56 protein-coding genes (2 of these 56 only partly in view) are annotated in these 55819 nt (G+C 63.2%); 35 read left to right on the top strand and 21 right to left on the bottom strand.

Annotated elements, in window-relative coordinates; translation table 11 throughout:
• The 9 genes from ACLBKR_RS21325 to ACLBKR_RS21285 form a co-directional block, all read left to right on the top strand.
• On the top strand, positions 1–101 hold the end of the coding sequence (locus ACLBKR_RS21325) for an ABC transporter substrate-binding protein (RefSeq protein WP_414901926.1). Its footprint begins 1159 nt before the window's first position; the window shows 101 of its 1260 coding nt (coding positions 1160–1260); its start codon lies off the left edge, out of view; it ends in the stop codon at positions 99–101.
• 100 nt (positions 102–201) lie between these two features.
• Complete coding sequence (locus tag ACLBKR_RS21320; protein ID WP_113486988.1) at positions 202–1071, top strand: carbohydrate ABC transporter permease; 870 nt, start codon at positions 202–204, stop codon at positions 1069–1071.
• Complete coding sequence (locus tag ACLBKR_RS21315) at positions 1061–1870, top strand: carbohydrate ABC transporter permease (protein WP_112829597.1); 810 nt, start codon at positions 1061–1063, stop codon at positions 1868–1870. Before ACLBKR_RS21320 ends, ACLBKR_RS21315 begins: the two co-directional genes overlap by 11 nt.
• Before the next feature lie 18 nt (positions 1871–1888).
• The gene (locus ACLBKR_RS21310) at positions 1889–2638 is read left to right on the top strand and encodes a glycerophosphodiester phosphodiesterase family protein (RefSeq protein WP_113448092.1); all 750 of its coding nucleotides are present in this window, start codon (positions 1889–1891) and stop codon (positions 2636–2638) included.
• Entirely contained in the window at positions 2635–3702 is a 1068-nt protein-coding gene (locus ACLBKR_RS21305; RefSeq protein WP_113448091.1) for an ATP-binding cassette domain-containing protein, read from the top strand. Before ACLBKR_RS21310 ends, ACLBKR_RS21305 begins: the two co-directional genes overlap by 4 nt.
• Before the next feature lie 47 nt (positions 3703–3749).
• The gene (locus tag ACLBKR_RS21300) at positions 3750–4637 is read left to right on the top strand and encodes a MurR/RpiR family transcriptional regulator (RefSeq protein WP_113339908.1); all 888 of its coding nucleotides are present in this window, start codon (positions 3750–3752) and stop codon (positions 4635–4637) included.
• 86 nt (positions 4638–4723) lie between these two features.
• A complete protein-coding gene (locus ACLBKR_RS21295; RefSeq protein WP_414901922.1) occupies positions 4724–5257 on the top strand; it encodes a sigma-70 family RNA polymerase sigma factor in 534 nt (177 codons plus the stop codon).
• Positions 5250–6020 carry an anti-sigma factor family protein gene (locus ACLBKR_RS21290; RefSeq protein ID WP_113438737.1) on the top strand — a complete coding sequence of 257 codons (771 nt, stop codon included), beginning with the start codon at positions 5250–5252 and terminating at the stop codon, positions 6018–6020. The genes ACLBKR_RS21295 and ACLBKR_RS21290 overlap by 8 nt, the downstream gene beginning before the upstream one ends.
• A 20-nt stretch (positions 6021–6040) precedes the next feature.
• A complete protein-coding gene (locus ACLBKR_RS21285; protein WP_112829591.1) occupies positions 6041–6754 on the top strand; it encodes a Bax inhibitor-1/YccA family protein in 714 nt (237 codons plus the stop codon).
• Positions 6755–6881: 127 nt separating this feature from the next.
• On the opposite strand, the gene ACLBKR_RS21280 is transcribed toward ACLBKR_RS21285, so the two are convergent.
• Positions 6882–7319 carry an Lrp/AsnC family transcriptional regulator gene (locus ACLBKR_RS21280; protein WP_112829590.1) on the bottom strand — a complete coding sequence of 146 codons (438 nt, stop codon included), beginning with the start codon at positions 7317–7319 and terminating at the stop codon, positions 6882–6884.
• Between the two features lie 156 nt (positions 7320–7475).
• On the opposite strand from ACLBKR_RS21280, the gene ACLBKR_RS21275 reads away from it, so the two are divergent.
• Positions 7476–8522 carry an ornithine cyclodeaminase gene (locus ACLBKR_RS21275; protein ID WP_414901919.1) on the top strand — a complete coding sequence of 349 codons (1047 nt, stop codon included), beginning with the start codon at positions 7476–7478 and terminating at the stop codon, positions 8520–8522.
• A 329-nt stretch (positions 8523–8851) separates the two neighbouring features.
• On the top strand, positions 8852–11380 hold the full coding sequence (locus ACLBKR_RS21270) for a TIR domain-containing protein (RefSeq protein ID WP_414901917.1): 2529 nt from the start codon (positions 8852–8854) through the stop codon (positions 11378–11380).
• Positions 11381–11571: 191 nt separating this feature from the next.
• Here the strand turns inward: ACLBKR_RS21270 and mnhG are convergent, their stop codons facing one another.
• The 6 genes from mnhG to ACLBKR_RS21240 are packed head-to-tail and all read right to left on the bottom strand — an operon-like array spanning position 11572 to position 17563.
• Entirely contained in the window at positions 11572–11967 is a 396-nt protein-coding gene (gene mnhG, locus ACLBKR_RS21265) for a monovalent cation/H(+) antiporter subunit G (RefSeq protein ID WP_414901915.1), read from the bottom strand.
• Complete coding sequence (locus tag ACLBKR_RS21260; RefSeq protein ID WP_112827127.1) at positions 11964–12245, bottom strand: K+/H+ antiporter subunit F; 282 nt, start codon at positions 12243–12245, stop codon at positions 11964–11966. Before ACLBKR_RS21260 ends, mnhG begins: the two co-directional genes overlap by 4 nt.
• Positions 12242–12718 (bottom strand): Na+/H+ antiporter subunit E, encoded by a 477-nt coding sequence (locus tag ACLBKR_RS21255; protein ID WP_113339899.1) that lies wholly within the window; start codon positions 12716–12718, stop codon positions 12242–12244. Before ACLBKR_RS21255 ends, ACLBKR_RS21260 begins: the two co-directional genes overlap by 4 nt.
• Positions 12718–14343, bottom strand: a complete 1626-nt coding sequence (locus ACLBKR_RS21250; RefSeq protein ID WP_113339898.1) for a monovalent cation/H+ antiporter subunit D — start codon at positions 14341–14343, stop codon at positions 12718–12720. Before ACLBKR_RS21250 ends, ACLBKR_RS21255 begins: the two co-directional genes overlap by 1 nt.
• A complete protein-coding gene (locus ACLBKR_RS21245) occupies positions 14340–14678 on the bottom strand; it encodes a Na+/H+ antiporter subunit C (protein WP_112827124.1) in 339 nt (112 codons plus the stop codon). Before ACLBKR_RS21245 ends, ACLBKR_RS21250 begins: the two co-directional genes overlap by 4 nt.
• Complete coding sequence (locus tag ACLBKR_RS21240) at positions 14678–17563, bottom strand: monovalent cation/H+ antiporter subunit A (RefSeq protein ID WP_414901912.1); 2886 nt, start codon at positions 17561–17563, stop codon at positions 14678–14680. Before ACLBKR_RS21240 ends, ACLBKR_RS21245 begins: the two co-directional genes overlap by 1 nt.
• 120 nt (positions 17564–17683) lie before the next feature.
• Between ACLBKR_RS21240 and ACLBKR_RS21235 the strand changes: the two genes are divergently transcribed.
• The 5 genes from ACLBKR_RS21235 (at position 17684) to ACLBKR_RS21215 (ending at position 24492) form a co-directional block, all read left to right on the top strand.
• A complete protein-coding gene (locus tag ACLBKR_RS21235) occupies positions 17684–18007 on the top strand; it encodes a helix-turn-helix domain-containing protein (protein ID WP_113339896.1) in 324 nt (107 codons plus the stop codon).
• 213 nt (positions 18008–18220) lie between these two features.
• Positions 18221–18730, top strand: coding sequence for an RNA polymerase sigma factor (locus ACLBKR_RS21230; RefSeq protein WP_113339938.1), 510 nt, complete (start codon positions 18221–18223; stop codon positions 18728–18730).
• A 68-nt stretch (positions 18731–18798) separates the two neighbouring features.
• The gene (locus ACLBKR_RS21225; RefSeq protein ID WP_113486994.1) at positions 18799–19731 is read left to right on the top strand and encodes a FecR family protein; all 933 of its coding nucleotides are present in this window, start codon (positions 18799–18801) and stop codon (positions 19729–19731) included.
• 99 nt (positions 19732–19830) lie between these two features.
• Positions 19831–22305: a TonB-dependent siderophore receptor gene (locus tag ACLBKR_RS21220; RefSeq protein ID WP_162758879.1), complete on the top strand. Its 2475-nt coding sequence runs from the start codon at positions 19831–19833 to the stop codon at positions 22303–22305.
• 402 nt (positions 22306–22707) lie between these two features.
• The gene (locus tag ACLBKR_RS21215) at positions 22708–24492 is read left to right on the top strand and encodes a chloride channel protein (protein WP_112827153.1); all 1785 of its coding nucleotides are present in this window, start codon (positions 22708–22710) and stop codon (positions 24490–24492) included.
• A 65-nt stretch (positions 24493–24557) separates the two neighbouring features.
• Here the strand turns inward: ACLBKR_RS21215 and ACLBKR_RS21210 are convergent, their stop codons facing one another.
• Positions 24558–25466, bottom strand: a complete 909-nt coding sequence (locus ACLBKR_RS21210; protein WP_113486996.1) for a LysR family transcriptional regulator — start codon at positions 25464–25466, stop codon at positions 24558–24560.
• Positions 25467–25652: 186 nt separating this feature from the next.
• On the opposite strand from ACLBKR_RS21210, the gene ACLBKR_RS21205 reads away from it, so the two are divergent.
• From ACLBKR_RS21205 to arsC, 12 genes are all read left to right on the top strand, one after another.
• Positions 25653–26777, top strand: a complete 1125-nt coding sequence (locus ACLBKR_RS21205; protein WP_113339893.1) for a BMP family ABC transporter substrate-binding protein — start codon at positions 25653–25655, stop codon at positions 26775–26777.
• A gap of 77 nt (positions 26778–26854) precedes the next feature.
• The gene (locus ACLBKR_RS21200; RefSeq protein WP_414901907.1) at positions 26855–27964 is read left to right on the top strand and encodes an ABC transporter permease; all 1110 of its coding nucleotides are present in this window, start codon (positions 26855–26857) and stop codon (positions 27962–27964) included.
• Positions 27965–28885 carry an ABC transporter permease gene (locus ACLBKR_RS21195; protein WP_112827116.1) on the top strand — a complete coding sequence of 307 codons (921 nt, stop codon included), beginning with the start codon at positions 27965–27967 and terminating at the stop codon, positions 28883–28885.
• Positions 28886–28908: 23 nt separating this feature from the next.
• Positions 28909–29586, top strand: coding sequence for an isochorismatase family cysteine hydrolase (locus ACLBKR_RS21190; protein WP_113448083.1), 678 nt, complete (start codon positions 28909–28911; stop codon positions 29584–29586).
• Positions 29583–31121 carry an ABC transporter ATP-binding protein gene (locus ACLBKR_RS21185; protein WP_414901904.1) on the top strand — a complete coding sequence of 513 codons (1539 nt, stop codon included), beginning with the start codon at positions 29583–29585 and terminating at the stop codon, positions 31119–31121. Before ACLBKR_RS21190 ends, ACLBKR_RS21185 begins: the two co-directional genes overlap by 4 nt.
• On the top strand, positions 31121–31786 hold the full coding sequence (locus tag ACLBKR_RS21180; RefSeq protein ID WP_113439179.1) for an isochorismatase family cysteine hydrolase: 666 nt from the start codon (positions 31121–31123) through the stop codon (positions 31784–31786). Before ACLBKR_RS21185 ends, ACLBKR_RS21180 begins: the two co-directional genes overlap by 1 nt.
• Positions 31779–32123 (top strand): cupin domain-containing protein, encoded by a 345-nt coding sequence (locus tag ACLBKR_RS21175; protein ID WP_113339887.1) that lies wholly within the window; start codon positions 31779–31781, stop codon positions 32121–32123. Before ACLBKR_RS21180 ends, ACLBKR_RS21175 begins: the two co-directional genes overlap by 8 nt.
• A gap of 212 nt (positions 32124–32335) precedes the next feature.
• A complete protein-coding gene (locus ACLBKR_RS21170) occupies positions 32336–32689 on the top strand; it encodes an ArsR/SmtB family transcription factor (protein ID WP_112827111.1) in 354 nt (117 codons plus the stop codon).
• Positions 32686–33165, top strand: a complete 480-nt coding sequence (gene arsN2 / locus ACLBKR_RS21165; RefSeq protein WP_113442507.1) for an arsenic resistance N-acetyltransferase ArsN2 — start codon at positions 32686–32688, stop codon at positions 33163–33165. The genes ACLBKR_RS21170 and arsN2 overlap by 4 nt, the downstream gene beginning before the upstream one ends.
• Positions 33146–33673, top strand: a complete 528-nt coding sequence (locus ACLBKR_RS21160) for an arsenate reductase ArsC (RefSeq protein WP_113442505.1) — start codon at positions 33146–33148, stop codon at positions 33671–33673. Before arsN2 ends, ACLBKR_RS21160 begins: the two co-directional genes overlap by 20 nt.
• Positions 33673–34731, top strand: coding sequence for an ACR3 family arsenite efflux transporter (gene arsB / locus ACLBKR_RS21155; RefSeq protein WP_113487000.1), 1059 nt, complete (start codon positions 33673–33675; stop codon positions 34729–34731). Before ACLBKR_RS21160 ends, arsB begins: the two co-directional genes overlap by 1 nt.
• Before the next feature lie 2 nt (positions 34732–34733).
• The gene (gene arsC, locus ACLBKR_RS21150; RefSeq protein WP_113339884.1) at positions 34734–35156 is read left to right on the top strand and encodes an arsenate reductase (glutaredoxin); all 423 of its coding nucleotides are present in this window, start codon (positions 34734–34736) and stop codon (positions 35154–35156) included.
• Between the two features lie 14 nt (positions 35157–35170).
• On the opposite strand, the gene arsK is transcribed toward arsC, so the two are convergent.
• On the bottom strand, positions 35171–36415 hold the full coding sequence (gene arsK / locus ACLBKR_RS21145; protein WP_113487002.1) for an arsenite efflux MFS transporter ArsK: 1245 nt from the start codon (positions 36413–36415) through the stop codon (positions 35171–35173).
• On the bottom strand, positions 36399–36767 hold the full coding sequence (locus tag ACLBKR_RS21140; RefSeq protein ID WP_113487004.1) for a metalloregulator ArsR/SmtB family transcription factor: 369 nt from the start codon (positions 36765–36767) through the stop codon (positions 36399–36401). Before ACLBKR_RS21140 ends, arsK begins: the two co-directional genes overlap by 17 nt.
• 42 nt (positions 36768–36809) lie before the next feature.
• Between ACLBKR_RS21140 and ACLBKR_RS21135 the strand changes: the two genes are divergently transcribed.
• The gene (locus ACLBKR_RS21135; protein ID WP_112827105.1) at positions 36810–37298 is read left to right on the top strand and encodes a DUF6428 family protein; all 489 of its coding nucleotides are present in this window, start codon (positions 36810–36812) and stop codon (positions 37296–37298) included.
• Between the two features lie 115 nt (positions 37299–37413).
• Here the strand turns inward: ACLBKR_RS21135 and ACLBKR_RS21130 are convergent, their stop codons facing one another.
• Positions 37414–39450 carry an NADH:flavin oxidoreductase gene (locus tag ACLBKR_RS21130; protein WP_113448076.1) on the bottom strand — a complete coding sequence of 679 codons (2037 nt, stop codon included), beginning with the start codon at positions 39448–39450 and terminating at the stop codon, positions 37414–37416.
• A 149-nt stretch (positions 39451–39599) separates the two neighbouring features.
• Here ACLBKR_RS21130 and ACLBKR_RS21125 point away from each other — a divergent pair, with 149 nt between their 5' ends.
• The 3 genes from ACLBKR_RS21125 (at position 39600) to ACLBKR_RS21115 (ending at position 41732) form a co-directional block, all read left to right on the top strand.
• On the top strand, positions 39600–40229 hold the full coding sequence (locus ACLBKR_RS21125) for a TetR/AcrR family transcriptional regulator (protein ID WP_113339879.1): 630 nt from the start codon (positions 39600–39602) through the stop codon (positions 40227–40229).
• A 132-nt stretch (positions 40230–40361) separates the two neighbouring features.
• Positions 40362–41378, top strand: a complete 1017-nt coding sequence (locus tag ACLBKR_RS21120; protein ID WP_414902072.1) for an Ldh family oxidoreductase — start codon at positions 40362–40364, stop codon at positions 41376–41378.
• A gap of 138 nt (positions 41379–41516) precedes the next feature.
• Complete coding sequence (locus tag ACLBKR_RS21115; RefSeq protein ID WP_112827102.1) at positions 41517–41732, top strand: hypothetical protein; 216 nt, start codon at positions 41517–41519, stop codon at positions 41730–41732.
• Positions 41733–41753: 21 nt separating this feature from the next.
• Here ACLBKR_RS21115 and ACLBKR_RS21110 read toward each other — a convergent pair whose 3' ends face one another.
• The 10 genes from ACLBKR_RS21110 to ACLBKR_RS21065 all read right to left on the bottom strand — a co-directional run bounded on the left by ACLBKR_RS21110 (position 41754) and on the right by ACLBKR_RS21065 (position 51995).
• A complete protein-coding gene (locus tag ACLBKR_RS21110) occupies positions 41754–43169 on the bottom strand; it encodes an NAD(P)-dependent oxidoreductase (RefSeq protein WP_414901897.1) in 1416 nt (471 codons plus the stop codon).
• 129 nt (positions 43170–43298) lie between these two features.
• Positions 43299–44114, bottom strand: a complete 816-nt coding sequence (pcaD, locus tag ACLBKR_RS21105; RefSeq protein WP_112827151.1) for a 3-oxoadipate enol-lactonase — start codon at positions 44112–44114, stop codon at positions 43299–43301.
• 139 nt (positions 44115–44253) lie between these two features.
• Positions 44254–45585, bottom strand: coding sequence for an MFS transporter (locus ACLBKR_RS21100; protein ID WP_112827100.1), 1332 nt, complete (start codon positions 45583–45585; stop codon positions 44254–44256).
• Between the two features lie 41 nt (positions 45586–45626).
• Entirely contained in the window at positions 45627–46415 is a 789-nt protein-coding gene (benD, locus tag ACLBKR_RS21095; protein WP_113442493.1) for a benzoate diol dehydrogenase BenD, read from the bottom strand.
• The gene (gene benC / locus ACLBKR_RS21090) at positions 46412–47443 is read right to left on the bottom strand and encodes a benzoate 1,2-dioxygenase electron transfer component BenC (RefSeq protein ID WP_414901894.1); all 1032 of its coding nucleotides are present in this window, start codon (positions 47441–47443) and stop codon (positions 46412–46414) included. The genes benD and benC overlap by 4 nt, the downstream gene beginning before the upstream one ends.
• Positions 47444–47484: 41 nt before the next feature.
• Positions 47485–47973, bottom strand: coding sequence for a benzoate 1,2-dioxygenase small subunit (gene benB, locus ACLBKR_RS21085; RefSeq protein WP_112827097.1), 489 nt, complete (start codon positions 47971–47973; stop codon positions 47485–47487).
• On the bottom strand, positions 47970–49328 hold the full coding sequence (locus ACLBKR_RS21080) for a Rieske 2Fe-2S domain-containing protein (RefSeq protein WP_113426355.1): 1359 nt from the start codon (positions 49326–49328) through the stop codon (positions 47970–47972). The genes benB and ACLBKR_RS21080 overlap by 4 nt, the downstream gene beginning before the upstream one ends.
• A 207-nt stretch (positions 49329–49535) precedes the next feature.
• Entirely contained in the window at positions 49536–50474 is a 939-nt protein-coding gene (gene catA, locus ACLBKR_RS21075) for a catechol 1,2-dioxygenase (RefSeq protein WP_112827095.1), read from the bottom strand.
• Positions 50475–50548: 74 nt separating this feature from the next.
• Positions 50549–50839 carry a muconolactone Delta-isomerase gene (catC, locus tag ACLBKR_RS21070; protein ID WP_112827094.1) on the bottom strand — a complete coding sequence of 97 codons (291 nt, stop codon included), beginning with the start codon at positions 50837–50839 and terminating at the stop codon, positions 50549–50551.
• A 4-nt stretch (positions 50840–50843) separates the two neighbouring features.
• On the bottom strand, positions 50844–51995 hold the full coding sequence (locus ACLBKR_RS21065; RefSeq protein ID WP_113466231.1) for a muconate cycloisomerase family protein: 1152 nt from the start codon (positions 51993–51995) through the stop codon (positions 50844–50846).
• Between the two features lie 94 nt (positions 51996–52089).
• Here ACLBKR_RS21065 and ACLBKR_RS21060 point away from each other — a divergent pair, with 94 nt between their 5' ends.
• The 3 genes from ACLBKR_RS21060 to ACLBKR_RS21050 all read left to right on the top strand — a co-directional run.
• Positions 52090–53022, top strand: coding sequence for a LysR family transcriptional regulator (locus ACLBKR_RS21060; RefSeq protein ID WP_113487109.1), 933 nt, complete (start codon positions 52090–52092; stop codon positions 53020–53022).
• 174 nt (positions 53023–53196) lie between these two features.
• Complete coding sequence (locus ACLBKR_RS21055; RefSeq protein ID WP_414901890.1) at positions 53197–54561, top strand: sigma-54-dependent transcriptional regulator; 1365 nt, start codon at positions 53197–53199, stop codon at positions 54559–54561.
• Positions 54554–55819, top strand: partial view of a cache domain-containing protein gene (locus ACLBKR_RS21050; protein ID WP_113426352.1) — the 5' portion only. Its footprint extends 759 nt past the window's final position; 1266 of the gene's 2025 nt are visible here — the first part of the coding sequence; its start codon is at positions 54554–54556; the stop codon falls past the right edge of the window. Before ACLBKR_RS21055 ends, ACLBKR_RS21050 begins: the two co-directional genes overlap by 8 nt.

Genomic DNA, 55819 nt, shown 5'->3' with positions numbered 1-55819 from the left:
AGATGTGGGAAGCCATGGCCTTTGGCCAGCGCGACGCGACCGAGACCATGAAGGACTTCGCCGCCCAGACCCGCAAGGAAGCGGAACGCACCGGCGAATAAGCCTCTGCCGAAACAGCGGGACCGGTGGTCTGCCTTCGGGCGGCTGCCGGTCCTTCGTCCTGTCCTTGCCTACCTTCTCTTGTGCCTGATCCGGGGTCCCATGCTTCGCACCCTTACACCCTATCTGTTCGTCGGCCCGCTGATCGCCTTCATTGCGGTGTTCACCTATATCCCCATCGTGTCGAGCCTCAACCTGAGCTTCCGCCACTGGGATTTCCTGTCGCCGGACATGCCCTTCGTCGGGCTCGACAATTACCGCGCCCTTTTTGCCTCGCGCGATTTCTGGAACGCGCTGAAGGTGACTGCGCTGTTTGCAGTGCTCTCCGTGCCGCTGAGGCTCGCTCTGGCGCTCGCCATCGCCAGCTATCTGGTGCGCGAAACACTGCCCTCGCGGCTGCTGCGCGGCGCGCTGTTTTTGCCCTCGGTCACATCCACCGTCTCCATTGCCGTCGTCTTCTCCTGGGTGTTCGCCACCGATTACGGCATGGTCAACGCGCTGCTGGCAAAGCTCGGGCTGGGCAAGGTGCCCTGGCTGCAGGACCCGTCGCTGGCGCTCTGGGTGCTGATCGCGGTCAATACATGGAAACAGCTCGGCTACGACATCGTCATCTACATCGCCGGCCTGCAGGCCGTGCCGCAGGAGCTTTACGATGCCGCTGCCGTCGATGGCGGCCGCCGGTTCCACGTTTTCCGCCGGGTCACCGTGCCGCTGGTCATGCCGACTACCTATTTCCTGCTGGTCATCTCGGTGATCGAGGCCTTCCAGGTCTTCACCATCGTCAACGTCATGACCCACGGCGGACCGGCGGGCGCGACCGACATGCTGGTCAACATGCTCTACCGCGTCGGTTTCGTGCTGTTCGATATCGGCCAGGGCTCGGCGCTCGCCGTGCTGCTCTTCGTCCTTCTCATCGTGCTGGCGCTGGTCAAGTCCTTCGTCGTCGGCAGGAAGGTGCATTATGAAGCCTGAAAACCGCCTCCTCACCCTGCTTGCGCTGGCTGCCGGGACGATTTTCCTCGTGCCGGTGCTCTATTCGATCTGGATGTCGTTCCAGACGGCGCACGCCTATTACACCGGCACGGTGGAGTTCACGCTCGGCAATTACGCCCGCGCGGTCGGGCAATACAATTTCGCCCGTTATCTCATGAACAGCATCCTCGTCTCCGGGCTGGTGACGATCATCGGGCTGACCGTCGCCACCATGGCCGCCTTCGCCTTCGCCCGCTACGAGTTTCGCGGCGGCAACCTGCTGTTCGGCGCAACCGTCGCGACGCTGATGATTCCGAGCCATATCAGCCTCATTCCCAACTACCTGACGCTCGCCAAAGCGGGACTGCTCGACACCTATGCCGGGCTGATCCTGCCGGCGATCTCCAATGGTTTCGCCGCCTTCTTCCTGCGGCAATACATCAAGGGCATTCCGAGGGCGCTGGACGAAGCCGCCTACATGGACGGCGCCACACCTTTGCAGGTGCTCTGGCGGATCATCGTGCCGATCTCGAAGCCCGCCATCTTCTCGATGGGGCTCTATATCTTCCTCACCGAATGGAACAACTACATCTGGCCGCTGGTCGCCGTCGGCAAGGAAGACCTCTTCACGCTACAGATCGGCCTGGCTCGGCTCTACCGCACCAATCCCGGCGAAGGCCTGATCGACTGGCCGCTGGTCATGGCCGCATCGACCATCACCATCCTGCCGGTGCTCCTGGGCTTCCTGCTGGTCGAGCGGCATCTGGTGCGCGGCATTACCATGGGCGCGGTCAAGTAATTCAACATGGAACAGAAAATGACACATATCGCATCCCATCGCGGCGGCACGCTCGAATTCGGCGACAGCACGCCCCGCGGCTTTTCGGCAACCGCGATCATGGCGCTGGAGGAAGTGGAATTCGATGTCCACCCGACCGCCGACGGCGCCATCATCGTGCATCACGACGCCACGCTCGACGCCACCACGGACCGCACCGGCGCAATCGCCGGCCTGACTGTGTCAGAGGTCCGCGCCGCCACCATCAATTACGGCGAGGGCGGCCATCCGCTCACGCTCGAGGAACTCTGCATCATTTTCTCGAAAAGCCGCGTCGATTTCCGCTGCGAAATCAAGCCGGGCGCCGATGGCCGCCCCTACCGCGATTTCGTGCCGCGCGTGGTCGAGACCCTTGCCAGCAACGGCATGCTGGAACGCACCACCTTCTCCTCCTTCCTGATCGAGGCGCTGGACGAGATCGCGGCGGCGACGGACCGGCCCAGGCTCTGGCTGGTCAGCCCGCCGGTGCTCCGCCAGCTCGGAACGTCCGCCGTGATCGAGCTTGCCCGCGCCCATGAGATCCCGGAGATCGGCGTCCATATCGACACGGCCGACACAGGGCTGATGGCCGAAATCGGGGCCGCCGGCCTCGATTTCGGCTGCTGGGCCGCACACACCGCGCCGCAGATCGAAAAGGCGCTTTCGCTCGGCGTCAAGGTTTTCACCACCGACCGACCGAGCCTCGCCATCGCCATTCGCAACGAGAAAAACCGGGAGACAAACCGATGAGAGGCATTTCCCTTCGTTCCATCCGGAAGTCCTATGCCGGCGGGCCGCAGATCCTCCACGGCGTTTCGATGGACATCCGCCCCGGCGAATTCGTCGTCATCGTCGGCCCCTCGGGCTGCGGCAAGTCCACGCTGCTGCGGCTCATCGCCGGGCTGGAGCGCATCGACGAGGGCGAGATCGAAATCGGCGGCAGGCGGGCGAACGATCTGGCGCCGCAGGATCGCGACATCGCCATGATCTTCCAGAACTACGCGCTCTATCCGCACATGACGGTGCGCCAGAACATCGCCTTCGGGCTCGAACTGCGCGGCATGCCGAAGGCGGAGCGCAATGCGCGGGCCGAAAGCGTGGCGAAGACGCTGCAGCTCGAAGCCTATCTCGACCGCAAGCCCGGCGCGCTCTCCGGCGGCCAGCGGCAGCGCGTGGCGATGGGCCGCGCCATGGCCCGCAACACCTCGACCTTCCTGATGGACGAACCGCTGTCGAACCTCGACAATGCGCTGCGCGTCGCCATGCGCACCGAGATCAAGGAATTGCACCGGGCGCTCGGAGCGACCATCGTCTACGTCACGCACGACCAGACGGAGGCTCTCTCGCTCGCCGACCGCATCGCGGTGATGAAGGGCGGCCATCTCCAGCAGTTCGATACGCCCGAGGCGATCTACGACCGTCCCGCCAACCGCTTCGTCGCCGGTTTCCTCGGCGCGCCGGCGATGAACTTCCTGCCGGCGGCCAAGATCCCCGGCTGGCGGGGCCGGCAGGACATCACCATCGGCTTTCGCCCCGAACATATCGCGGTCCGGTCGGAGGAACCCGCGGGACCGGCGCTTCCCGTCCGCCTTCTCCTCTCCGAGATGACCGGCTCCGACATCATCCTGCATTGCGACAGCGAGGCCGGCCGCCTGACGCTGACCTGCCCGCGCGACACGATGCCGCAGAATACCGAGAAGCTTTGGGCGGTCTGCGATTTCGGCCGGGCGCTCTATTTCGACGACAGGAGCGAAGATCGCATCGAGCTTGCGCCGGACGAAACGCCCGCGCATGCTGCCGGAATCGGATATTGAACCCGGACACCCCGGAAACGTCAGGGCTGACAAACAGACGGGAAGCAATGGACAGACAAAGTGAAGTTCCGCAGGCGCTCGGCGACCTCATCAACCGCAATTCGACCCGGCTGACGGAGGCCGACACCCGATTGCTGGACGTCCTGATGCAGGACCCGGTCCGAGCGGCGATGGACAACGGCAAGGAGGTCTCCTCCCGCGCCGGGGTGCATCCGGCATCGGCCGTGCGGCTCGCCCGCCGCCTGGGATTCAAGGGCTATCCCGAGTTCCGCAGCTTTCTCCAGGCCAATCTGCTGGAGGGCGGCGGCGATTTCGACAATCCCGCAGCGCGCATTGCCGCCCGGCTGGTGCGGGCGGAAGACGGCGGCGTGCTGTCTTCCGTGCTGGACAGCGAGATCGCCGCGCTGGAGCGCCTCCGCAACACGGTTTCCGACGCCGATATCAGGGCCTTCTCCGAATGCCTGCGCAAGAGCCGCCGCATCTTCCTGTTCGGCCAGGGGCATTTCTCGTCGCTTTCCGCGCTGGTCTCCCTTCGCCTCAACCGTTCGGGCTATGAGACCGTCGATCTCGCGGCCCGGATGAACCAGCTTCCCGAAACGCTGAACACGCTTGCCGCGGGCGACGTCGTCTGGCTGCTCGCCTTCCGCAAGGTCTCTCCCCTCATCCAGGAAATGCGTGCGATCGCCCGGCAAAGGGGCGCGGAAGTCCTGATGCTCACCGATGTCCTGAACGCCCGCCTCGATCCGGCCCCCGATCACCAGATCCTCGTTTCGCGCGGCAAGGCCGGGGATTCACAGTCGCTGGTGGTGCCGATGACGATCGCCAACGCGGTGATCCTCGATCTGGCCGCCATCGACGACGGCCGCTCTCTCCGGTCGCTCGCCGGCTTCAAATCCTTCCGGGAGGATTGCGGCCTGTCGCGGGCACTGGTCTAGACGGGCGTTCGAGGCTCATACGGCCGGGCCTTGAAAAAATCTCGGACCGGCTGGAATAAAAACCGGGCCAGTCCGTATACAGGGGTATGGACAGCAACAAGAGATCGTTCGACGTGATCGGCCAGCTCGCCTCCCTGAGGCGGTATGCGCGCTCGCTCACGCGCAATTCCGGCGATGCCGAAGATCTCGTGCACGATGCGCTGGTGCGCGCCTATGAGCGCCGCGCCACCTTCAGGCCCGGCTCCAACCTGCGCAACTGGCTGCTCTCCATCGTCCACAACGCCCATGTCGACCGCCTGCGCTCGTCGATCAGCCGCAGGCGGCACGAGAGCGAGGACAGGGACGCGCTGGGCGAGCCGCCGTCCTTTCCCGCACAGCAGGAACACGCCGTCAGGCTTCGGCAGGTGCGCGAGGCCTTCATGACGCTACCCGAAGAACAGCGGGAGGCGCTGCATCTCGTCGCCATCGAAGAGCTTTCCTATCAGGAAGCCGCCGATACGCTCGGCATTCCCGTGGGCACCCTGATGTCGCGCGTGTCGCGCGCCCGCGCCGCATTACGGTCCTTCGAGGACGGCAGACAACCCAACCATCTGAGACTTGTAGGAGGCGGAAATGAGTGACGAGACCCCCGTTCTCGACAGCGATCTCGACGCCTATATCGACAACCAGCTCGATGCCGCAGGCCGTCTGCGGGTCGAGATGTGGCTTGCACGGCATCCCGAAACCGCCGCCCGCGTGATGGAGGATATCGGCCTCCAGACGACGCTTCGCCTGGCGCTTGCGGAGGCCGCGCCTTTCGCCAGACCCGAGACGCGCGAGGCGGCGAGAAGGCTCGCCTCCGGCCTTGCCGGTCAGCGCATGTGGCAGGCGGTGCGGCGCGTCGCGGCGGTCGCCGGCCTATTCGCCGCCGGCTGGTTTGCCAATGCCACCGTCCATCCCTTCGGCGCCAGGGAGGTGGTCGCCTCGGTGCATCCGCCATCCTTCGTCGAACAGGCCGTGCAGGCCCACCAGACCTCGCTCGTGCGCGAAACCATGCCCTCCCAGCCCGAGACCCGCCTGCTCGACCGCAGCGATATCCGGGCGGCCACGGCGATCGGGCTTCCCGAGCTTCCGGGAGACTGGACGGTGACCGACGTGCAGGTCTTCCCCTCGCCCTTCGGCCCAAGCGTCGAAATGGGGATCAAGACGCCGCAAAGCGGTCGCCTGTCGCTCTTTGCGGTCAGGCCCGGCTATTTCGCCGTCGAGCCGGTCACCCATCTGGCGCTGTCGAATGCGACGGTCGCCTGGTGGCAGATCGGCGAGGTCGCCTATGCCATCGTTTCCAGCACGCCCGACGCCGGTCTCGACGACAAGGCCGGGCGCCTCATGAAATCCCTTCACTGATCCACAACGGAGATCACGATATGTACCCCAACCAGAATCGCTTCGGCGGCCTCAGCCAGACATCGGCCGCCGCCTTCGACGAGGGCCTGCGCCAGCACATGCTGCGCGTCTACAACTACATGGGCCTCGGCCTCGTGCTGACGGGCATCGTCGCATTCGTCGTCGGCTCGACGCCGGCGCTCTACGTGCCGATCTTCTCCACGCCGCTGAAGTGGGTGGTGATGCTGGCGCCGCTCGCCTTCGTCTTCTTCTTCTCGTTCCGCATCCACTCGATGTCGGCCTCGACCGCGCAACTGACCTTCTGGGCCTTCTGCGCCGTGATGGGCCTGTCGCTCGCTTCGGTCTTCCTCGTGTTCACCGGCGCCAGCATCGCCCGCACCTTCTTCATCGCCGCCACCATGTTCGGCGCGACCAGCCTCTACGGCTATGTCACCAAGCGTGACCTGTCGCAGTTCGGCTCCTTCCTCATCATGGGCCTGATCGGCGTGATGATCGCCTCGATCGTCAACATCTTCCTCGGCTCGACTGCCCTGCAATTCGCCATCTCGGTGATCGGCATCGCCGTCTTCGTCGGCCTCACCGCCTGGGACACGCAGAACATCAAGGAACAGTATGCCGAGAACTTCGACCAGGAATCGCAGCAGAAGCTTGCCGTCTTCGGCGCGCTGTCGCTCTACCTGAACTTCGTCAACATCTTCCAGCTGCTCCTGAACTTCACCGGCGAACGCGAATAGGGCCGGCAGCAAACCCATACGGAACATGAGGATGGCGGCAAGCCCACGACGGCCTGCCGCCATCGTCGCAAAGAGAGCCCACAAGCCGCTTCCAGCCGAAGACGGGCCCGTCCGGTCCGGGACGGTCTCACACGGAACTGAGCAGCAGGCTCGTCTCGCTGTTCGAGACACCGTCGATCATGCGCACCTCGCGCAGCACCCGGTCGAAATCGGAAAGACTGCCGGCGCGGATATTGGCGATCAGGTCCCAGTTGCCGTTGGTGGTGTGCAGCGAGGAAATCTCGGGGATGCCGTGCAGCTTGCGGATGACCTGGGTCGTCGACTTGCCGATCACCTCGATCATCATCACCGCATGCACCGAGCGGTCGTCGTAATCCTCCCGCACCCGGACGGTGAAGCCGAGCAGCGTGCCCGTCTCCGTCAGCCGGTCCAGCCGGTTCTGCACCGTGCCGCGGGCCACGCCGAGCGCATCGGAAAGCTTGGCGAGCGAGGCGCGGCCGTCGATGCGCAGATGGGCGATGATGCGGCGGTCGAGTTCGTCGGGGATGTATTTGGCGACGCTCATGGGTTCGCTCCCGGCTTTATGGATGGCTTTTTGGCAATATTGACAATTCTGCTATACAATTTGCTCATATTTCTGGCAAAAACAACATGGTTTTGCGATTTCGGTTAGCGGAGGCATCTTGCTAACCTGGGCTTTGACCAAGCCAAGGAACCGTCCATGCCGCAATCGCCCTCCGAAAAGGCTCTCATTCCCTTCGTCAGCGTCGAGAACATGATGCGCCTCGTCCATCACGTCGGCATCGAGACGATGCTTGTCGAGCTGACGGATGTGATCGAGGAGGATTTCCGCCGTTGGGAGAGTTTCGACAAGACGCCGCGCATCGCCTCCCATTCGCGCGAAGGGGTGATCGAGCTGATGCCGACTTCCGACGGCGTCCTCTACGGCTTCAAATATGTCAACGGCCATCCGAGCAACAAGGTGGAAGGGTTGCAGACGGTGACCGCCTTCGGCCTGCTGGCGAAGGTTTCGACCGGCTATCCGGTGCTCCTGACCGAAATGACCCTGCTGACCGCGCTTCGCACCGCCGCGACCTCGGCCATGGCCGCCCGCCACCTTGCCCCGAAGGGGGCGAAGGTCATGACGATGATCGGAAACGGGGCGCAGGCCGAATTCCAGGCGCTGGCGATGAAGGTCGTGCTCGGCATCGAGGAGGTCAGGCTCTACGACATCGACCGCCGGGCGACCGAAAAGACGGTCCGCAATCTCGAAGGGTCCGGCCTGCGCGTCACCGCCTGCACCTCAGCGCAGTCGGCCATCGAGGGCGCTGCGATCATCACCACCTGCACCGCCGACAAGCAGTTCGCCACCATTCTGACCGACAACATGGTCGGCGCCGGCGTGCATATCAACGCCATCGGCGGCGACTGCCCCGGCAAGACGGAACTGCACCGTGACATTCTTCTCCGCGCCGACACCTTCGTCGAATATCCGCCGCAGACCCGCATCGAGGGCGAGATCCAGCAGATGGCGCCGGATTATCCGGTGACCGAACTCTGGCGCGTGGTGCGCGGCGAGGCCGAGGGACGGCGCGACGCCGGCCAGATCACCCTTTTCGACTCGGTCGGCTTCGCCACCGAGGATTTCTCCGCCCTCCGCTATGTCCGCGAAAAGCTCAAGGGCACGGATTTCTATCAGGAAATCGACATCATCGCCGACCCCGACGACCCGCGCGATCTGTTCGGGATGTTGCAGCGGGCGAGGTGAGGGCCCCCGCATGGGGAATGGGGCTCCGGGCGCGTTTGCGGTCTGCATTCTGCCGTAAGCGGAATGTCCGGTTTAAGTGATAGCGAGGCCTCAGCGGACATTTCTGAAGTGTCGCAACTTGCTGAAATGAGCATAACCGATTTCCATTTGCCGTATTGCTCAAGCATGTCGCGCCAGAGGCAGCCAACCTGCGGGGTGTGGGCACTCCGTTTCTGACTGCTCGCCTCGTGTCAGAATTGTCCCCGCTACATGACAACCGTGAACCATACCCTACACATATCGGGAAACCCACTTTATCGACCTAGCCTAATGAATTGCCTTGTTGAAGTATGCCGCGGGCAGATGATACACCTTACGGTAGCTTTGTATTGCATGGAGGGGCGTTCATAATGCATTGTTTTCTTTCCCACAGTAGCGCCGACAAGAGGGGGTATGTATCAATCCTCGCCGAGAAATTCGGAGACCGCGCGATCTACGACGCTTATACGTTTGAGGCGGGAATGAAGACCATCGATGAGATAATGAAAAATCTCAATCGGACCGATCTTTTCGTCCTTTTGATCTCGGACTCAGCATTGAACTCCGAGTGGGTTAAGACGGAGATCGTCAACAGCAAACGTCTCCTCGACTCGGGAAAGCTGAAACAAGTCCTGCCGCTGATAATAGATCGCAAGATTACATATCGAGACGAACGAATCCCGGATTGGCTTCGCGAAAACTACAACTTACGTGTGGTTCCACGTCCAAATGCCGCTTTTCGCATCATCAACGCGGCATTTAGCAAGTTGTCGATCGATAGCAACCCAAAGTCCCTCCGGGCAAGACGTCTCTTCGTTGGGCGAAATGACCAACTCAAAGATTTCGAAGCGCGAATGGACGACTATGAAAAGCCTCTTCCTTGCGCCGTAGTAGCGTCTGGTTTGCGGGAGATCGGCAGGAAGAAATTTCTTCTCGAAGCACTAAGGAAATCTAACAAGATTGACGATTACCATCAACCCATAGTCATTCCCGTTCGCTACGAGGACGGTATAGACGGATTTCTGAGCAAGGTACTCGACCTCGGATTCTCGGGAGAATTTGATGCAAGTATTGATCTTGCGGCACTCGATCTGGAAGAAAAAATCAACATTCTGGTCAAGTTAGCAATCGAACTCGGGCAGCAAAATGAAGTGCTACTTATTGATGACTGGCGTTGCATCGTCCAATTCGGCGGGACATACGCAGACTGGTTTGTAGAACTGTGCGATAAGCTCCCTCAAAATCGGATTTATTTCTGCATCGCGTCCGGAACAAGTCCTCATGCGGCAACCTATAGAAATAAAGATCGACTCTACCACCTCAGAGTCCCCGAACTTAGTGACACGGAACGTTTGGGCCTGCTGGTTCGATACCTTAGAGACGTGGAAGGAGTCGCCGATGTAAATACATCTGAACTGTATTTCTTTCGGAACATCTTGAACGGATACCCTGAGCAAGCGATCTACGCTGGGGAGATTATCCGAGACGAGGGGATACATAGCGCAACGGCTCGATCGAATGAGATCGTCGATTTTGCACGATTGAAGGCCAGCTTATACGTAGAGGGATATCGAGACGACGCTGCAAAATTCGAAATGTTGACATTCCTGAGTTGGTTCGAGTTCGTTTCATTGGACTTCATCTCAAGGTTGAGTGAAGAAATGTCGATCGATCTACTTCCAACAATAAATGAGTTTATCGAACATGGTATTTGCCAGGGAATTGGAACGCTTGGAGAATACGTCCGTTTGAACGACGTTATACGCGACTACGTTGCGCGAGGAAGCGTAAGTATTCCGGAGAGTTATTCGAAGGCAATTGCGTCAGTGTCCAAAGCGCTGTTCAACTCTGAGGAAACTGCCGACAACTTCGACTACTCCGAGAAAGCAGTCGCTATTCGAATGGCACTCCTCGAAGGGCGGCCAGTGCCTGAACGACTGCTCATCCCCGCGCACTTTTTGAACGCTATTTCTCAGAACTATAAGAATAAGAAATACAGCGATGTTATCGATCTAGCAGAACGAGTTTTGAATAAAAGCAATTACGAGGATTATATCAGAAATCAAATAACTCACTATTACTGTATGGCTCTTGCCAGAAGAAGGGACGTGAGATTTCTTTCGGAAGTGCAAAAAATACGGGGCAAGGAACATGATTATGTTCTAGGCTTTTACTATAGAAAAATGGGACGTTACGATGATGCTATTCCGCGGTTTGAGTCGGCCATGGGGGAGCACAGATGGGAGGAAAACTCCAAGCGCGAGCTTGTGCTGATATATAATATTACCGAGAATTATGACCAAGCCTTCAGTCTGGCTAAGGATAGTTATCATGATTTTCCATCTAACCCTATAAGTGTCCAAGCGTATTTTGAGGTATTGTTAAATAAGTACAAGATCTCTTCGGGTGGAGAAACCCTATTAATTTCTGAGATGAGGGATACTCTTCAATCTATTGCTCGAATCTCGAGCGAGAAGGGACAGGAGGTCGAGGCATGCATGAAGGCTAGATACGAGTACTACGTAAAAGGTGATGACGCTACAGCTATGAGCATCATCAATGATGCCATCGAACTTTTCAAAGGTTCACCCTATCCGCTCTTGGCTAAGATGGAGCTTGGTGCCTCGATGAGGTCGGCGGACATGATCAAAGAAGCTATTCTTCTGTTCGATTCTCGGAAGTTCGATGAACAAGCTAATGAACGAAAGAAGGCGGAGTTGTTCCAACTGGCTTTAGGTGGTCAAATCGATAAAGCTGTCGGAATGGTGGAGAGAGAATTACGCTCGATTCACCCGGCGGCACGGGAGCGATTCAGGCAACGCCTAGAAGTGCTCCGGTGACTTGTTGCGACCTAGGTTAGAACAATGGCCGATCCCGCGGCTCCGCTATGGCGGCAGGCCGCACCTCACCTCAGAGAAGAGCAGGCTTCCGACATTGACGCCCAGGTCGCACCGAACGACTGCTTGGTGCAATCCTAGCCAAACGCTCGAACGTCCGAAACGAAGGCGCAAAGCCGCCCCCGCAATCCCCCTCAGGACGGATCGACCGGCTCCTCCTCCGCTTGCTCCCCGCTGGCCTTGCCGATCCCGCCCGGCACGCCGTTCTTGCCTTCCGTGCGGTCGCGGTAGAGGGCGGCGCGGGCGAGGAGCAGGAAGGTGACGGGTGTGGTGACGGTGACGAAGAGGCCGATCAGGAGTTCGTGCAGCACCGGCTTCTGCAGGGAGAAGCTGAAATAGAGCATGGAGGCGATCATCACGCCGCCGATGCCCCAGCTCGTTCCGAGCGTGGGCGCGTGGATGCGCTCGTAGAAGGTTCCGAGCCGCAGGAAGCCAATGGCGCCGATCAGCGCCAGCGATGCGCCGAACAGCAGGAAGAAGGCGACCGCGACCGCGACGGCAAGCGGAATATCGGCTGCGGGCTGTATCATTCGATCACCTCGCCGCGCATCAGGAACTTGGCGAGCGCCACCGTGGCGACGAAGCCGAGCATGCCGATGACCAGCGCCGCCTCGAAATAGACCACCCGCCCCGTTCCGATCCCGAAGGTGACGAGCATCAGCATGGCGTTGATGTAGAGCGCATCGAGCCCGATGATCCTGTCCTGGGCGCGCGGTCCGCGAAACATGCGGATGGACGCGATCGCCATCGCCACCGCCAGCATCGACTGGGCGATCGCAACCGCAGTGAAGATAACGATGGCGCTCATGCGAATATCTCCATCAGCAGCTTTTCATAGCGGTTCTTGACCATATCCACCCAGGCGGCCTCGTCTGCGACGTCGAGCACATGCAGGAGGACCGTCCGGTCGTGGGAATTGTATTCCAGCCATGCCGAACCCGGCGTGCTCGTGAGGATGATGGCCAGAAACGCAAGGCCGGTCCGGTTTTCCAGCTCCAGCGGCAGGGTGACGAAGGCGGGGGCATGCCCTTTCCTGCGGCCTTTGAGGATGACCATGGCGACCGCGATGTTGGAAAGGAGGACATCGTAGAGAACGATCGCCGCTAGCTTCGGCAGCAGATACCATTTCTTCAGCCTCGGCTTGTCGGGCCGGAGCGACGCCATGCCCCAAGAGGCGAAGGTCGCGACGATCAGGCCGAGAAGGAGGTGGCCGGGCGTGAAGCCGTTGAGCAGCAGCCACATGACGACGAGAAAGACGGTGAGAACGGGATAGGGAAACATCAATCGCCCTCCGTTCCGGGCCGTTTGCCGACACCCGGCAGCACGGCCGCATTCCTCACGGCGTCGATATAGATATCCGGATTGCCGAGCGTGCGGATCGTCTTGTCCATATAGTGCATGGCAGGTCCCGCGCGCACCGTCAGCGCAAGGGTGAGCGCCAGCAGGAACATCACCGGCACGATCTCGATCACGAGAACGCGCGGCACGGTTCCCTCGATCGACGTCCAGAAGGTGCGGATGCCGGCGCGGGTCATGGAAATCAGCGCCGCGAGGCCCGACAGGATGACCAGGATAATCAGCGTCCAGACGGCGGCGGTCGGCGGCACGCCGATGGCGCCCGTGCCCATCATCGCCGAGAGCATGGCGAATTTGGCGATGAAGCCCGACAGCGGCGGCAGGCCGGACAGAAGGATGGCGCAGGCCGCAAAGCAGGTGCCGAGGATGGCCATGGTGCCCGGCATGGTCACGCCCTCCCCCTCCTCCGGTTCGCCCTCCTCGCCCTCGCCATAGGCCTCCATGGTGACGGCGAGAACGGCAGCACCTGCATCCTGTCCGCGTTCGACGAGTTCGATCAGCATGAAGAAGGCGCTGATCGTCAGCGTCGAGGAGACGAGATAGAGAAGCGCGCCGGAGGACACCGCGCCGTCATTGATGCCGAGCACCATCAAGAGCGTGCCGGAGGAGACAAGCACCGAAAAGCCGGCGAGACGTCCGAGCGCCTGGGAGGCGAGCACGCCGATGATGCCGAAGATCAGCGTCGCGATGCCGCCGAAGACGAGGAAGCTCGCGCCGAAGCCCGCCGACGGTCCGCTGCCGAACAGGAGCATGGTGAGCCTGAGAATGACATAGATGCCGAGCTTGCTGAGGATGGCGAAGACGCCGGCGACCGGGGCGGACGCCGCGCTATAGGCGGTCGGCAGCCAGAAGCAGAGCGGCCACATGCCGGCCTTGATGAGGAAGGCGATGCCGAGCACGGCGGCACCCGCCTCCATCAGCATGCGGCGGTCCGGTTCGATCTGCGGAATGCGGGCGGCGAGATCGGCCATGTTCAGCGTGCCGGCGGTACCGTAGATCAGGCTGACGCCGATCAGGAAAAGGAGCGCTGCCGCGAGGTTGACCGCGATATAATGCAGGCCGGCCTTCACCCTCAGCGGGCCCGAGCCATGCAGCAGCAGGCCGTAGGAAGCCGCCAGCATCACCTCGAAGAAGACGAAGAGATTGAACAGGTCGCCGGTGAGGAAGGCGCCGTTGACCCCCATCAGCAAAAGCTGGAACATGGTGTGGAAATGGGCGCCCACGGCATGCCAGCGGGCAAGCGAATAGACGAGCGCCGCAATGGCGACGACGGCCGTCAAAAGCAGCATCAGCGCGGAAAGCCCGTCCAGCACCAGCACAATGCCGAAGGGCGCTGCCCAGTTGCCCAGCAGATAGACGCCCTCGAAAGCCTCATGCCTGTTCTCGATCCCGAAGAGCGCAAGCGCCACGGCTACGAGCAGCAGCGTTGCAACGAGGCTTATCATCGCCTTCGTCACGCGCTGGCGCTCGTTGACGAACAGCAGGACGGCGGCCGCCACGAGCGGAACGAGGATCGGCGCAATGATGAGGTGGTGGGACCAGCCGCTCATCGCGAGCCCCCCTTGCCGTCGACATGGTCGGTGCCGGTCAGCCCGCGCGAGGCGAGCAGCACGACGAGGAAGAGCGCCGTGGTGGCGAAACCGATGACGATGGCGGTGAGCACCAGCGCCTGCGGCACGGGGTCGGCGATCATCGAGGTCGATGCGCCTTCCTCGAGAATGGGCGGCAGGTTCGATTTCACCCCGCCCACGCCGAAAATGAACAGGTTCACCGCGTAGGAGAGCAGCGAAAGGCCGATGATGACCTGATAGGTGCGCGGGCGCAGGATCAGCCAGACGCCGCAGCTGGTCATGACGCCGATTGCGATCGAGAGAATGATCTCCATCAGGCCTCCTTCGCCTTTTCCGTTTCGACCGCGTGAAGGCGGTTGATACGGATGGACTGGTGCGCGAGTGCCACGAGGATGAGGACGGTGGAGCCGACGACCAGCGAGAAGACGCCGAGGTCGAACAGAAGCGCGGTCGCGGCCGGCATCTTGCCTATCAGCGGAAGCTCTATGTAGCGGAAATGCGAGGTGAGGAACGGATAGCCGAAGAGCCATGCGCCCGCGCCGGTGGCGGTTGCGGTCAGGAGACCGATGCCCATCCAGCGCAGAGGCAGGATGCGCAGGCGATCCTCCGCCCAGCGCGTGCCACCGGCGAGATATTGCAGCAGAAAGGCGATCGACAGCGTCAGCCCGGCCGAGAAGCCGCCACCCGGCAGGTCGTGGCCACGCATGAAGATGTAGACGGAGAAGGTGATGATGACCGGGAACAGCCACTGCATGATGACCGAGGGCACGAACAGGTAGTCCTTCACCGTATCGCCCGCCGAGCGTCCCGGCCGCTCCTCGTCCAGACGGTTCTGGATCTGCTGCTGTTCCGGCATCGCCATGCTGTCGGCGGCGGGACGGAAACGCCTGAGCAGGGCAAAGACGGTGAGCGCCACGACGCCGAGGACGGTGATCTCTCCGAGCGTGTCGAAGCCGCGGAAATCCACCAGGATGACGTTGACGACATTGCGCCCGCCGCCCTGCGAATAGGCATTGGTGAGGAAGTAGTTGGCGATGGCGTCGGGCACCGGCATCGTCATCACGGCATAGGCGATGAAGGTCATGCCGATGCCGCAGGCGACCGCCAGCGCGAGATCGCGGAAGCGGCGGAAGCGGGCGCGCAGCGTAATCATCTCGTCGACGTTTTCGGAACGCTTCGGCAACCAGCGCAGGCCGAGCAGGATGAGAACCGTCGTCACGATCTCGACGAGAAGCTGGGTGATCGCCAGATCCGGCGCGGAAAGCCAGACGAAGGTGACGCAGACGATCAGTCCGACGCCGCCGAGCATGACGAGCGCGGCGAGACGGTGGTATTTGGCAAGGTAAGCCGTGCCTATCGCAAGGCAGACGCCGATCAGCCAGAGCGCGGCGAAGGTGGGATCGACGCCGGAAAATGCGAAGGGGCGAGGCTCGAAGGAGGAAAGGTAGAGCGGCAGGAGGCCGGCGAAGAAGCCCATGGCCACCACCCAGCGCAGCTGCGGCTGGAGATTGCGCGTGCCGATGCGCTTTTCGGCCTGCCGCGCCCAGTGCCACGACACCTCGACGAGCACGCGCTCGAAGATGCGCTGGCCATGCAATCGCCGCAACAGCGGCGGCCCGTCCTCGCAGCGCGCCAGATAGTTCCGGAACACGACATAAAGGAGGGTGCCGCCGACGAGCGCGACGACGCTCATCGCCAGCGGCAGGTTGAAACCATGCCAGACCGCAAGGTCGTATTCCGGCGTCTGCGGCCCGAGCACGCTGGAGACGGCGGTCAGGAGAAACGGCCCGACGGAGATGGCGGGCGCAATGCCGACGACGAGGCAGATCAGCACCAGAAATTCTATCGGGAAACGCATCCAGCGCGGCGGCTCGTGCGGCTTTTCCTTGGGCAGACCGACCGGCGGCGGCCCGAAGAAGACGGTGTGGATGAAGCGCAGCGAATAGGCGACGGAAAACGCGCTCGCAAGCGTTGCCACATAGGGAAGGATGCGGTCGAGAATGGAATCGGCATGGGTCTGCACCGCTTCCGCGAAGAACATTTCCTTGGAGAGGAAGCCGTTCAACAACGGCACGCCCGCCATCGCGGCGCTCGCCACCATGGCGAGCCGCGCCGTTATCGGCATGAAGCGGTAGAGGCCGGAGAGCTTGCGGATATCGCGCGTGCCGGTCTCGTGGTCGATGATGCCGGCGGCCATGAAGAGCGAAGCCTTGAACGTCGCGTGGTTCAGCATGTGGAAGATCGCCGCAACGGTGGCGAGCGGGCTTCCGAGGCTGAGCAGGGTGGTAATCAGGCCGAGATGGCTGATCGTCGAATAGGCGAGCAGGCCCTTCATATCCTGCTGGAACATGGCGAAATAGGCGCCGAGCAACAGCGTGACGATTCCGGCGGCGCCAACGAGCCAGAACCATTCATAGGTTCCCGCCAGGGCCGGCCAGAAGCGCGCAAGCAGGAAGACGCCGGCCTTGACCATGGTCGCCGAATGCAGGAACGCCGAAACGGGGGTGGGAGCCGCCATGGCGTTGGGCAGCCAGAAATGGAACGGGAACTGGGCGCTCTTGGTCAGGGCGCCGAGCAGGATGAAAACCAGCGCCGGCACATAGAGCGCGTGGCCGCGGATGAGATCGCCGGAGTGCAGGATCTTGTCGAGATCGTAGCTGCCGACGATGTTGCCGATCAGAAGCAGGCCGATCAGCAGGCAGAAGCCGCCAATGCCGGTGATCGTCAGCGCCATGCGGGCGCCGTCGCGCGCCGCCGCGGCGTTGTGCCAGTAGCTGATGAGCAGGAAGGAAAAGATGCTGGTCAGTTCCCAGAAGACCGACAGCAGGATGACATTGCCCGAGATGACGATGCCGAGCATCGCCCCCATGAAAGCCAGCAGGAAGGAAAAGAACCGCGGAACCGGGTCGTCCTCCGACATGTAGTAGCGCGCATAGACGATGACGAGCAGGCCGATGCCGGTAATCAGCACGCAGAACATCCAGGCGAAGCCGTCCATCCTGAGCTTGAAGGCAAGTCCGAGCTGGGGAACCCATTCCGCCTCGAAACGAAGCGGTTCGCCGCCCGATATGGCGGGATAGGCGAGAAGCACGATCAGGAGGGAAGAAAACGCCACGACGCCGGCCACCCAGGACGGCAGCACCCGCGAAGACGTGTTCAGAAGAAAGACCGAAATCAGGCTTCCGGCGAAAGGCAGCATCAACAGGACAAGGAGGAAATGCGAATCCAGCGTTATCCCAATGCCCCGTTCCTTTGCTTGTTCCCTCTCAGCGATGCCGGGAACAGGGCGCCGCCTGGACCACTAGCAATGCGGAGAAAAATGTCATATATGATCTATATTGGTCATTATGGTCAGGATCGCATGGTGGGTCAAGCAGACCGGCAGAAGTTTTTGAGCCCTGCCCTCTGTCGCGCGGCGCGGGGTTTCCTGGACTGGACCCAGAGCGAACTGGCCGATCGTTCGGGGGTCTCCAGGGGCACGATCCGCGACTACGAAGGGGAGCGCCACAGCGTTCACCGCGCGACGGAAGCCCAGTTGCGCCTGGCATTCGAGAATGGCGGCATCGCCTTCGTATGCCTTGAGGGCGACACCGTGGGCATTTGCCCCAGGAGCAGCCCTGACAGCGAAAAGCCTGCGGAATGAGCCGGGACATTGCCTCGGCCTCTTCCTTTTCGTGACGTCCCGCCGCCTACGCTTCGGCAGACCATGCAGGACCTCCGGAAAGCGTATCTCTTGCGGGATGGCGAGTGGGCCGGCGTTGCAAAGCGGCGATCCGTCGCATAAGATGATTTTTACAGTCATATTTATGGGCATTTCGTCTGCCCCCTGAACCGTGATGAGAATATGCCGAGCGGCATGAGCGAAAATCGTCATCCTCCCCTGCTTCAGGCCTTTCTTTCGGTGAGGGAACGGATGATGGCCACGATCTACCGCCGCGTCGGCTGCCGCGCGACGACAGCCGACCTGACCCAGGACACCTTCCTCAAGCTTTGGGAGCGCCGCAGCCTCCTCACCGATGTCGCTGATCTCGCCGGCTATCTGGTGGCGACGGGGCGCAATCTCGCCGCCGACTACGAACGGCGACGCCGGATCGCGCCTTTCATCCTCGGCGTCGACGGGCTGGAACGCATCGCCGATCCGGCGCCTTCGGCGGAAGACGTCGTCATGGGCCGCGACGAGCTTCGCCGCCTGCAGAAGGCCATCGACGCGCTGCCGCCGAAATGCCGGGAGGTCTTCCTGCTATCCCGGCTGGACGGGCTGACCTATGCCGAGATCGGCATTCGCCTCAACATCTCGCCCAAGACGGTGTTCAGCCACATGGTCACGGCGCTGGAGCGCCTGAAAGCGGAAATGATGCGGACTTGACCCAGATTTTCGCCCGCCTGCGACGTCCTTGGAAGTGAAGGAGCGAGCATCGCCGTGACGAGTGCAGAATGAAAAAACCTCCCCGGACATCGAGTGCAGACGAAACGGACATATCGAGAGCCGCGGCGGAATGGTTCGCGCGGCTTCTCGACGAGCCGAACCCGGCAGCACACCAGCAGTTCCGCGCCTGGCTGCTGGAGGACGAGCGCCATGCGCAGGCCTATGCCGAATTCGAACGGCTCTGGAGCGGAGCGGGGCTTGTCGGGGAAAGCGGACGCGCATCGTCGCTATCCCGGCGAACCATGCTGAAGGGCGGCGGGCTCGTCATCGTCGCCGGCGGAGCCGGTTTCGCCGGACTGACGCTTCTTCGCTCCTTCGGCGACTATTCGACCGGTACCGGGGAGACGAAAACGGTGACGCTGCCCGACGGCACGCGGATCGAACTTTCCCCGCAAACGGCCTTCTCCATCGATTTCAGCGAAAAGGCTCGCCGCGTGCGGCTGATGCGGGGCGAGATCTTCGTATCCGTGGTCGCCGATCCGTCGCGGCCCTTCGCGGTCGAGACCGACGACCTCAGGGCCACTGCGCTCGGCACGCAATATTCCGTCGCCATCGAGCCGGAGGGAACGTCGGTCTTCGTTACCCAGCATGCCGTCGAGGTGACAGCCGCCGGCCGGCGCGAGATCCTGAACGAGGGCCAGAGCCTCTCCTATCGAAAGGGCCGGCTTTCCGACCCGGTGGAGACGGACATCGAAACCCGCCTCGCCTGGCGCAGCGGCAAGCTCGTCTTCCTTTCCGCGCCGTTCGGCAAGGTGATCGCCGATATCGAACGCTGGCGCCGCGGCAAGATCGTCCTGATGGACCCGGAGCTGGCCGACCGTCCTGTGACGCTGATCGTTGACGTCAAGCGTTCCGATCGCATCCTCGACACGCTGCAGCTCGGCCTGCCGGTCCGCATCGTCACCATCTCGCCATGGCTCGCCCTCGTCTATAACCGCTAAAAAACCTGCAGAATAACTCAGGTTTTCAGAAAGCCCGTTCGTCATGTCTTTCGAGGCCGTAGCGACGGCCGGTTTCATGATGATCCAAGGGGGTTCGTGGTGCGTTCATTTCATCGGAAGATATCGAGACGGGGCAAGGGGTTCGCGGTGATGCGCGTGGCGCTGGCGGCAGGCGCCGCCTGGACGCTCGCGCAGGCCGCCGCACCGCCCGCGGCAGCGCAGGTTGCCGGGCAATCCTACGCTTTTTCCATAGCCGCCCAACCGCTTCCCGATGCTCTGGTGCGCTTTTCCTCCACAACCGGCATAGATATCGTCTTCAACGGCGCCGTCCCGGCCCGTATCCGTTCGCCGGGCGTGACCGGCACGCTTTCCGCCGATGCCGCACTGACGAGGCTTCTGAGCGGCAGCGGGCTTTCCTGGCGCTTCAGCGGCGAGAAGACCGTGACGCTGATCGGCCCCTCGCAGACCGGCGGCATTGGCGGCGACGGCTCCACGGAGCTTGCGCCGATCGTCGTCAGCGGCACGGCAAGCCAGGCGAACGGCATCGTCGCCAAGGGCAGCCGCATCGCCACCAAGACCGACACGCCGATCCTGGAAGTGCCGCAGACCGTCAACGTCGTGACCCGCAAGGAGATGGATGCGCGCGGGGTCGCCGATTTCAACGCCGCCGTCGCCTATACGCCGGGCCTGCGCGCGATCGACTATCCGGGCGGCCAGGGCATGCCGGACCTCTACATGCGCGGCTTCCGGGCGATCGGGCAGTACGCCAATTACCGCGACGGCATTCGCGGCGGGTTCAACGCCTATGACAACGACATCGAAATGTACGGCCTCGAACGGCTCGACGTGCTCAAGGGGCCATCCTCGGTGCTCTTCGGCCAGTCAACCCCGGGCGGCCTCATCAACGCCACCTCCAAGCGGCCGACCGAGGCTCCCTACCGCGAGGTGCAGGTGGAATACGGCAGCTTCGGGCGCAAGCAGGTCGCGGCCGATTTCGGCGGGCCTGTATCCGGGGACGATGCATTCCTCTACCGTTTCACCGCCCTTCTTCGCGACAGCGGCACGCAGATCGACCATTCGCCTGACGACGCGCTTTATATCGCCCCCGCCTTCACCTGGAAGCCGGATGAGGGAACATCCTTCACGCTTCTTGCCAGCCATCACCGGGTAGAAAAGGGCGGCGCCGAACAGAGCCTGCCGATGGACAACACCATCTTCGACAACGGGCCGCGCATCCCCTCCAGCCTTTATCTCGGCATTCCCGGCGTGACGGAGTGGAACACCGTCAACACTTCCGTCGGCTACGAATTGAAGCACGAATTCGACGGTGGCTGGACCTTCAACCAGAACCTTCGCTACAGCCATGCCGAGGTGGACTACACCTCGGGCTGGATCTGGGATTGGCCGACGGCGCTTTACGACGATCACTACGCCCGCATCGGCGCGCAGAAGCGCCCGAAGACCACGGACAGCTTCCTCGTCGACAACAATATCGGCGGCACCGTCGATCTCGGCCCGACCGAGCACAACCTGCTCTTCGGTCTCGACTACGGCTACTACAAGGGCCACGAGCGGCGAACGAATTCGACCAGCTACGTGACGGTCGACATCTTCGATCCGGTCTACGACGCCTCGGGACTGACCTTCGGCGATCCATGGGCGGATGAAACCCTCAGCCAGTCGCAGCTTGGCCTCTATGCCCAGGACCAGATCAAGATCGACAACTGGATCGTCTCGCTCGCCGGACGTTACGACTGGGTCGAGACGCGCGTGGAGAACCATCTGGCCGACAGCAGCGACGACGTCCGGGATCACGCCTTCACCGGCAGGATCGGCATCGGATATCTCTTCGACAACGGCATCGCCCCCTATGTCAGCTATTCCACGTCCTTCCAGCCGGAGACCGGCACGGATTTCCAGGGCCGGGCCTTCAAGCCGACGACGGGCGAACAGTGGGAGGCGGGCGTCAAGTACCAGCCGCTCGACTGGAACGGCATGATTACCGCCTCGGTCTTCCAGATCACCCAGCAGAACGTCACCACCGCGGACCCGCTCAATCCCGGCTACCAGGTCCAGGAGGGCGAGGTTCGCTCGCGCGGCTTCGAAGTGGAGGCAAAAGCGGAGCTATCCGACGCCTGGGCCCTGACGGCCGCCTATTCCTACACCGACGCGCGGGTGACCGAGGACAATCCCGACAGTACCGGCATCAGCAAGGTCGGCACGCGCATGGCAGCGGTTCCATACCACCAGGCATCGCTCTGGCTCGATTACGCCTTCCAGCAGGAAGCCTTCGCGGGTCTCACCATCGGCGGCGGCCTTCGTTATGTCGGCAGTTCCATGGCGGTGATGGACACCTCCACCGGCTCGCAGGTCAAGGTGGCGGGATACACGCTGCTCGACGCCGCGCTCACATATGATTTCGGGGCGCGCACGCCGGATCTCGACGGATTGAAGCTCACCCTCTCCGGCACCAACCTGACGGACGAGAAGTATTTCACGCCCGGCTTTTATTCCGACACCGTGCTGTTTGGAAACCGCAGGGCAGTGAAGGCAAATCTCAGCTACACCTGGTAAGCACCATTCGCTCAGGACGAGGGCTGCCGGGGGAACCCGGCGGCCTTTGCTTTTCTGCGGGCAGCGAAACTTTCCTCAACGCGATCCGATGAGGCTCGTACGCGATCCTCCGACAATGATGCCGAAATCCAGGGGGCTCTTCGAAACAGGCCTTTCAACTCCGCATTCCCGCCGCCACCGGATCGCTTCAACGGGACAACGGTGCGCCATGCAGGCCGGCTCGATGACGCCCGGCCAAGCCCCGCGTCAGGCCCGGATCGGCATCGGCGATAAAAAGTCTTGACCGGCGGTGGCGCGGGATTAAATGCCCTTACGAGAGTACGCTCCTGCCCGCGTCCTGAAATCGTCTGTTCAGCCGGAATTGAAATGACCCAGAGCAACCTCCGCTTTCCCGGCCCCATCATGCGTTTGCGCAGGTTGAGCCCCTCCGTGCTCTACCGGTTTCTCAGCCTGGAACTGATGCGCACGCTTCCGCGCCGCAGCGAGTTCGGCCTCGTGCTTGCGGGCGCGCTGGTCGGCGTGGCGGCAGGCCTTGCCGTCTCGGTCATGACGTTCATCACGAAGACCATGCATGCCCGGATATTCCGGCTGGAGCCGGGCGAGCGGCTGAGCGGGGCGGCGGTCGACGAGAAAATCCTGCTGCTTGCCTCTCCTGTCGCCGGGGGAATCCTGCTCGGCATGCTTATCTTCGCGCTGGCGAGGTGGCGAAAACGGCCGCTGGTCGACCCCATCGAGGCCAATGCGCTCCACGGCGGCCGGCTGTCGCTGACGGACAGCCTGATCGTCGCCGGACAGAATATCATTTCCAACGGCTTCGGCGCATCCGTCGGACTGGAAGCCGGCTATACCCAGGTGGCATCGGGCATCGCTTCGAAATTCGGCAGCAAGCTGAAGCTGCGCCGTTCCGACATGCGCATCCTCGTCGGCTGCGGCGCCGCCGGCGCCATTGCCGCCGCCTTCAACGCCCCGCTGACCGGCGCCTTCTATGCCTTCGAACTTATCATCGGGGCCTATACGATCGTCTCGCTGACGCCGGTCGTGGTATCGGCGCTCAGCGCAAATCTGGTGGCCCGCCTGCTTGCCACCAGCGATGCCGGCATCGACGTTGGAAGCGTCGGCACCGTATTGCCGGCCGACTACGTCCCCGCGATGCTGCTCGGCGCCCTCTGCGGCGTCGTCGGCATCCTGCTCATGCAGAGCGTCGCCTTCGTCGAGGAAACCGCCCGCAAGAGCCCGATACCCGATTTCATGCGTCCGGCGCTCGGCGGCGTCATCGTCGGCCTGCTGGCCATCGTCAGCCCGCAGGTTCTGTCCGGCGGGCACGGCGCGCTGCATGTCAACCTGGAGACCGATGTCACGGTCATCGGTCTGCTCGGCCTGTTTCTGCTCAAGGCGGCGGCTTCCACGATCTCCATCGGCTCCGGCTTCCGCGGCGGTCTGTTCTTCGCGTCGCTGCTGATGGGGGCACTGCTCGGCAAGCTCTTCGCTTTCGGCGCGCCTTATCTCGGGCATGCCACGCTGGCGCCTTCGAGTTACGCGGTCGTCGGCATGAGCTCGCTCGCCGTCGCGGTCATCGGCGGGCCGTTGACCATGACCTTTCTCGCCCTCGAAATCACCGGCGATTTTCCGATGACGGCGCTGGTGCTCGCCTCGGTCATCACGTCGTCCTTCATCGTCCGCACGCTGTTCGGCTATTCGTTCGCGACCTGGCGTTTCCATCTTCGCGGCGAGACGATCCGCAGCGCGCACGATGTCGGCTGGATCCGCAACCTGACGGTCGAAAAGCTGATGCGCGCCGATGTCAGGACCGTGCCAGCCGACATGCCCGTCCAGGAATTCAGGAAGCAGTTTCCCGTCGGGTCCACCCAGCGTGTCATCCTCGTCGAGGAAAACGGCAAATATGCCGGTATCGTCCTCGTGCCGGAGGTTCACGGCAATCTCGTCGAGGGACAGAATTCGGCGGCCCCGGTCAGAAGTTTCGCAGCCCACAAGAACGACGTCCTCCTGCCGACGATGAATGCCAGGCAGGCGGTGGGCTTTTTCGACCAGACGGAAAGCGAAGCGCTCGCCGTCGTCGAGGACCTCATCGGCCAGAAGGTGATCGGCCTGCTGACGGAAAGCCATACGCTGCGCCGCTACAGCGAGGAACTGGACCGCAACAGGCGGGAAGTCTCCGGGGAACTCTGAACGGGAAATTTTCTGATTGCGGGTGGCAGCGGTGATGCGCCGCCGATCCGCCGGAGAAAGCCTCCTCAGGACAGTTCGAACTGTGACGCGAGCGCGCTCGTCAACTGGGCCGCAAAGCGCGCGGCGGCGACCGGCAGCGTCCGCCCCTTCAACTGTCCGAGATAGAGAATGCCCGCCGGCACATCGCGACTGTCGAGCGGCCGGGACGTCATGCTGCCGGTCGAGGTCTGGTCGGCAAAGCCGATCGGGATCTGGAAGGACAGGATGTTTTCGGCAACGGCGTGATTGCGCAGGAACTCGAAATTGTCCGACTGGATGACCGGCTCGATGCGGAGCGACGCCGTTCTGACCGCGATGTCGATCAGATGGCGCACACCGTAGGGCGTGGTCGGCAGGGAGATCGGAAAGGCCAGACAATCGGCCAGCCGCACGGTTTCGCGGTCGGCGAGCGGATGATCGGGCGCCATGACCACGTGAACCGGCTGGCGCACCCGCATCAACGTCATGAAGTCGGTAAGCCGGACCGGCTCGAAGACGATGGCAAGATCGGCGCTGTGGTCGACCAGCGCGCGCTCGGCCGCCTCGCGGTCGCGCAGGTGAACGGCGAAGGTGACGTTCGGATGCTCCCGTCGGTAAAGCGCGATCTGTGTGGGCAGGAAATAGGGCAGAAGCGCCTGCGAACAGGCAATCGACACATGGCCGCGCCGCACGCCGGAAAGATCGGCGATCTGCGACTTCACCCGCTCCATGTCCGAAAGCTGGTTGCGGATGTGATGGATGTAGATCTCGCCCGCCGCCGACAGGCGGACGCCATGCGGCAGCCGCTCGAAGATTGGCGCGCCAAGCTCCTCCTCCATCGAAAGTATCCGCCGGTTGAGCGCCGTGGACGTGATCGCCAGCGTTTCAGCCGCCGCCCGGATCGAACCTGCCTTCACCACCGCGTCGATATAGCGGATCGAAGAGAGATAGCGCATTTTTCGCCTCCTTCCGGCTGCTGCAATTTTTGCAGCGGACCGGCGAAAACATAGCACAAGACAGAAGCGCTTCCATCTGGATTACTGGTCCGCGGAATTCAGGCGCGACCGGCCAAGGGCGCCGCCGATGCGCCGATCGCCTTCATTCTTTCACCGGGAATTCACCAAGAGCGGGGAGCTTTTTCCATGTCGAACATCCTGATGCCCAGTCGTCGCCAGTTCCTCAGAAATACAGCCGGCTTTGCCGGCGCAGCGGCGCTCTCCGGCCTCGTGCCGGCCGGCGCGGCCCGTGCGGCGGGACTTACCGTCGGTTTCATCTATGTCGGTCCGAAGGACGACTACGGCTACAACCAGGCCCATGCCGAGGGCGCGGCCGTCGTCAAGCAGATCGAGGGCGTCACGGTCGTCGAGGAAGAGCAGGTGCCGGAAACGGTCGACGTCCAGAAGACCATGGAAAGCATGATCGGCTTCGACGGCGCAAAGCTCATCTTCCCGACATCCTTCGGCTATTTCGATCCGCATATTCTCGCGCTTGCGCCGAAAAACCCGGATGTGCGCTTCGAGCACTGCGGCGGCCTCTGGACCCCGGACAAGCCCAAGAACGTGGGCTCCTACTTCGGCTATATCGGCATGGGGCAATATCTGAACGGCATCGCCGCGGGCCATGCCACCAAATCGAAGAAGATCGGCTTCGTCGCCGCCAAGCCCATTCCGCAGGTCCTGCTGAACATCAACTCCTTCCTGCTCGGCGCACGCGCCGTCGATCCCTCGATCACCTGCCATGTGATCTTCACCGGCGAATGGTCTCTGGCCGTCAAGGAGGCGGAAGCCACCAATGCGCTCGCCGACCAGGGCGTCGATGTCATCACCTGCCATGTGGACGGACCGAAGGTGGTGATGGAGACGGGCGCGGGACGCGGCATGTTCCTCTGCGGCTATCACGCCAACCAGAGTTCGCTCGCACCGGAAAAATACCTGACCGGGGCCGAATGGAACTGGGGCAAGGTCTATACCGACATGGTCAAGACCACGCTTGCCGGCGGCGAGATCGCCAACTTCGTGCGCGGCGGCCTGGCGGAGGGCTTCGTCAAGATGAGCCCGCTCGGCCCCGCCGTCTCGGAAGAGGCCCGCAAGCAGTTCGAGGCGACGCAGGCCGAAATCCTCAAGGGCGGCTTCGCCGTCATCAAGGGACCTCTCAAGGACAACAAGGGCAATGTCGTCGCCGCCGCCGACCAGTCCTTCGCCGAAACCGATGTGGCGCTGGAAAGCATGGGCTACCTCGTCGAGGGCGTCGTCGGCTCCACCTCCTGACAGGTGCGCGACAGGATGGGGCGGCCGGTGCGCCGGCTGCGCTGCGCAAAGCTTCGAACGGACAGGGGAGACAGGCCATGAGCATTCAGGCTGATCTGGCGGCGGGCGCCGCCTGGCGGTCCGGTTTCCTTTCGGAAGCCGCGATCCGCCGAATCGACGCGGTGATCCTGCCGCTGGCGGCCCTCTTGGCGGGCATGATCGCCTTTGCGATCTTTCTCGTCTTCCTCGGCAAGTCGCCGGTCGAGTTCTATCTTCTCGTCTACAAGGCGGGATTCGGGACCGCCTTTTCCTGGACGAATACGCTTTCCCGCGCCGCGCCGCTGCTGCTGGCGGCCCTTTGCGTTGCATTGCCGGCGCGGCTCGGCCTCGTCATCATCGGCGGCGAAGGAGCGATCGTGCTCGGCGGCGTCGCCGCCGGCGCGGTCGCAACCCTCCTGCCCGGCCTGCCGGGCGCCGCGGGCATCGCTCTCATGGCGGCCGCCGGCGCGCTGATCGGCGCGGCCTGGATCGGCGGGATCGGTGCGCTCCGCCACTATCGCGGCGTCAACGAGACCATCGCCAGCCTGCTGCTCGCCTATATCGCCATCGCGCTGATGAACCATCTGGTGGAGGGCGTGCTGCGCGATCCGGCAAGCCTCAACAAACCGTCGACCGCGCCGCTTCCGGATCTCTGGCGCATCGGCGAGATCCCCGGCATCGGCGTCCACTGGGGACTTGCCGTCGGGCTCGTCGCATGTGTCGCAAGCTGGGTGTTGATCGAAAAGACCACCTTCGGCTTCGCGGCCCGGATCGTCGGCGGCAATGTCCGCGCCGCGCAAATCCAGGGCCTGCCCGCCGGGCTGCTGATGATCGGCTTCACCGCTCTCGGCGGCGCATTCGCCGGGCTCGCCGGCATGTTCGAAGTGGCGGCGGTTCACGGATCGGCGAATGCATCGCTTGCGGCGGGCTATGGCTATACCGGCATCCTGATCGCCTTCCTTGCCCGCCACAACGCGCTTGCGATCATTCCGGCGGCCGTTCTCTTTGCCGGCTTCGAGGCGTCGAGCGGACTGGTGCAGCGCCGCCTCGCCCTGCCGGACGCCACCGTGCTCGTCTTCGAAGGCATGGTCTTCATCGCCATCCTCGTTTCGGAAACCTTCCATGATCGTTTCAGCTGCAAGCGGCTCATCAGGGGGAGCAAGGGTTAAATGGAAGATATCGGTCTCTGGGGCGTGCCCCTCGCCATTCTCGGCGGCGCGATCCGCGTCTCCACCCCGTTCATCTTCGTCTCCATCGGCGAATGCCTGACGGAACGATCGGGCCGGATCAATCTTGGGCTGGAAGGCACCCTCGTTTTCGGCGCCATGAGCGGCTATGCGGTTGCCTATCACAGCAATTCGGCATGGCTCGGCACGCTGGCCGCCGCCCTCGCCGGTCTCGTCTTCGGCCTCGTCCACGGCTATGTCTGCAAGCTGCCGAAGGTGAACGACATCGCGATCGGCATCGCCCTGATGATCTTCGGCTCCGGCCTCGCCTTCTTCTTCGGCAAGCCCTATGTGCAGCCCGTCGCACCCGACCTGCCGGCGATACCGCTCGGTTTCTGGTCGCAGGTTCCCCAGGTCCAGGCGGCGCTGAACGTCAACGTCCTCTTTCTCGCGGGCATCGTCCTTGCTTTCGCCGCCTCCTGGATGCTGAAGAACACCCGCATCGGGCTGACCATCCGCGTGGCCGGCGACAGCGCGGACGCCGCCCGTGCGCTCGGCATCGACGTCAACCGGGTGCGGCTGTGGTCCACCGCGGCAGGCGGCGCGCTTGCCGGCATCGGCGGCGCCTATCTCTCCCTTTATTATCCCGGAAGCTGGAACGAGGGCATTTCCTCGGGCCAGGGCCTCATGGCGGTGGCGCTCGTCATCTTCGCCCGCTGGAACCCGGTGAACTGCCTCTACGCCTCGCTCCTGTTCGGCGGTGCTGGCGCGCTTGGGCCGGCGCTGCAATCCGTCGGCGTGACCAGCGGCTACTATCTCTTCTACGCCGCGCCCTATGTGCTGACGCTTGCCCTTCTCATCGCCACCAGTTCGACCACGCGGGCCATGCCGTCCGCCCCCGGCGAACTCTCCATCGTCAAGTAACAACGGATTGCCAGGAAAACGAGATGACCACCATTCAGGCAGACCCCTATCTCTGGCCCTATAACGGCGATCTGAGGCCGGAAAACACCGCCCTCATCATCATCGACATGCAGACGGACTTCTGCGGCGTCGGAGGCTATGTCGACAAGATGGGTTATGACATTGCGCTCACCCGCGCACCGATCGAACCGATCCGCAAGGTGCTCTCGGCCATGCGCGAAAAGGGCTACCACATCATCCACACCCGCGAGGGACACCGGCCCGATCTCTCCGACCTGCCGCCCAACAAGCGCTGGCGCTCGCGCCAGATCGGCGCGGGGATCGGCGACCCCGGCCCGTGCGGACGCATCCTGGTGCGCGGCGAGCCGGGATGGGAAATCATCGACGACCTGAAGCCACTCGAAGGCGAACCGATCATCGACAAGCCCGGCAAGGGCTCCTTTTGCGCCACCGATCTCGAGCTTCTGCTGAGAACGCGCGGCATCGACAATATCGTGCTGTCCGGCATCACCACCGATGTCTGCGTCCACACGACCATGCGCGAGGCAAACGATCGCGGCTTCGAATGCCTGCTGCTCGAAGACTGCTGCGCGGCAACCGATCCGGGCAATCACGCCGCGGCGATCAAGATGGTGAAGATGCAGGGCGGCGTGTTCGGCTCGGTGTCGGACAGCGAGAAGTTCGTGGAGGCCCTGCCATGAAGGTCCCCCCGGAGGAATACAAGGCGCCGGACCGGGCGATCGCGGTCGCAACGCTCGGCATGACCATGCGCTTCGGCTCCTTCACCGCGCTCGACAACGTCTCGATTACCGTTGCCGCCGGATCGTTTCACGTGCTGCTCGGCGAAAACGGGGCCGGCAAATCCACCCTCGTCAAATGCATGATGGGTTTTTATCGCCCCACGGCGGGGCAGATGATGGTCGAGGGTCGCGAAATCGAAGTGGCCGATCCCCGCGCCGCCCACGATCTCGGCCTTGGCATGGTCTACCAGCACTTCACGCTGGTGCCGTCGCTGACGGCCGCGGAAAACCTCGTCATCAGCCGCGCCGACGTGCCGGCCCGCATCGACTGGGCGAGGGAGCGCAAGGGGCTTGCCGATTTCATGGCGCGCATGCCCTTCTCCGTGCCGCTCGACATACCGGTCGGGCGGCTTGCCGCCGGCGAGAAACAGAAGCTCGAACTCCTCAAGCAGCTCTATCTCGGTCGCCGTTTCCTCATCCTGGACGAGCCGACCTCCGTGCTGACGCCGGCTGAGGCGGACGAACTGCTGGGCATGGTGCGGGGGCTCACCACATCGAAACAGCTCACCTGCCTGATGATCTCCCACAAGTTCCGCGAGGTTACCGCCTTCGCCGACGAGGTTTCCGTGCTCCGGCGCGGCGAACATGTCGGAGGCGGCAAGGTCTCGGAGCTTTCGACTGCCGACATGGCGGCGATGATGATCGGCGAGAAGGAACTGGTTCGCCCCGCCGCGCGCCTCGCCGTGAACGGCGGAACCGTGCTTTCGGTCTCAGGCGCGAGGGCGCCGGACCGTTCCGGCCTGAAGACCATCGAGATTGCCGATCTCAAGGTGAAATCCGGCGAGATCGTCGGCATTGCCGGCATATCCGGCAACGGCCAGATGGAGCTGATGGAAATGCTGGCGGGACAGAGACCGCTGAAAGAAGGGGAGATACGGGTGAAGGACATGCCGTTCCGCGCCACCCGCGGCGAGGCGCGCAGGTTCAACATCCGCTACCTGCCGGAAGAGCCCCTGCGCAATGCCTGCGCGCCGAAGATGACGGTGGCCGAAAACATCTTCTTCCGCGATTTCGATTTCGCCGAGGGCAGGCCGCGTTTCTGGCTGGAAGGCCGCCGGATGAAAGCCGAGGCCGCCGCCCGCGTCAGCGAATACAAGGTGAAGACCGCCGGGCTTTCCGCCCCCATCGCCTCGCTCTCCGGCGGCAATGTGCAGCGCGCCGTGCTCTCCCGCGAACTGAACGGCGAGGTCGACCTGCTTATCATCGCCAATCCGTGCTTCGGGCTCGATTTTTCGGCGGTGGCCGAAATCCGCGCCCGTATCGTCAAGGCGCGCAACGAAGGGGCGGCGGTTTTGCTCATCAGCGAGGACCTCGACGAGATCCTCGAACTTTCCGACCGCATTCTGGTCATGTCGGAAGGCGGCATCGTCTATGAAACGCCGGCCTCTGCCGCCAATATCGGCGAAATCGGCAAGCACATGGCAGGACATCACTGATGGCAACGATCAAGGCCCGCCCCTTCGACTTCACCCTCGATCCCGCGCGAACGGCGCTGATCGTCATCGACATGCAGCGCGATTTCATCGAGCCCGGCGGTTTCGGCGAGACGCTCGGCAACGACGTATCGCGGCTGCAGGCGATCGTGCCGGCCACCGCCCGGCTGATCGGCAGCTTCCGCAGGGCGGGCCTGACAGTGATCCATACGCGCGAATGCCATGCGCCCGACCTATCCGACTGCCCGCCGGCCAAGCGCGAACGGGGCAGTCCAACGCTCAGGATCGGCGATGCCGGCCCGATGGGCCGCATCCTGATCGCAGGCGAGGACGGCGCGGACATCGTGCCGGAACTCTATCCCATCCCGGGCGAAATCGTCATCGACAAGCCCGGCAAAGGCGCCTTTTATGCCACCGGGCTCGGCGAGATATTGCAGGAGAAGGACATCCGCCAGCTCGTATTCGCCGGGGTGACCACCGAGGTTTGCGTCCAGACCACCATGCGCGAGGCCAACGACCGGGGCTATGAATGCCTGCTGGCCGTCGATGCGACGGAGAGCTACTTCCCCGCCTTCAAGCAGGCGGCCATCGACATGATTACCGCCCAGGGCGCCATCGTCGGCTGGGCCGCAAGCGTCGACCAGATCGCGGAGGCACTCAATGACTGAGGCCTTCACGCTGACCGATCTCCTGCAAGGCGGCTGGCGTCATTGCGATTTCGAATTCTTCCGGGACGGCGTCGATATCTGCCGGCTCGTCACGGGCGAACCGGAGGTGGCGCTGCTGCGTTATGCGCCGGGCGCGAGCGTGCCCCGGCATCTTCACGCGGGGCTCGAGACGATCCTCGTCCTCCACGGCTCGCAAAGCGACGAGTTCGGCCATTACGGGCCGGGCTCCTTCGTCGCCAATCCGCAGGGCAGCATCCATTCGGTGTCTTCCGAAGAGGGCTGCATCGTCCTGATCCAGTGGACGAAGCCCGTGCAAATTCTCGATAATGCGGAATGACGTCATGCAGAACCTGCCCTGCCTTTCACCCTCCCCGGTCTTGCAGCCGCCTATGCCGGCGGCATGACCCCCGCGGCCGTGATCCAGGGAAGTCTATCGCCGCATCGAAGCCGCAGCCGGGTGACCTCTCGCCGGCTGCCACACCATCGCATCCGTCTTGCATGGCCAACTCCGTGGCTTGACAACCACAATATATCCATTAATCTGGATATATGGAAAATAACCTAGCGATAGCGGCGCTTGGCGCCCTGGCCCAAACCACCCGCCTTGAAACGTTCCGGCTGCTTGTGCGGCACGAGCCCGACGGCATTCCGGCCGGCGAGCTTGCCCGGCTGATCGCCGTGCCCCAGAACACGATGTCGGCCCATCTTGCGACGCTTGCGCGTGCGGGACTGGTCAAGAGCGAGCGGCAGAGCCGGTCGATCATCTACAGGGCCGATCTCGATGGGCTGCGGGAGCTGACGCTCTTCCTCCTCAAAGATTGCTGCGGCGGCTCGAACGAGCTTTGCGCACCGCTCATCGCGGAGCTCACGCCCTGCTGCGGCCCGGAGACGACACCGTCATGAGCGCCGTTCGCCTGGAACAGATCACGGGCAGCGATGCCCGCCTCAGGCAGGCCCTGACGGCTGCGGATCTGCCGACCGATGACATTGAAGACGACGGACGGGCGTTCTTCAGGGCGGTGGTCGGGGAGGACGACCAAATCGCCGGCTTTTCCGGCCTCGAACGCTGCGGCTCCGACTATCTTCTCCGATCGGTCGTGGTGCCTGCGGATCGCAGGCGCGGCGGTCTCGGACGCGCCCTTGTGGAAGCGACCCTTGCAAACATCGAGGACGACGGCGACGTCTTTCTCGCAACGACACACGCGGCGCCGTTTTTCGCCGGGCTCGGCTTTGTGGAAGTTCAACGGCAAAGCGTGCCGGGCGCCGTGCTGGCGACCCGCCAGCTTTCTTCCATCTGCCCATCCTCGGCGACCATCATGAAACTCGCCAGACAATCCCATACAGCCACGGATCACGACCATGACCGACAAGACCTATAACGTGCTCTTCCTGTGCACGGGCAATTCCGCCCGCTCGATTCTCGCCGAGTCCATCCTGAAAAAGGAGGGCGGCGGGCGTTTCAATGCATATTCGGCCGGCAGCCATCCGAAGGGCGAAGTCAATCCGCACGCCCTCAGGGAGCTCGAGGCGCTGGGCTATCCCTCGACCGGCTTCTCCTCGAAGAGCTGGGATGTGTTCGCCCAACCCGGCGCCCCGGAGATGGATTTCATCTTCACCGTCTGCGACAGCGCCGCCGGAGAGGCCTGCCCGGTGTGGATCGGCCATCCGATGACCGCGCACTGGGGCGTCGAGGACCCTGCCGCCGTCGTCGGGTCCGAAGTCGAGATCCAGCGCGCCTTCGCACAGGCGGCACGCTTCCTCAAGAACCGGATCACCGCCTTCATCAGCCTGCCGCTCTCCTCCATCGACCGGCTGGCGCTCGAGACAAGGCTGCGGCAGATCGGCACGATGGAAGGTTCGACCACCCCCGCCGGAAAGTCCGCCTAATGTCCAGGTTCGAACGTTATCTCACCCTCTGGGTCTTCCTCTGCATCGTCGTCGGCGTTGCTCTCGGACATCTCATGCCGGGGGTCTTCCGGTATATCGGCGCGGCCGAGATCGCCAAGGTGAACATTCCGGTCGCCATCCTGATCTGGCTGATGATTATTCCGATGCTGTTGAAGATCGATTTCCGGTCGCTCGCCAAGGTTTCCACATTCTGGCGCGGCATCGGCGTGACCCTGTTCATCAACTGGGCCGTCAAGCCGTTTTCCATGGCGGTGCTGGGTTGGCTCTTCGTCGGATGGCTGTTCCGCCCCTACCTTCCCGCGGACCAGATCGACTCCTACATCGCCGGGCTTATCATCCTTGCAGCGGCCCCCTGCACGGCCATGGTGTTCGTCTGGAGCAATCTGACGCGCGGCGAGCCGCTGTTCACGCTGTCCCAGGTCGCGCTGAACGATACGATCATGGTCGTCGCCTTCGCCCCTATCGTCGGCCTTCTGCTCGGTCTCTCGGCAATCACCGTTCCCTGGGACACGCTTGTCCTCTCGGTCGCCCTCTACATCGTCGTGCCGGTCGTCATCGCACAGATCGTCAGGCGCCGGCTCACGGCCGACGGAACGACACGGGCGCTGGACCGCATGCTTGCAACGCTGCAGCCGATCTCGCTGGTGGCTCTGCTTGCGACGCTGGTTCTTCTCTTCGCCTTCCAGGGAGAAGAGATCATCGCCCAACCGGCCGTCATCGCCCTCCTGGCCGTTCCGATCCTGATCCAGGTCTATCTGAACTCGGGGCTCGCCTATCTCCTGAACCGGCTCGCCGGCGAACGGCATTGCGTGGCCGGCCCCTCGGCCCTCATCGGAGCCAGCAACTTCTTCGAACTCGCGGTCGCAGCCGCCATCAGCCTGTTCGGCTTTCAGTCCGGGGCTGCGCTGGCGACCGTGGTGGGCGTGCTCATCGAGGTCCCGGTGATGCTTTCGGTCGTCTGGATCGTGAACCGCTCGAAGGACTGGTATGAGGCAGCGCCCGCCGTTTCCCGCTCCACCGTCACCGAAAGGCAATAAGCATGGATGCCACGATCTACCATAACCCGGCCTGCGGAACCTCCCGCAACACGCTTGCGCTAATCCGCGCGGCGGGGATCGAACCGACCGTCATCGAATATCTGAAGGAACCGCCGACGCGCGAGCGGCTCGTACAGATGATCGCGGATGCCGGACTGACGGTTCGTCAGGCCATCAGGGAAAAGGGCACACCCTATGCCGAACTCGGTCTCGACAATCCCGACCTGACCGACGACCAGTTGCTCGATGCGATGATCGGCACGCCGATCCTCATCAACCGGCCCTTCGTGGTGACCCCGCTCGGCACCCGACTTGCACGCCCCTCGGAGGTGGTGCTCGATATCCTGCCCGATACGTTCAAAGGCCCGTTTTCCAAGGAAGACGGCGAGCAGGTTCTCGATCGGGAAGGAAAACGCATCGCCTGAGCGACGCCTGCATTTCAAGACTTGAGGTCTCCTCCGGCAGGCATGTCGGAGTGGGCGGCGGGGCTTTGTCTCGCCGCCAGGGCGACAACGGCATAGGCGGCGATGCCGATGGAGCCGAGGGCGGCGCTCATCATGAGCGAGACGCCTGTGCCGTACCGCTCCATCACCACGGCGAAGGCAAAGGGAGCGGCCGCGCCTGAAACCAGCCGCGCCGCCGCCATCTTGCCGGTCAGGGCGCCGTAACCGTCCGAGCCGAACAGATAGAGCGGCAAGCTGCCCTGGGCGATGCTGTTGATGCCCGATCCGAGGCCGAGGCATATGGAGAAGGCGACCGCACCCGGCAGCCAGTCGCCGGAGAGCGCCAGAACGACGACACCGATCACCATGAGCAGCGCCGACAGGAGGGCGAGCCCCGGCGGGGCGAGCCTCGTGCCGAAAATCATGTTGACCAATCGGCTCAGCACCTGTGCCGGGCCGAACAGCGCACCGATGAAGACAGCGGCGCTTCCAAGCCCCAGCGCAGAGAGCATCGGCACCATATGGGCGAGCATCGCTCCCAGGGTGAAGCCCAGAAGCGCGAAGGCGGCAGAAACGACAAACACGGCGCCGCGTCGGCGTTCACGGGGAATTGTGCCGGTCAAATGCTCGCGGACAAATCCCGATCCGTTGGCCGCCGCAGCCTTTCCCTTTCTCACGATCCAGATATGCAGCGGCATGCACACGACAAGGTTCAGCGCGGCATAAAGCAGATAGATCTCGCGCCAGGAAAGATGCCCCATCAGCGCGGTCGAGATCGGCCAGAAGATCGTCGAGGCAAAACCGGCGACAAGCGTGAGATAGGTGATGCTTCGCGATGCGGATCGGGGATCGGCTTCCACCAGCGCCGCGAAGGCCGCCTGGTACTGGACCATTCCGGAAGCCATTTCCAAAAGGACGATTGCGCAGGCAAAGGTCGCGACGGACGGCGACCAGGCGCACAGGATGAGGGTCAGCGCGGACAGGGCCGAACCGAGCGCCATCACGGTTGCGGCCCCGATGCGATCCATCTGCCGGCCGATATAGGGGGCCGACAGCCCCCCGGCGAACAGCGACACCGAGAAGATGGCAAAGACCTGCGCGAGCGTGAGATCGAGATCGCCGGCCATTTCCGGCGCCAGGATACTGAAGCTGTAATAGAGGCTGCCATAGCCGATGATCTGGGTGAGGCCGAGGGCGGATACGATGCCGACCGGAACTTTTGCTTCAGGCAAGGACGTCATCCCCGCCGGAAACGTCTTCCTCCGCGCAGCAGCCCTCGGATCGCTTCATTCCCTCGCGGATACTGGGATGCCCCGAGCAGCAATCCTCCATCAGGAAGGTCAGGAGAGCTGCAAGGGTCTCATAACTGGCGCTGTAGACGATGGAGCGCGATTCCCGTCTCTGCGAGATAAGGCCGGACCGCTCCAGCTCCTTCAGATGGAAGGAAACATTGGAGGGCGAAACGCCCATGCGCTCCGCAATCACGCCCGCAGCAAGCCCATCCGGTCCGGCCACGACCAAAAGGCGGACGATGGCGAGGCGCGTCTCCTGGGAAAGGGCCGCGAACGATATTAGAGCTTGACGTTCGTCCATATTCAAATAATCCTTGAAATATTGAATAGAGGAGTAGCGCACATGACGACGATCGACAAGCCCCCTTTGACAGACATAACGCTCGGCCATCTTCTCGATGCGCTCGCCGACGTACCCGAGGCATCCCTGATATTTCTCTACGAGGGTCGGCCGGTAAAGCCCGGTTATCACGTCACCGAGGTCAAGGCAGGCGATTTCTCCGCCCTCGACTGCGGCGCCAATCCGGAAAGCTGGTCGGAAATATTCATCCAGCTCTGGGATATCGAGGAGGATGGCCGGTCCCATATGCCGGCGGGCAAGTTTTCCGCCATTATCCGCAAGGTTTCCGACCATGTTCGTCTGCAACCATCGGCAAGGCTGACCTTCGAGGTCAGCGATGGAATGCGGCCCATGGCGCTTTACAGCGCCTCGCCGCCGCAAATGAACGAAGGCCGGTTCGAGGTCACGCTTTCCGCCCGCCCATCCAGTTGCAAGCCGCGCGACCGCTGGCTGGCGGAACAGAAGGCGGAGCCGGCCTGCTGCGGCAGGTGACAGGCCTTCGCCGGGAGCGCCCCGGACCGGCAGCCGGTCGGGACGCCTCCTTCCTCTCGCGGCGAAGGAGGACGATACCGAGGATGCTCCGTGCGGCGCATGCCCCGCGCCGTCGTCAGATATCCTTGGCGAGGCGCAGCGCATCATAGATGGCGGCGTGGGTGTTGCGCGCTGCGACCGCATCGCCGATGCGGAAGAGCTGGTAGGCTCCGTCCGGATTGCGTTCGACCGTCTGTGGCGCCCCGGACAGCAATTCGTCATACGAGACTTCGCCAAGGTTCCTCGAACCGGGTTTCAGCTCGAAATAAAGGTCATCCAGCGGAATAGTGCCGTGGTTGACGACGATCTGGTCGACCGTGCGCTGCTTCGCGACCCCGCCGTAATCGCTGCCGACATGAGCGATGAGCTGGTTGCCGCTCTTTTCCGCGGCCTCCAGCCGGTAGGTGACGGTGAACGTCGCATCGAGCTTCTGCAGGGAGCGCATGTAGGGGACGAGGTTCATGGCCATCACCTCCGGCGCGAAGGACCGGTCCGGGGTCATGATTTCCACCTTGCCGCCCGCCCTGGCGATGATTTCGGCGGCCTGCAGGCCGGCATGATCGCCGGCGTCGTCATAAACGAGCACGTTCGTACCCGGCTTCACGTCACCGGAAATGATGTCCCAGGAGGAGACGACCAGCTCGTTGCCATGGGTCAGCACATCGGTATGCGGCAGGCCGCCGGTCGCGACAATCACGACATCGGGATTTTCCGCCGCAACCGTGCCGGCTTCCGCCCATGTGTTGAAATGAAAGGTGACGCCGAGCTTCTCGCACTGGCTCATGCGCCAGTCGATGATGCCGATCATTTCCCGCCGGCGCTCGCTCTGGGCGGTGAGCCGGATCTGTCCGCCGGGATCGTTCGCCGCCTCGAAGACCACGACCTCGTGGCCGCGCTCGGCCGAAACGCGCGCCGCCTCGAGGCCGGCCGGGCCGGCGCCGACGATCACCACCTTCTTGCGCACCGCCGCCTTCGGGATATCGTGCGGCATCGTCTCCTCGCGGCCCGTCGCCGCATTGTGGATGCAGAAGGCAAGGCCGCCCTGGTAGATGCGGTCGAGACAGTAATTCGCGCCGACGCAGGGACGGATGTCCTCCTCGCGCCTTTCGAGGATCTTGCGCACGATATGCGGGTCGGTCATGTGGGCGCGGGTCATGCCGATCATGTCGACCTTGCCGGCGGCAATCGCATGGCGCGCGGTGGCGACGTCCTGAATTTTCGCGGCATGGAAGGTCGGAAAATGCGTCGCCGCGCGGATTTCGCCGGCAAAATCGAGATGGGGGGCGCTTGCCATGCCCTGGATCGGGATGACGTCGGTCAGGCCCGGGTCGGTATCGATATGGCCGCGAATGATGTTCAGGTAGTCGATCAGGCCGCTTTCCTTGAGGCGGCGGGAGATTTCCAGGCCTTCGGCCTTTCCGGTCCCGCCGGGAAGACATTCGTCCGCCGTATAGCGCAAGCCTAAGATGAAGTCGTCGCCGACCCGCTTGCGGATCGCCTTCAGGACGTCGAAACAGAAGCGCATGCGGTTGTCGAGCGAGCCGCCATAGGGACCGTCGAGTTCATTGGTGAGCGGCGAGACGAACTGATCGATGAGATGGCCGTAGGCTTCCAGCTCGATGCCGTCCATGCCGCCCGCCTTCATGCGTTCGGCAGCATCGGCGAAATCCTTGATGATGCGCTCGATATCCCAGTCCTCGAGCTTCTTGGGAAATGCCCGGTGGGCCGCCTCGCGATGATGGGAGGGGGCAATCACGGGCAGCCAGTCTCCCTTGTCCCAGCGGGTGCGGCGGCCGAGATGGGTGAGCTGGATCATGATCGCGGCTCCCGCTTCATGCACCGCATCGGTCATTTCCCGAACCCAGGGAACGATCTCGTCCTTGTAGGCAAGCAGATTGTTGAAGACCGGGGGACTGTCCTTCGAGACGGCGGCGGAACCGGCGGTCATGGTCAAGGCCACCCCGCCCCTCGCCCGCTCCACCGTATAGGCCCGGTAGCGGCCCTTCGGCATGCCGTCTTCGGGATAGGCGGGTTCGTGCGAGGTGACGATGATGCGGTTGCGCAGGGTCAGGTGCTTCAGCTGATAGGGCTGAAGCAGGGGATCGTTCGACATGCTACGGGCTCCGTCTTTTGGGGGCTTTGTTTCCGACGGTAAGCGGAAATGTACATAAGTGTCAACAATCAAAAACAGCATCGTCCGGCAAATCGACGTATATGTACATTTTACTTGTGACAGCGAGTGGTATCTGTTAGGAGACTGCCATGGAACAGGCGACGGCTGACAGCGGATGGCGAGGCTCGCACGAAGGATGGCTTGAGGCCGCCTACGAAACCCTGCTCGAATCCGGCGTGGATTCGGTAAAGATCCTGCCGCTGGCCAAGCGGCTCAATCTTTCGCGAACCAGCTTCTACTGGTTCTTCAAGGATCGGGAGGAGCTTCTGGGCGCGCTCGTTTCGCGCTGGAGAGAGAAGAATACCGGCAATCTGGTCAGACAAACCGAGGCCTATGCCGAATCCATCGCGGAGGCGATGCTGAACGTCTTCGATTGCTGGCTGAACAAGGATCTCTTCGATTCCCAGTTCGAGTTCGCGGTCCGCAGCTGGGCCCTGCAATCGCCGGAAATCCTTGCGGAAGTGCAGCGGGCCGACCAGACGAGAATGGAGGCGCTGTGCCGCATGTTCTCCCGGTTCGGCTACGCCGAGGGGCCGGCGGACGTTCGCGCACGCACGACCTATCTGGTCCAGATCGGATATATCTCGATGCAATCCAGCGAGGATCTTGCGCTGCGCATGAAGCGCATCCCGGAATACATCGCAATCTATACCGGCCAGATCCCGCAGCAGCGGGAACTCGACCGCTTTTTCGCGCGGCATGGATACAGAGCGGAGTGAAGGCAAGGTGGGAACAGGCAAAGGCTTGAGGATCGGCCTGATCGGCGCAGCCATCGCGGACGCGGTGTTGAACGCCGGGATCGTCGAGCCTCGGGGCCTCTCGCCATGCTGTCGCAGAATACAGGGCGCATGATGTCCGACGAAATCGAACTCGATCAGGCGGAAGCGCAAGCGCTCGCGATGCGCGCCTGCCTGAACGCCGGCGCAAATCCCGAAAGCGCGCGGTCGCTCGTCGCCGCCACGCTTTCGGCGGCGCGCTTCGGGCCGGCGACGCTCGGTTTCCCGCATATGCTGGATTACCTGAACAGCTTTCGCGAGGGACGCATCAACGGCGATCCCGCCCCCGACCTCACGCGCCCCTTCCCCGCATTTCTCGCCTCCGATGCCGATGGCGGCATAGCGCAGCTCGGCTTCGACCTCGCATTCGGCGATTTCGTCGATACGGCGCGCGACCTGGGGATTGCCATCCTTACCCAGACGAACAGCTACACCACTGGAGAGCTCGGATATTACGTGCGCCGGCTTGCGGCCGAAGGCCTGGTCGGCCTCGCGGCGACAAACGCCAATGCCATGGTCGTAACCAGGCCCGGTGGCCCGGCCGTCTACAGCACCAACCCTCTGGCCTTCGGCTTTCCGCTCGGCGATGGGGTGCCGCCGCTGGTCATCGACCAGTCTTCAAGCGCGACGGCCTTCGTCAACATCGTCGCAGCGGCGGCCGAGGGACGGCCCATTCCGGAGGGCTGGGCGGTGGATGCCGACGGCAGGGAGACCCACAACGCGGAAGAGGCGCTTGAAGGCGCGCTGCTGCCCTTCGGCGGCCGCAAGGGCGCCAATGTGGCGCTTCTCGTGGAGATGCTTTCCGCCGGCCTGACGGGTGGGCCCTGGTCGCTTGACGTGCCGGACTTCCGATCCGGCAACGCCTCCCCGGCCGTGGGGCTGACGGTGATCGCGATCATGCCGGGAACAGCCGGCGAAGGACGGATCGCGCGAGCACGCGACCATGCCCGTCGCCTGCAGGAGTACGGCGTATATATTCCGGGCGTGGAGAGGACCGATGTCGCGCGGGCATTTTCGAAGCTCCTGAAGATGCCGCGCGGTGTTTACGATGCGGTTTTCGCCTTCGCATCCGGAAGCGAGACAGCGGCCTGAACCGCAAGCGCCCGAAGACAACCTCGTATGTCTTTCATCAAAGCGCTCGCTTCCGCCCCGGCTTGGGCCTATACGCAGGTGCGTCCGGCCCCGTCCGGCGCAGGAAGACAGACCCGCCCAAGGCATTCGGAGGACCCAATGGACACGATCAGAATCGAAAATCGCGGCGATTTCGGCCTCTGGGCGATCGAGGTTTCAAAGCTGATCGTCAGCGAACAGGGTTTTGCGCTCGCCAAGGCTGCCCGCGACGGATCGGAAGACGATGTCCGCGCGGCGGGCAATGCCCTCGGTCAGGCCATTACCGACGCCCTCATGGAGGTTTATGACGGCCTTCTGGGCGAAGCGGGCGAATAGCAGAAAGCGGCCATCCGCCGCTCAAGCCCTCGCCGGCGGACCCTGAAGGCCGTTGGTGCGGATGAGGCTCGCGAGCCGGTTCGTGTTCAGCAGCATGGCTTCGAGTGAGGCGGTTGCGGCTTCACCGAGGCGGCCTTCGGCGCGGGCCGCGCCGAGCGAAGCGGTGAGTTCGGCGATGTTGCGGGCGGCGGTTTCGAGTAATTTCAGCGTGGTTTCGTTGGCAGCAAAGCGGGCAAGACCGCCTGCCGAAAGACCGCCGATGCCGGTCGGAACCTGCGGGCCGCCGTCGGTATAACCCTCGGGCAGCGTGCCCTTGAGGTTGATGACACGCTTTTCGACGATGGCCGAAAAGATCTGGTCGACCGCCTGCTTCGCGCCTGCGACGCGAGAGGGATGATCGGTATCGGCTGCGGCATGCGGCAGAAGCTCCAGCCGGTCGCGATAGGTTTCGACGAGCGCCAGATAAGCCAGCATCGGCCCGGAAAGCGCGCCGGTCTCAAGATTGCGGAAGAGGTCGGCGTCGATCGCCGCATGGCGCACCTTGCCCGCAGCGAGCGCGCGTGCGAGCGCCGGAACATCGACCAGCTCGCCGCGGTCGTAGTTGATGAGGATCGCGCCATCGTTCAGCGCCGACAGCACGGCGTCGCCGATCAGGCCGGAATTGCTCCATGTGCCGGTTTCCGCAACGGGCTGGCCGAGGCCGACATGGACGCTCAGCGCATCCGCACCGGCCGCCGCCCGAACCGGATCTTCCGCATAGATGAAGCCTTCGGCCTCGATCCATTCCCGGTGGCGGGCGCGGGCATGCACCACGACATCCATGCCGAAGGCCTGGCCAAGCCTTGCGACCTCGCGGCCGATATTGCCGTAGCCCATCACCGCGAGACGCTTGCCTTCCAGCTTTTCGGTCGGATAGTCGCGAAGCTCGCGACCGGTATCGAATTGGCCTGCGGCGACGCGCGCGTGGAGTTCGTCTACCGGCAGGTCGGGCACGACCTTCAACAGTGCCTTCAGCACCATCTGCGCGGTGGCGCGACTGTTGGTGCCCGGCGTGTTCATCAGCGGCGCCGTTCCGCCCGCGCCGCTGCCGCCGCCCCAGGAGGCGGAACCCATATTGCCGGTGCCGGCACCGATCCGCACGCCTCCGAGCGGAAACACGGTTTCCGCCGGAAGGAAGGTGGCGGCGGCGATCACGGCGTCATACTGGCCGTTTCCGGCAACGGCGAGAAGCTCCTCGCGGGTGCTGAGATCGGGCAGGTAATGGAAATGCAGGCGTCCGTCGGAGACGGTGGCCGGAGCGCTCATGCTGCCTTCATGGAAGACACCGCCCTTTTCCGCCACGTAGCGCGCGATCTCGCTGTGGTCGGGACGGCCGTCGGAGAGCAGCTTGAGGCCCACCAGGTCGCAGATGAGGATATTGGCGCCGCTGCTGGTCATGGGGTTTCCTCCGGTTTTTTCTGTCGGGCGGGCGGCGGCCTGCCGTCCGTCCCAGTCAGAAACGATCAACGCGGAAGGGTGTCAAGCCGGCGGGAGGGGTTCGACCGCCGGACCAGGCCGGATCATCGGTCATTCTGCCGGGCGGATAGCTGCCGGCTGCTGATCGAGAAAGTCTCTGACTGCCGCATTGAACAGGTCGGCCGCCTCGATGTTGACGATGTGCCGTCCTGGAAGAGAGAGATGGCTTCCCCGTTGCACGCCGCTTGCGATCTGCTCGAGATCGGAGGGAGGACATACCGGATCGGCAGCGCCGGATATGGCGAGAACCGGGTTGGCGATCCCTCCGATTTCAGTGCGAAGATCGGCGTCAGCCAGCGCCGCGCAACAGCCCACATAGCCCTCGACCGAGGTCGCGGCGAAACGGTCGAGAATATCCCCCACGATGCCAGGCTCCGCCTCCCTGAATTCCGGGGTGAACCATCTTTCGCCGGTTGCAGCGCGAAGGCCCTCCAGTCCGTCTTTCCGCACCGCCTGGATGCGGGCGCTCCAGCTCTCCGCCGTTCCTATCCTAGCCGCCGTGGCGCAAAGCACGATTTTTCCGAGCCGGCGGCCCGCATGGATACCGAGCCACTGCCCCGTCAGCCCGCCGATGGAGAGGCCGCAAAAATGCGTCTGCCCGATATCGAGGGCATCGAGCAGCCTGAGCACGTCGCCGCCGAGATCGGAAAGCGAATACGGCGCGGGCGGTGCCGAGGACAGGCCGTGACCGCGCCTGTCATAGCGCAGCACGCGGTAACGCTCCGACAATGCTTCTGCCTGAGCGTCCCACATGTGCAGGTCGGTGCCGAGCGAATTGCAGAAGAGCAGCCATGGCCTGACTTCGTCCGAGATGTCGCCGTCGATGCGATAATGGAGGCGATGGGTGGAGAGATCGAGATGGGGCATTTTACCGGAACTCTTCAGGCCGTGGATTATGGGGTTCATCGGGCCTGTCCCGGCAGCGGCTCCAGCGCGGGACAGGTCGATGGAACGGATGACGACCGATAGGGTAGCCGGCATGTCCACCCGCCGGCTACCCCGTTTCTCATACCATCGCCAGCTGGACGGCGCTCTCGCGCCGGGCGTTGCTGACGGCGAAGACCGCCATCGCGAGAGCGGAAACCGCCGCCGGTACGGCGAAAATCAGGAAGTTCTGCTGCAGCGGCAACTGCTGGGCGAGCAATACGCCGCCGAGCGTCGGTCCGACGATGGCGCCGATGCGCCCGACACCGGAGGCCCAGCCCAGCCCCGTCGAACGGACGGAGAGGTTATAGAGCTGCGCCACGCTGGCATAGAGCAGGATCTGCGTGCCGATGGTGGTCGCCCCGGCAACGAAGACCATGAGGAAAAGGATGCCGGCCGGCGGATTGTAGCCGATGAGCGCGATCGAGACGGCGGCTGCGAGGAAGAAGCCGACCACGACTTTCGGCAGGCCGAAGCGATCCCCGAGCCGGCCGCCGGCAATCGCGCCGACCATGCCGCCGAAGTTCAGCGAGAAAAGGCTGAGAAGGCTCGCCTTTTCCGCATAGCCGGCTTCCTGCAGCACCTTCGGCAGCCAGGACGACAGCAGATAGACCAGCAGCAGGCAGCAGAAGAAGGCAACCCACAGCATGAGGGTGCGCAGGCTGCGCTGGTGGCGGAAGAGTTCCGCGACCGAGGCGGATGCACCCTTGGTTTCGCTGAAGACCAGCCTATCGTTTTCACCGAGGCGCGCGGCGGGATCGATCTTGGCATAGATGCGCTTTGCCTTGGCCTGATCGCCCTGGCGGATGAGGAAACCGAGCGATTCCGGCAGCTGCCACAGGATGAAGGGCAGCATGACGAGCGGTACGGCGGCAATGAAGAACATCGGCTGCCATCCGTATTGCGGAATGAGACCGATGCCGAGGCCCGCCGCCACCATGCCGCCGACCGAGTAGCCGGAGAACATCAACGCCACCATGGTGCCGCGCAGGCGCTTCGGCGCATATTCGTTCATCAGCGCGACCGCGTTCGGCATCAGTCCGCCGCAGCCGAGACCGGCGATGAAGCGAAAGACCTTGAACTGGTCCGGCGAGGCGGCGAAACCGGTGAAGAGCGTCGACACCGTGAACAGCATGAAGCTGATGGCGATACCCTTCTTGCGGCCGATCCTGTCGGCCAGCGGCCCGAAGACCAACGCGCCGAACATCATGCCGAACAGCGCCCAGGCCTGGAGAGCGCCGGCCTGCGGCTTGCTCAGGCCCCATTCCGCAATCAGCGTCGGCAACACCGTGCCGGCGACGAAGACGTCATATCCGTCGACGATGAGCAATAGCGCGCAGAGCGCCACCACCGTCCACTGGAACCCTCCGAAGGGATGGCTGTCTATTGCTTCATTCACATCGATATTGCGCATATCACTCCTCCCCGAGTTGTTACGCATGGAAATTAGGTGGACTATCCGAGATCGCCGCCTGCGACCGGCAGCACGCTGCCGGTGATGTAGGACGCCTCGTCGGAGGCGAGGAAAAGGATCGGCGCGGCCTGTTCCCCGATGGTCCCGTAGCGTTTCATGAAGCTCGACTGCTTCACCTGATCGACCACTTCCGACATCCAGCCCCGCTCCTCGGCCGTGTCGCCCTCGGCATTGCGCGGAACGCGGCGGGCGGGCGCCTCCGTGCCGCCGGGTGCCGTCGCCACCACGCGGATATTGCGACCGGCGAGTTCCATCGCGAGCGACTGGGTGATCGCGTTCACGCCGCCCTTCGCCGCCGAATAGGGGACGCGGTGAATGCCGCGCGTCGCGTTCGACGAAACATTGACGATCACGCCGCCGCCGCGGGCAAAAAGATGCGGAATGACCGCATGGCAGCAGTAAAGCGTCGGCATCAGCGAGCGGCGGATTTCCGCATCGATCTGCTGCGGCTTGAATTCCGCGAACGGTCGCATGCGGATGGCGCCGCCGACATTGTTGACGAGAATGTCGATGCCGCCGAACCTTTCCGCCGCAAACCGCATCGCGGCTTCCGCCCCGTCATGTGTCTCGAGATCGGTGTTGAAGGCTGCGGCATTGGGGCTTGCGGCCTCCGCGACGACCTCGCCGATGAAATCGGCCCGGTCGACAAAAACCACCTGCCCGCCCTCCTGAACCGCGCGCAGGGCGACGGCGCGCCCGATGCCCTGTGCCGCTCCAGTCACCACGAGCACCTTGCCGGCGAAGCGGTTCTCAAAGACCGGCGCGTTCATGCGCTTTCCTTCAGCACGGCGTTCGGCGTGAACTTCTCGTAGTGGAAGTTCGCCGGCCTGACGCCGGTCTCGTCGAAATGGCGCCGCACCGCATCGACCATCGGCGGCGGACCGCAGAGATAGACATCGAAGTCGCCGTCTGCCGGCATGTCCGCCGGCATGTGCTCGGTCACCCAGCCCTTGCGCGGATGCGAGGATGCTCGGTCGGCCACCACGGTCGCAAAGCTGAAATTCGGCAGGCGGGTCGCATACCGTTCCAGTTCCTCGACGAGCACAAGGTCGAGATCGCGCGTGACGCCGTAGATCAGATGAACCTTCTGCTGCGAGCCGGCGCGGGCGAGCACTTCCAGCATCGACAGGAACGGCGCAAGCCCGGTGCCGCCGGCCAGCATGAGAAGCGGCCGCTCGTCGTTGCGCAGATAGAAGCTGCCGAGAGGACCGGTGATATCGAGCCTGTCTCCGGTTCTTGCCCTTGCAAGCCAGCTGCTCATCACGCCGCCCGGGATCTTTTTTATGAGAAAGCCGATGCGCCGTTCGCCCGGCGCGCTGCTGAAGGAGTATGAGCGGGTCAGACCGCTGCCGGGGACGTCGATGTTGACATACTGGCCCGGCAGGAAGACGGGCGCCTGCGCCGCTGCGTCGACATCCAGTTCCAGCACGATCGCGGCATCGTTGTGCGGCGTTATGCCCGCCACCGTGGCGGCAAACGACTGTTGGCCCGTCTTGCAGGCGAAGGACGTCGTCGGCACCGAAAGAACGCAATCGCTCGACGGGACCATCTGGCAGGTCAGGACAAGGCCCTCCCCGGCCTCGTCCTCGCTCAGCGCATCCTCGATATAATCGCTGCCGAGATCGTAGGCGCCGCTTTCCGCCCGGCACTTGCAGGTGCCGCAGACCCCGTCGGAACAGTCCATCGGCAGATTGATCCTGTTGCGGAATGCGGCATCGAGCACCTTCTCCCCCGCCTTGCAATCGATGAAGCGGGTCACCCCGTCCTCGAAGTTCAATGCGATCTTGTAGCAGGCCATGGAACCCTCCTCATCAGTTCGTGAAAGCCCGGTGACACAGGTCAGATGTGATAGACGTCGATGACCTGGCGGATGTAATCGTTCTTCAGGACGATCTTCTTGTTCGAGATCAGCAGACCGTCGCCGTCTTTGCGCAGCGTGACGAACATGGTGCCGAAGAAATGGTCGGTGACCTTGTAGCGATGGTTCAGCGTGTGGAAGTTGTAGCGCACGTCGACCTCGTCGCCCCGCATCTCCAGCACTTCCACATTCGTCACATTGTGGCTGGTGCGCGGCTCCGGCGTCGAGGCGCCGGAACGTTCGGTCTTGATGCGGAACACCCGGTCTTCCAATCCGTCGCGGTTCGGGTAGTAGATCAGGGAGATCTGCGACTGCGGGTCCTCGGTGATCCGGTCGTCGTCGTCCCAGGCCGGCATCCAGTAGGTGACGTCCGGAGCGTAGCAGGTCAGCCACGCATCCCATTCGCGGTCATCGAGAAGTCGTGCCTCGCGATACAGGAAGGCACAGATGGCGTCTAAGGAAATGCTCATGCTTTCGCTCCCGTCTTCTCGGCGGCAAGCGCTTCGCGCATCACATTCGCCCAGTATTCGTGCTGGCGGACGAACAGCCCCTCGTCCTCGCTGCGCTCGCCGGAGAGTAGCGGGTTGAGGCCCATGCGCCTGGCGTTGTCATCGGGACCGTCGATCCAGAGCGGCGCACCACGCGACAGGTCGTTCCACAACGCCGCCGTACCGGCATAGCCTGCCTGGCAGGCGCGAAACTCCTCCAGATCGTCCGCCGTGCCCATGCCGGACACGTTGAAGAAATCCTCGTACTGGCGGATGCGCAGGGTCCGGTCCGCCTCGCTTTCGCCCTTCGGCGCGAAGCAAAAGATGCTGATCTCGGTCTTGTCGACGCTGATCGGGCGGGTCACGCGGATCTGGGTGCTGAACTGGTCCATCAGGAACACGTTCGGGTAGATGCAGAGGTTACGGGTCTGGTTGACGATGAAATCCGCCTTGTTGTCTCCGACCCGCGCCCGGATTTCGTCCCGGTGGCGATAGACCGGCCGCACCTCGGGGTTCATCGTGTTGGTCCAGAGCAGGATATGGCCGTTCTCGAAGCCGTAGACACCCGCGACGGAGCGGCTCCAGCTGTTGGCGTCCACCGCCTTCGTGCCCTCCTCCTTGCGCCGGCCCATGGTGGCGGCATAGTTCCAGTGCACGGAGCTGACGTGGTAACCGTCGCAGCCGTTTTCCATCTGGAGCTTCCAGTTACCGTCATAGATGTAGGAGGAATTGCCCCTCAAGACCTCGAGCCCGTTCGGCGCCTGATCGACGATCTGGTCGATGATGACCCTGGTCTCGCCGAGATATTCCGCAAGCGGCGCCACGTCTTCCTTGAGGCTGCCGAACAGGAAGCCGCGATAGCTTTCGAAGCGGGCGACGGGGGTCAGATCGTGGGAGCCGTTCTTGCCGAACTGCGGCGGATACTGCGTCGTCTTCTCGTCCTTGACCTTCAGAAGCTTGCCGGTGTTGGAAAAGGTCCAGCCGTGGAACGGACAGGTGAAGCTGCCCTTGTTGCCGTGCTTGCGCCGGCACAGCATCGCGCCGCGATGGGCGCAGGCGTTGATGACCGCATGCAGCTCGCCGTTCTTGTCGCGCGTGACGACCACCGGCTGCCGGCCGATATAGGTGGTGTAATAGTCGTTGTTTTCCGGAACCTGGCTTTCATGGGCCAGATAGACCCAGTTGCTCTCGAAGATGTGCTTCATCTCCAGTTCGAACAGGTCTTCGTCGGTGAAGATGTCGCGGCGGCAGCGGAATACGCCTGCCTCCTTGTCGTCCTGAACGGCGCTGGCGAGCAGCTGGTCGAGGTCCCGGGCCTTGTCGATGATTGCGGACATGAGCGTTCTCCCGCAGGGGCGCGCCGGTGGCGCGGCCCTTGCCACAATGTCGGTGATAACGTTGGGTTGGCGGCGGCCACTTCGGGCCGCCGGTCTTGCCGCCGGCCAAGGCATGCCCCGCAGAACTGCGTATCGGTTCTGCGGTTGCGGCATGCCAAAGACCGGACTTGAAGCTCAAGACGCGAACCCGAAGGATCGCGACACGCTTCAGGCAGCGGCGCGCTGGCGCTGTTCGTTGACCTGGTTGTCGACGCCATCGACAAGCGCGGTCAGGCGGATGTCGAAAACGATCTCGGCGAAGGGGCCGTTCAACCCATTGGCGTGGATGCTCGCCTCGTCCGTCCGTTCGATGACCGAGGGCACCAGACCGTCGCGGGTCGCATAGGCAAAATCGTCGTTAATCAACGGATCTCCTTCGATGTTGATCTGCGTCGTCAGCTTACGGTGACCGTCGGCGCTGATGAAAAAGTGGATATGGGCCGGACGCTGGCCGTGGCGGCCAAGGGCCGACAGCAGTTTCTCGGTCGGGCTGCCCGGCGGCACGCCGTAGCCATGCGGCACGATGCTCTGAAACTTGTAACAGCCCTTGTCGTCGGCGATGATCGTGCGGCGCATGTTGAACGGCGCCTGCTTGCCGGTCGGATCGAAATGCGAATAGAAACCGCGCGTGTCGCAGTGCCAGACCTCGACCTTCGCCCCCGGCAGCGGCTTTCCATCGGAGCCGTAGACCGTGCCGTGCATGATGAGCGTGTGGCCGTTCTCGTCAGTCCCGTCGTCGAGGCGGGCAAAGCCCTTGGACACCGGGGCGCCGGCCACGTAGAGCGGGCCTTCGATGGTGCGCGGCGTGGGGTTCTCGATCCCGAGCGCCGCGTCGATGGCGTCGAGACGCTCGTCGAGGAAGTGATCGAGGCCGAGGCCGGGCGAGATCAGGCCGGCCTGTCCGGCGGCGCCGAGTTCGTTGAGCCAGGCGATGCCGGTCCAGTATTCGTCAGGCGTGACGTTCAGGTCGTCGATCGCCTTGAAAAGATCCGACATGATCCGGTGCACGATTTCCTTCATGCGCGGATTGCCGCCGGTATTGTCGAGACCGCTCAGGACCTTCAGAAATGCCTGAATATCCGGCCTGTCGAAAATCTTAACGTTCATGGTCACTCCTCCTCTTGGATAGCTTGGTAAATCAGGCGGGCCCGTCCTCCCGGGCCCCTCCGCCGGCGGCGGCGTCAGGTGTCGTCGCCGCGGATCGAGGACGGATGCCGCAGCAGCGGCGCGACCTCGATATGCATGAACTTGAACAATGGCAGGCCCGAGAGGATCTCGTGCAGCTCCGTATTGTCCTTCACGTCGAAAACACTGTAATTCGCGTATTCGCCGGCAATGCGCCAGATGTGCCGCCACTTGCCGCTGCGCTGCAACTCCTGCGAATAGGCCTTTTCCCGGGCGATAATCTCCACCGCCTCTTCCTGGGGCAGATCGTGGGGCAGGCGAACGTCCATCCGAACATGAAACAGCATGATCTCACCCCACCACACGCAGGGTCGAGGCGTGCTTGCCGCCCCTGCGGAAACGATCGACGGCTTCTTCCGCAAGGGCCACGCCGAGCCCCGGCCCTTTCGGCAATTGCAGCTCGAAATTCTCGAAGCGCAACGGCTCCTCAAGCAGTTCCTCGGTCAGAAGCAGGGGGCCGAAGAACTCGGTGCCCCATTCCAGTTCCCTGACCGTCGCCATCAACTGAGATGCTGCGATGGTGCCGATCGGCCCCTCCAGCATGGTGCCGCCGTAAATCCCGATGCCCGCGGCTTCGGCGATGGCGATCACCCGTGCGGCGGCAAACAATCCTCCGGCCTGCTCGATCTTGATCGAGAACACATCGGCCGCCCGCGCACTCGCGGCCTCCAGGGCGCTTTCAGGCCCGACCAGAGCCTCGTCGGCCATGATGGCAACCGGAGACGTCCGCCGCAGCCGCGCGAGCGACGAAATCCCCTCCACCGGCTGTTCGACCAGCACGCAGCCGGCATCGGCCAAAGCCGCAATCGCGCCGCGCGCCTCCCGCTCCCGCCACGCCATGTTGACATCCACCCGGATGGAGGCCAGGTCCGGCAGCGCCTTGCGGATCGCGCCCACGTGGCGAATGTCCTCTTCAATCGACTTCACGCCGATCTTCAGCTTGAAATCCTTGTGTCGCCGCTGATCGAGCATGGCCTGCGCCTCGTCGATATCCCTGGCCGTATCGCCGGAGGCGAGGGTCCAGGCAATCGGCAGGCTGTCGCGGCGGCGGCCTCCGAGAAGCTCCGACATCGGCAGCCCCAGACGGCGCGCATGGCAATCGAGCAGGGCAGCCTCGACGGCGCATTTGGCGAAGTGATTGCCCTTCACCGCCTTGGCGACAAGGTCCATGGCGGACTGGACGCGGGTCGCGTCGCGACCGATAAGCAGCGGCGCGATATATTCGTCGATCGTCAGCTTTATGCCTTCCGGGCTTTCCGGCCCATAGGCGAGACCGCCGATGGTCGTTCCCTCCCCCAGCCCCTCGAAACCGTCGGAGCAGCGGATGCGGACGATGGTCATGCTCTGCCGGTTCATGGTCACCATCGAGAGCCGATGGGGCCGAATGGTGGGCAGATCGAGTATAATCGTTTCGATCGCACTGATGCGGATTTCGATAGACACCGAGCCTTCTCCCTTGATTACAAAGAAACTAGCGTCCAATTTGAAATCGGTCCAAAACTATAAAGGTTGGATTTTATACCTGAAAGGTATGACGATGGAGCTAAGGCAGCTGCGCTATTTCCTCGCCGTGGCGCGTGAACGGAACTTCTCGCGCGCCGCGGAAGTCCTGCATATCGCCCAGCCGCCCCTCAGCCGGCAGATCCAGCAACTGGAAGAGGAACTGGGCGTCCTGCTGATCGACCGGTCGAGCCGTCCTCTCGACCTGACGGAGGCCGGACGTTTCTTCTATGAACAGGCCGGCCAGATCCTCGCCCGGACCGAACACATGCGCGAACAGACCCGCAAGATCGGCATGTCGAAACGGGAGCGCTACGTCATCGGCTGCGTCGGCTCCACCCTTTACGGCGGTATCCCGGATCTCGTCCGCCGCATGCGCCGGCGCTGGCCGGACCTCGACATCGAAATCCGGGAACTGATGTCGACCGAGCAGATCACCGCCCTCAAGGAGCGGCGGATCGATGTCGGCTTCGGCAGGGTTCGCTTCAACGACAGGGAAATCGAGAGATTGACGTTGCGCGAGGAGCGGCTGGTCGTCGCTTTCCCCAAGGGCCATCCGAAATCGCTGTCCTCCGAGCCGATCGCGCTTGCCGAACTCGAGGGAGAACCCCTCATCGTCTACCCGTCGACGCCGCGCCCCAGCTTCGCCGACGAGATCCTCAACATGCTGACCGAGCAGGGGATTTCCCCCGGCAATGTGGAAGAGGTCAGGGAAATACAGACGGCGCTCGGCATCGTGGCGGCCGGGGTGAGTTCGTGCATCATTCCCGCGGCATCGCAAAGGCAACGGCCCGACGACGTCTGTTACCGGATGATAAAGGACGAGAAGGCGACGTCGCCGATCATCATGAGTTTCCGGCGCGACGATGCGAAAGGCAGGATCGAGGAGATCAAGCAGCTCATTCGCGAAATGTACGCCGACAACCCGCCCTGGCTGCAGCTTTCAAATGTGCAGCTCGACGGCGGCTGAGCTCTCCGTCCGCATTGAGGGCCGCGCCGACGATGAGGCGTTTGAGGCATCCTGGGGACGCCCGAACGGCCGCATCGCTCCGTTTTGGCGTTTCGGGCCGGCTCTGTTATGAATGGTTCGATGTTGAACGAGGGGGGACGCGACGCGGTGAGGATCGAACCGGGACGGAGAGTTTTGGCCAGCCAGAGGGATCCGGAATTCGGCCCGTGGCTCGCGCAGGCCTCGATCCTGATCGTCGACGACGAACCCGGCATGCGCAATTTTCTCGTGCGCACGCTGGAGCCGCGATGCAAGCTGATTGAGGAGGCCGCCAATACCGAGGAAGCCTCCCGCAAGCTCGACCAGAACCATTTCGACGTCGTCATCCTCGACAACATCATGCCCGGCAAGAACGGCGTCGACTGGCTGAACGAGCAGCGCGGCATCGGCTTTTTCGCCGATGCGATCCTGATGACGGCCTATGCCGACCTCGAAACCGCGATACGCGCCCTGCGCGCCGGCGCCGTCGACTTCGTGCTGAAACCCTTCCGGTCCAACCAGATCCTGAATGCGGTTGCCCGCTGCCTCGACCGCATGCGCCTGCAGCGGGAGAATTTCGTGCTGCGTTACGAGCTGAAGGCCTCCGCCGACCATATCCTGCTGCGGGACAAGCTCATCGGCGGCTCGGCCGCCGTGCAGCATGTGCGAGAGGCCATCGCGCGCGTTGCGCCGCTGCCGACGACCGTCCTGCTGACGGGCGAGTCCGGCACCGGCAAGGAGGTGGCGGCGCGCTCGCTGCATGCGCTTTCCGACCGGGCCGCGAAACCGTTCGTGCCGGTGAACTGCGCGGCCATTCCGCCCGATGTGATCGAGTCCGAACTGTTTGGCCATATCCGCGGCGCCTTCACCGGCGCCGAAAGCCGGCGTGACGGTCTCTTCCTGCATGCGCAGGGCGGCACGCTGTTTCTCGACGAGATCGGCGAAATGCCCCTGCCGATCCAGTCCAAGCTGTTGCGAGTGATCGAGGACCGGCGTGTCAGACCGGTTGGCGCCGAACGCGAAGTGCCGATCGATCTGCGCTTCGTCTTCGCCACCAATGCCAATCTGGAAAAGCTGGTGCAGCAGGGGGCGTTCCGCGCCGATCTCTACTATCGCATCAATGTCATGCAGCTGCCGCTGCCTCCGCTGCGCGAGCGCGCGGACGATGTGCTGGAACTTGCCGAACTCTTCATGCGCAAGCTCTCGCAGCAACTCGGAATGCCGCCGGTGCCGATCGACGCGACGGTGAAGGCGGCGCTGAAGGCCTATGGCTGGCCGGGCAATGTGCGCGAACTGCGCAATCTCATCGAGCGCACGCTGATCCTCGGCAGCTTCCCCAAGGATTTCCACGGACCCGTTTCGCCACGCGCCGAGGCGGCGCAGGATACGCTGGAAGCCGTCGAGCGGCGGCACATCCTTTCGGTGCTCGCCGAAACGGGCGGCGACCGGGACGCGGCAGCCCGCCTGCTCGGGATTTCACGAAAGACCATCGATCGCAAGCTTGTGGCCTGGAATGGCTGAGCACGCATCCGACAAGGTCGCCAGCCGGGGCGTTTCCATCCGCGTCCGGCTTCTTGCCATCGCCCTTCTGCCGACGCTGGTCATCCTGCCGCTGCTGCTCGTGGCCACCATGGCGCGCTGGGAAGGCAAGTTCGACGCCCTGCTGATCTCGAAGGTGAACGGCGACCTCACCATCGCCCACCAGTATCTCCTGCGCATCCTTGAAAACACGGGCGAGCATCTGAACGCGCTTTCGGAATCGGTTGCCCTTCGCGACGCCGCATCCTCCTCCCGCGAGACGGGCTCGCTCGCGAACTATCTGCGCGAAAGCCGCGAAAGGCTGAAGCTGGATTTCCTTTTTCTGGTGGAGCCGGATGGCCGCATCATCGGTTCCGTCGATACCCCCTCCTCGACTGCGATCCGCACCGACTGGCCGGTGATGGCCTCGGCCTTCGGCGGCAGGCCAAGCACGGCGATCGATATTCTTTCACACGAGGAGCTTGCGGCGATCTCACCTGCGCTGGCGAAGAGGGCCAGTCTCGATCTCGTGCCGACACCCAACGCCGTCCCGACGGACCGCACCGCGGAAACGCGGGGCATGGTGGTGCATTCCGCAAGCCCGGTAAACGTGCCGGGCCTGAAAGGCGCGGCCATTGTCGGCGGTATCCTGCTGAACCAGAATCTCGAATTCATCGACACGATCAACGATCTGGTCTACCGAAAGGCGAGCCTGCCGGAAGGCAGCCAGGGCACGGCCACGCTGTTCCTGGACGACGTGCGTATCAGCACCAATGTGCGCCTGTTCGAGGACAAGCGCGCGCTCGGGACGCGCGTTTCCGCCGCCGTTCGTTCCGCGGTCCTCGATGAGGGGCGGGTCTGGCTCGACAGCGCTTTCGTGGTGAACGACTGGTACGTCTCGGCCTACGAGCCGGTGAGGGACAGTTTCGGCAATCGTGTCGGGATGCTCTATGTCGGCTTCCTCGAAGCGCCGTTCTCGCGCGCCAAGATGGAAACCATCATCGGCATCGCCATCGCCTTTCTGCTGGTCACGGCAGCAAGCGTGCCGATATTCCTTCGCTGGGCCCGTTCGATTTTCAAACCGCTGGAGCGCATGACCGGCACCATCGCCGCCGTGGAGTCCGGCGATCTCGGCGCACGCACCCGACTTGAAAACCCGCGCGACGAGATCGGCGTCGTATCGGCCCATCTCGACCATCTGCTCGATCAGCTCCAGGACCGGGATCGCGAGTTGCGGGCCTGGAACGACGAACTCAACGAT

Origin of the sequence: Paenirhizobium cremeum, assembly GCF_047553425.1 — a bacterium.
In the GTDB taxonomy this organism is placed as follows: Bacteria; Pseudomonadota; Alphaproteobacteria; order Rhizobiales; family Rhizobiaceae; genus Allorhizobium; species Allorhizobium cremeum.
Note: the sequence above shows the minus strand (reverse complement) of the source record. Positions and strands in the feature narration are given on the sequence as shown.

Coding starts and splice junctions, on each gene's coding strand:
- ACLBKR_RS21320 (WP_113486988.1), top strand. CDS start 202: ATGCTTCGCACCCTTACACCCTATCTGTTCGTCGGCCCGCTGATCGCC.
- ACLBKR_RS21315 (WP_112829597.1), top strand. CDS start 1,061: ATGAAGCCTGAAAACCGCCTCCTCACCCTGCTTGCGCTGGCTGCCGGG.
- ACLBKR_RS21310 (WP_113448092.1), top strand. CDS start 1,889: ATGACACATATCGCATCCCATCGCGGCGGCACGCTCGAATTCGGCGAC.
- ACLBKR_RS21305 (WP_113448091.1), top strand. CDS start 2,635: ATGAGAGGCATTTCCCTTCGTTCCATCCGGAAGTCCTATGCCGGCGGG.
- ACLBKR_RS21300 (WP_113339908.1), top strand. CDS start 3,750: ATGGACAGACAAAGTGAAGTTCCGCAGGCGCTCGGCGACCTCATCAAC.
- ACLBKR_RS21295 (WP_414901922.1), top strand. CDS start 4,724: ATGGACAGCAACAAGAGATCGTTCGACGTGATCGGCCAGCTCGCCTCC.
- ACLBKR_RS21290 (WP_113438737.1), top strand. CDS start 5,250: ATGAGTGACGAGACCCCCGTTCTCGACAGCGATCTCGACGCCTATATC.
- ACLBKR_RS21285 (WP_112829591.1), top strand. CDS start 6,041: ATGTACCCCAACCAGAATCGCTTCGGCGGCCTCAGCCAGACATCGGCC.
- ACLBKR_RS21280 (WP_112829590.1), bottom strand. CDS start 7,319: ATGAGCGTCGCCAAATACATCCCCGACGAACTCGACCGCCGCATCATC.
- ACLBKR_RS21275 (WP_414901919.1), top strand. CDS start 7,476: ATGCCGCAATCGCCCTCCGAAAAGGCTCTCATTCCCTTCGTCAGCGTC.
- ACLBKR_RS21270 (WP_414901917.1), top strand. CDS start 8,852: ATGCCGCGGGCAGATGATACACCTTACGGTAGCTTTGTATTGCATGGA.
- mnhG (WP_414901915.1), bottom strand. CDS start 11,967: ATGATACAGCCCGCAGCCGATATTCCGCTTGCCGTCGCGGTCGCGGTC.
- ACLBKR_RS21260 (WP_112827127.1), bottom strand. CDS start 12,245: ATGAGCGCCATCGTTATCTTCACTGCGGTTGCGATCGCCCAGTCGATG.
- ACLBKR_RS21255 (WP_113339899.1), bottom strand. CDS start 12,718: ATGTTTCCCTATCCCGTTCTCACCGTCTTTCTCGTCGTCATGTGGCTG.
- ACLBKR_RS21250 (WP_113339898.1), bottom strand. CDS start 14,343: ATGAGCGGCTGGTCCCACCACCTCATCATTGCGCCGATCCTCGTTCCG.
- ACLBKR_RS21245 (WP_112827124.1), bottom strand. CDS start 14,678: ATGGAGATCATTCTCTCGATCGCAATCGGCGTCATGACCAGCTGCGGC.
- ACLBKR_RS21240 (WP_414901912.1), bottom strand. CDS start 17,563: ATGCTGCCTTTCGCCGGAAGCCTGATTTCGGTCTTTCTTCTGAACACG.
- ACLBKR_RS21235 (WP_113339896.1), top strand. CDS start 17,684: ATGTCATATATGATCTATATTGGTCATTATGGTCAGGATCGCATGGTG.
- ACLBKR_RS21230 (WP_113339938.1), top strand. CDS start 18,221: ATGAGCGAAAATCGTCATCCTCCCCTGCTTCAGGCCTTTCTTTCGGTG.
- ACLBKR_RS21225 (WP_113486994.1), top strand. CDS start 18,799: ATGAAAAAACCTCCCCGGACATCGAGTGCAGACGAAACGGACATATCG.
- ACLBKR_RS21215 (WP_112827153.1), top strand. CDS start 22,708: ATGCGTTTGCGCAGGTTGAGCCCCTCCGTGCTCTACCGGTTTCTCAGC.
- ACLBKR_RS21210 (WP_113486996.1), bottom strand. CDS start 25,466: ATGCGCTATCTCTCTTCGATCCGCTATATCGACGCGGTGGTGAAGGCA.
- ACLBKR_RS21205 (WP_113339893.1), top strand. CDS start 25,653: ATGTCGAACATCCTGATGCCCAGTCGTCGCCAGTTCCTCAGAAATACA.
- ACLBKR_RS21200 (WP_414901907.1), top strand. CDS start 26,855: ATGAGCATTCAGGCTGATCTGGCGGCGGGCGCCGCCTGGCGGTCCGGT.
- ACLBKR_RS21195 (WP_112827116.1), top strand. CDS start 27,965: ATGGAAGATATCGGTCTCTGGGGCGTGCCCCTCGCCATTCTCGGCGGC.
- ACLBKR_RS21190 (WP_113448083.1), top strand. CDS start 28,909: ATGACCACCATTCAGGCAGACCCCTATCTCTGGCCCTATAACGGCGAT.
- ACLBKR_RS21185 (WP_414901904.1), top strand. CDS start 29,583: ATGAAGGTCCCCCCGGAGGAATACAAGGCGCCGGACCGGGCGATCGCG.
- ACLBKR_RS21180 (WP_113439179.1), top strand. CDS start 31,121: ATGGCAACGATCAAGGCCCGCCCCTTCGACTTCACCCTCGATCCCGCG.
- ACLBKR_RS21175 (WP_113339887.1), top strand. CDS start 31,779: ATGACTGAGGCCTTCACGCTGACCGATCTCCTGCAAGGCGGCTGGCGT.
- ACLBKR_RS21170 (WP_112827111.1), top strand. CDS start 32,336: ATGGAAAATAACCTAGCGATAGCGGCGCTTGGCGCCCTGGCCCAAACC.
- arsN2 (WP_113442507.1), top strand. CDS start 32,686: ATGAGCGCCGTTCGCCTGGAACAGATCACGGGCAGCGATGCCCGCCTC.
- ACLBKR_RS21160 (WP_113442505.1), top strand. CDS start 33,146: ATGACCGACAAGACCTATAACGTGCTCTTCCTGTGCACGGGCAATTCC.
- arsB (WP_113487000.1), top strand. CDS start 33,673: ATGTCCAGGTTCGAACGTTATCTCACCCTCTGGGTCTTCCTCTGCATC.
- arsC (WP_113339884.1), top strand. CDS start 34,734: ATGGATGCCACGATCTACCATAACCCGGCCTGCGGAACCTCCCGCAAC.
- arsK (WP_113487002.1), bottom strand. CDS start 36,415: ATGACGTCCTTGCCTGAAGCAAAAGTTCCGGTCGGCATCGTATCCGCC.
- ACLBKR_RS21140 (WP_113487004.1), bottom strand. CDS start 36,767: ATGGACGAACGTCAAGCTCTAATATCGTTCGCGGCCCTTTCCCAGGAG.
- ACLBKR_RS21135 (WP_112827105.1), top strand. CDS start 36,810: ATGACGACGATCGACAAGCCCCCTTTGACAGACATAACGCTCGGCCAT.
- ACLBKR_RS21130 (WP_113448076.1), bottom strand. CDS start 39,450: ATGTCGAACGATCCCCTGCTTCAGCCCTATCAGCTGAAGCACCTGACC.
- ACLBKR_RS21125 (WP_113339879.1), top strand. CDS start 39,600: ATGGAACAGGCGACGGCTGACAGCGGATGGCGAGGCTCGCACGAAGGA.
- ACLBKR_RS21120 (WP_414902072.1), top strand. CDS start 40,362: ATGTCCGACGAAATCGAACTCGATCAGGCGGAAGCGCAAGCGCTCGCG.
- ACLBKR_RS21115 (WP_112827102.1), top strand. CDS start 41,517: ATGGACACGATCAGAATCGAAAATCGCGGCGATTTCGGCCTCTGGGCG.
- ACLBKR_RS21110 (WP_414901897.1), bottom strand. CDS start 43,169: ATGACCAGCAGCGGCGCCAATATCCTCATCTGCGACCTGGTGGGCCTC.
- pcaD (WP_112827151.1), bottom strand. CDS start 44,114: ATGCCCCATCTCGATCTCTCCACCCATCGCCTCCATTATCGCATCGAC.
- ACLBKR_RS21100 (WP_112827100.1), bottom strand. CDS start 45,585: ATGCGCAATATCGATGTGAATGAAGCAATAGACAGCCATCCCTTCGGA.
- benD (WP_113442493.1), bottom strand. CDS start 46,415: ATGAACGCGCCGGTCTTTGAGAACCGCTTCGCCGGCAAGGTGCTCGTG.
- benC (WP_414901894.1), bottom strand. CDS start 47,443: ATGGCCTGCTACAAGATCGCATTGAACTTCGAGGACGGGGTGACCCGC.
- benB (WP_112827097.1), bottom strand. CDS start 47,973: ATGAGCATTTCCTTAGACGCCATCTGTGCCTTCCTGTATCGCGAGGCA.
- ACLBKR_RS21080 (WP_113426355.1), bottom strand. CDS start 49,328: ATGTCCGCAATCATCGACAAGGCCCGGGACCTCGACCAGCTGCTCGCC.
- catA (WP_112827095.1), bottom strand. CDS start 50,474: ATGAACGTTAAGATTTTCGACAGGCCGGATATTCAGGCATTTCTGAAG.
- catC (WP_112827094.1), bottom strand. CDS start 50,839: ATGCTGTTTCATGTTCGGATGGACGTTCGCCTGCCCCACGATCTGCCC.
- ACLBKR_RS21060 (WP_113487109.1), top strand. CDS start 52,090: ATGGAGCTAAGGCAGCTGCGCTATTTCCTCGCCGTGGCGCGTGAACGG.